This is a genomic window from Myxococcus sp. CA023 (assembly GCF_010998615.1).
In the GTDB taxonomy this organism is placed as follows: Bacteria; Myxococcota; Myxococcia; order Myxococcales; family Myxococcaceae; genus Myxococcus.
Genome location: NZ_JAAEAH010000002.1, coordinates 1 through 56,438, shown reverse-complemented (window position 1 = coordinate 56,438; position 56,438 = coordinate 1). Strand labels below are relative to the sequence as shown.

At 69.9% G+C, this 56,438-nt stretch carries 48 protein-coding genes (1 of these 48 running past the window's edge); 29 read left to right on the top strand and 19 right to left on the bottom strand.

The annotated features are described in order from the left end of the window. The 5 genes in view from F8M74_RS00665 to orn are tightly spaced (at most 39 nt apart) and all read left to right on the top strand, a layout consistent with a single transcriptional unit that may run on beyond the window. On the top strand, positions 1-681 hold the 3' portion of the coding sequence (locus F8M74_RS00665; protein ID WP_141253675.1) for a phosphoribosyltransferase. It extends 3 nt beyond the left edge of the window; 681 of the gene's 684 nt are visible here — the last part of the coding sequence; its start codon lies off the left edge, out of view; its stop codon occupies positions 679-681. A gap of 29 nt (positions 682-710) precedes the next feature. Beyond that, positions 711-1,403 carry a dienelactone hydrolase family protein gene (locus F8M74_RS00660; RefSeq protein WP_141253676.1) on the top strand — a complete coding sequence of 231 codons (693 nt, stop codon included), beginning with the start codon at positions 711-713 and terminating at the stop codon, positions 1,401-1,403. Beyond that, complete coding sequence (locus F8M74_RS00655; RefSeq protein WP_141253677.1) at positions 1,400-1,891, top strand: archease; 492 nt, start codon at positions 1,400-1,402, stop codon at positions 1,889-1,891. Before F8M74_RS00660 ends, F8M74_RS00655 begins: the two co-directional genes overlap by 4 nt. A gap of 3 nt (positions 1,892-1,894) precedes the next feature. Continuing rightward, complete coding sequence (locus F8M74_RS00650; protein WP_141253678.1) at positions 1,895-3,091, top strand: bifunctional alpha/beta hydrolase/OsmC family protein; 1,197 nt, start codon at positions 1,895-1,897, stop codon at positions 3,089-3,091. A 39-nt stretch (positions 3,092-3,130) separates the two neighbouring features. After that, the gene (gene orn / locus F8M74_RS00645; protein WP_141253679.1) at positions 3,131-3,682 is read left to right on the top strand and encodes an oligoribonuclease; all 552 of its coding nucleotides are present in this window, start codon (positions 3,131-3,133) and stop codon (positions 3,680-3,682) included. On the opposite strand, the gene F8M74_RS00640 is transcribed toward orn, so the two are convergent. The 3 genes from F8M74_RS00640 to F8M74_RS00630 all read right to left on the bottom strand — a co-directional run bounded on the left by F8M74_RS00640 (position 3,679) and on the right by F8M74_RS00630 (position 7,249). After that, positions 3,679-4,047, bottom strand: coding sequence for a response regulator (locus F8M74_RS00640; RefSeq protein WP_140796003.1), 369 nt, complete (start codon positions 4,045-4,047; stop codon positions 3,679-3,681). The two genes, orn and F8M74_RS00640, sit on opposite strands and share 4 nt — an antisense overlap. Beyond that, the gene (locus F8M74_RS00635; protein ID WP_141253680.1) at positions 4,044-5,588 is read right to left on the bottom strand and encodes an ATPase domain-containing protein; all 1,545 of its coding nucleotides are present in this window, start codon (positions 5,586-5,588) and stop codon (positions 4,044-4,046) included. The genes F8M74_RS00640 and F8M74_RS00635 overlap by 4 nt, the downstream gene beginning before the upstream one ends. 101 nt (positions 5,589-5,689) lie before the next feature. After that, entirely contained in the window at positions 5,690-7,249 is a 1,560-nt protein-coding gene (locus F8M74_RS00630) for an AMP-binding protein (RefSeq protein WP_141253681.1), read from the bottom strand. Positions 7,250-7,431: 182 nt separating this feature from the next. Between F8M74_RS00630 and F8M74_RS00625 the strand changes: the two genes are divergently transcribed. The 6 genes from F8M74_RS00625 to F8M74_RS00600 all read left to right on the top strand — a co-directional run bounded on the left by F8M74_RS00625 (position 7,432) and on the right by F8M74_RS00600 (position 15,447). Further along, entirely contained in the window at positions 7,432-8,676 is a 1,245-nt protein-coding gene (locus F8M74_RS00625) for an HlyD family secretion protein (protein ID WP_141253682.1), read from the top strand. After that, positions 8,676-11,108, top strand: a complete 2,433-nt coding sequence (locus F8M74_RS00620) for an ABC transporter permease (protein WP_171410224.1) — start codon at positions 8,676-8,678, stop codon at positions 11,106-11,108. Before F8M74_RS00625 ends, F8M74_RS00620 begins: the two co-directional genes overlap by 1 nt. A gap of 57 nt (positions 11,109-11,165) precedes the next feature. Continuing rightward, on the top strand, positions 11,166-11,927 hold the full coding sequence (locus F8M74_RS00615) for an ABC transporter ATP-binding protein (protein WP_141253684.1): 762 nt from the start codon (positions 11,166-11,168) through the stop codon (positions 11,925-11,927). A gap of 7 nt (positions 11,928-11,934) precedes the next feature. After that, positions 11,935-12,612 (top strand): ABC transporter ATP-binding protein, encoded by a 678-nt coding sequence (locus tag F8M74_RS00610; protein ID WP_011557063.1) that lies wholly within the window; start codon positions 11,935-11,937, stop codon positions 12,610-12,612. A 73-nt stretch (positions 12,613-12,685) separates the two neighbouring features. Beyond that, a complete protein-coding gene (locus F8M74_RS00605) occupies positions 12,686-14,107 on the top strand; it encodes a sigma-54 dependent transcriptional regulator (protein WP_228559820.1) in 1,422 nt (473 codons plus the stop codon). After that, positions 14,104-15,447, top strand: coding sequence for a PAS domain-containing sensor histidine kinase (locus tag F8M74_RS00600; protein ID WP_141253686.1), 1,344 nt, complete (start codon positions 14,104-14,106; stop codon positions 15,445-15,447). Before F8M74_RS00605 ends, F8M74_RS00600 begins: the two co-directional genes overlap by 4 nt. Positions 15,448-15,450: 3 nt before the next feature. On the opposite strand, the gene F8M74_RS00595 is transcribed toward F8M74_RS00600, so the two are convergent. Next, positions 15,451-15,978 (bottom strand): hypothetical protein, encoded by a 528-nt coding sequence (locus F8M74_RS00595; protein ID WP_141253687.1) that lies wholly within the window; start codon positions 15,976-15,978, stop codon positions 15,451-15,453. Between the two features lie 216 nt (positions 15,979-16,194). Between F8M74_RS00595 and F8M74_RS00590 the strand changes: the two genes are divergently transcribed. After that, positions 16,195-18,768 carry a glycoside hydrolase family 15 protein gene (locus F8M74_RS00590; RefSeq protein WP_141253688.1) on the top strand — a complete coding sequence of 858 codons (2,574 nt, stop codon included), beginning with the start codon at positions 16,195-16,197 and terminating at the stop codon, positions 18,766-18,768. 24 nt (positions 18,769-18,792) lie between these two features. On the opposite strand, the gene F8M74_RS00585 is transcribed toward F8M74_RS00590, so the two are convergent. After that, on the bottom strand, positions 18,793-20,637 hold the full coding sequence (locus F8M74_RS00585) for a penicillin-binding transpeptidase domain-containing protein (protein WP_216619920.1): 1,845 nt from the start codon (positions 20,635-20,637) through the stop codon (positions 18,793-18,795). Positions 20,638-20,941: 304 nt separating this feature from the next. On the opposite strand from F8M74_RS00585, the gene F8M74_RS00580 reads away from it, so the two are divergent. The 6 genes from F8M74_RS00580 to F8M74_RS00555 all read left to right on the top strand — a co-directional run bounded on the left by F8M74_RS00580 (position 20,942) and on the right by F8M74_RS00555 (position 24,931). Further along, positions 20,942-21,436, top strand: coding sequence for a CinA family protein (locus tag F8M74_RS00580; protein ID WP_141253690.1), 495 nt, complete (start codon positions 20,942-20,944; stop codon positions 21,434-21,436). 72 nt (positions 21,437-21,508) lie between these two features. Then, a complete protein-coding gene (locus F8M74_RS00575; RefSeq protein WP_141253691.1) occupies positions 21,509-22,066 on the top strand; it encodes a DUF6484 domain-containing protein in 558 nt (185 codons plus the stop codon). 17 nt (positions 22,067-22,083) lie between these two features. Then, positions 22,084-22,770 carry an AHH domain-containing protein gene (locus F8M74_RS00570; RefSeq protein WP_141253692.1) on the top strand — a complete coding sequence of 229 codons (687 nt, stop codon included), beginning with the start codon at positions 22,084-22,086 and terminating at the stop codon, positions 22,768-22,770. Between the two features lie 16 nt (positions 22,771-22,786). Continuing rightward, positions 22,787-23,389, top strand: coding sequence for a DUF1629 domain-containing protein (locus F8M74_RS00565; RefSeq protein ID WP_141253693.1), 603 nt, complete (start codon positions 22,787-22,789; stop codon positions 23,387-23,389). 149 nt (positions 23,390-23,538) lie between these two features. Further along, complete coding sequence (locus tag F8M74_RS00560) at positions 23,539-24,141, top strand: DUF1629 domain-containing protein (protein ID WP_141253694.1); 603 nt, start codon at positions 23,539-23,541, stop codon at positions 24,139-24,141. A 46-nt stretch (positions 24,142-24,187) separates the two neighbouring features. Further along, positions 24,188-24,931, top strand: a complete 744-nt coding sequence (locus F8M74_RS00555; protein ID WP_162295011.1) for an immunity 49 family protein — start codon at positions 24,188-24,190, stop codon at positions 24,929-24,931. Positions 24,932-24,939: 8 nt separating this feature from the next. On the opposite strand, the gene F8M74_RS00550 is transcribed toward F8M74_RS00555, so the two are convergent. From F8M74_RS00550 to F8M74_RS00535, 4 genes are all read right to left on the bottom strand, one after another. Then, complete coding sequence (locus F8M74_RS00550) at positions 24,940-27,474, bottom strand: TIGR02270 family protein (protein ID WP_162295012.1); 2,535 nt, start codon at positions 27,472-27,474, stop codon at positions 24,940-24,942. Between the two features lie 75 nt (positions 27,475-27,549). Then, complete coding sequence (locus tag F8M74_RS00545) at positions 27,550-28,014, bottom strand: DUF4150 domain-containing protein (protein ID WP_141253697.1); 465 nt, start codon at positions 28,012-28,014, stop codon at positions 27,550-27,552. 116 nt (positions 28,015-28,130) lie between these two features. Further along, positions 28,131-29,168 (bottom strand): DUF2169 domain-containing protein, encoded by a 1,038-nt coding sequence (locus tag F8M74_RS00540; protein ID WP_141253698.1) that lies wholly within the window; start codon positions 29,166-29,168, stop codon positions 28,131-28,133. A gap of 99 nt (positions 29,169-29,267) precedes the next feature. Next, positions 29,268-29,894, bottom strand: a complete 627-nt coding sequence (locus F8M74_RS00535) for a hypothetical protein (protein WP_011557047.1) — start codon at positions 29,892-29,894, stop codon at positions 29,268-29,270. A 175-nt stretch (positions 29,895-30,069) separates the two neighbouring features. On the opposite strand from F8M74_RS00535, the gene F8M74_RS00530 reads away from it, so the two are divergent. The 4 genes from F8M74_RS00530 to F8M74_RS00515 are packed head-to-tail and all read left to right on the top strand — an operon-like array spanning position 30,070 to position 36,560. Further along, on the top strand, positions 30,070-32,937 hold the full coding sequence (locus F8M74_RS00530; protein ID WP_141253699.1) for an FG-GAP-like repeat-containing protein: 2,868 nt from the start codon (positions 30,070-30,072) through the stop codon (positions 32,935-32,937). Next, positions 32,934-33,707 carry a hypothetical protein gene (locus F8M74_RS00525; protein WP_141253700.1) on the top strand — a complete coding sequence of 258 codons (774 nt, stop codon included), beginning with the start codon at positions 32,934-32,936 and terminating at the stop codon, positions 33,705-33,707. Before F8M74_RS00530 ends, F8M74_RS00525 begins: the two co-directional genes overlap by 4 nt. A 7-nt stretch (positions 33,708-33,714) precedes the next feature. Next, positions 33,715-35,382: a GH3 auxin-responsive promoter family protein gene (locus F8M74_RS00520; protein ID WP_141253701.1), complete on the top strand. Its 1,668-nt coding sequence runs from the start codon at positions 33,715-33,717 to the stop codon at positions 35,380-35,382. Continuing rightward, positions 35,379-36,560 (top strand): aromatic ring-hydroxylating dioxygenase subunit alpha, encoded by a 1,182-nt coding sequence (locus F8M74_RS00515; protein WP_141253702.1) that lies wholly within the window; start codon positions 35,379-35,381, stop codon positions 36,558-36,560. Before F8M74_RS00520 ends, F8M74_RS00515 begins: the two co-directional genes overlap by 4 nt. Before the next feature lie 13 nt (positions 36,561-36,573). Here the strand turns inward: F8M74_RS00515 and F8M74_RS00510 are convergent, their stop codons facing one another. The 3 genes from F8M74_RS00510 to F8M74_RS00500 all read right to left on the bottom strand — a co-directional run bounded on the left by F8M74_RS00510 (position 36,574) and on the right by F8M74_RS00500 (position 40,340). Next, positions 36,574-37,995, bottom strand: coding sequence for an ATP-binding protein (locus F8M74_RS00510; RefSeq protein ID WP_171410220.1), 1,422 nt, complete (start codon positions 37,993-37,995; stop codon positions 36,574-36,576). Between the two features lie 381 nt (positions 37,996-38,376). Continuing rightward, positions 38,377-38,940 (bottom strand): ATP-dependent DNA helicase, encoded by a 564-nt coding sequence (locus F8M74_RS00505; RefSeq protein WP_153881039.1) that lies wholly within the window; start codon positions 38,938-38,940, stop codon positions 38,377-38,379. A 152-nt stretch (positions 38,941-39,092) separates the two neighbouring features. After that, positions 39,093-40,340 carry a serine protease gene (locus tag F8M74_RS00500; protein WP_141253704.1) on the bottom strand — a complete coding sequence of 416 codons (1,248 nt, stop codon included), beginning with the start codon at positions 40,338-40,340 and terminating at the stop codon, positions 39,093-39,095. A 110-nt stretch (positions 40,341-40,450) separates the two neighbouring features. Between F8M74_RS00500 and F8M74_RS00495 the strand changes: the two genes are divergently transcribed. Then, complete coding sequence (locus F8M74_RS00495) at positions 40,451-40,870, top strand: 2TM domain-containing protein (protein ID WP_141253705.1); 420 nt, start codon at positions 40,451-40,453, stop codon at positions 40,868-40,870. A 13-nt stretch (positions 40,871-40,883) separates the two neighbouring features. Here the strand turns inward: F8M74_RS00495 and F8M74_RS00490 are convergent, their stop codons facing one another. Then, the gene (locus F8M74_RS00490; RefSeq protein WP_141253706.1) at positions 40,884-41,945 is read right to left on the bottom strand and encodes a gamma carbonic anhydrase family protein; all 1,062 of its coding nucleotides are present in this window, start codon (positions 41,943-41,945) and stop codon (positions 40,884-40,886) included. 222 nt (positions 41,946-42,167) lie between these two features. On the opposite strand from F8M74_RS00490, the gene F8M74_RS00485 reads away from it, so the two are divergent. Further along, positions 42,168-43,622 carry an MATE family efflux transporter gene (locus F8M74_RS00485; RefSeq protein ID WP_141253707.1) on the top strand — a complete coding sequence of 485 codons (1,455 nt, stop codon included), beginning with the start codon at positions 42,168-42,170 and terminating at the stop codon, positions 43,620-43,622. A gap of 18 nt (positions 43,623-43,640) precedes the next feature. Further along, positions 43,641-45,491: a hypothetical protein gene (locus F8M74_RS00480; protein WP_228559822.1), complete on the top strand. Its 1,851-nt coding sequence runs from the start codon at positions 43,641-43,643 to the stop codon at positions 45,489-45,491. Between the two features lie 7 nt (positions 45,492-45,498). Here the strand turns inward: F8M74_RS00480 and F8M74_RS00475 are convergent, their stop codons facing one another. Further along, entirely contained in the window at positions 45,499-46,605 is a 1,107-nt protein-coding gene (locus F8M74_RS00475) for a hypothetical protein (RefSeq protein ID WP_141253709.1), read from the bottom strand. Between the two features lie 211 nt (positions 46,606-46,816). Between F8M74_RS00475 and F8M74_RS00470 the strand changes: the two genes are divergently transcribed. Next, on the top strand, positions 46,817-47,020 hold the full coding sequence (locus F8M74_RS00470) for a hypothetical protein (protein ID WP_140795974.1): 204 nt from the start codon (positions 46,817-46,819) through the stop codon (positions 47,018-47,020). Between the two features lie 69 nt (positions 47,021-47,089). Here F8M74_RS00470 and F8M74_RS00465 read toward each other — a convergent pair whose 3' ends face one another. The 4 genes from F8M74_RS00465 to F8M74_RS00450 form a co-directional block, all read right to left on the bottom strand. Further along, positions 47,090-48,763, bottom strand: a complete 1,674-nt coding sequence (locus tag F8M74_RS00465) for an iron ABC transporter permease (protein WP_141253710.1) — start codon at positions 48,761-48,763, stop codon at positions 47,090-47,092. Next, the gene (locus F8M74_RS00460; protein ID WP_141253711.1) at positions 48,760-49,806 is read right to left on the bottom strand and encodes an ABC transporter substrate-binding protein; all 1,047 of its coding nucleotides are present in this window, start codon (positions 49,804-49,806) and stop codon (positions 48,760-48,762) included. Before F8M74_RS00460 ends, F8M74_RS00465 begins: the two co-directional genes overlap by 4 nt. A gap of 116 nt (positions 49,807-49,922) precedes the next feature. After that, positions 49,923-51,191 (bottom strand): SO2930 family diheme c-type cytochrome, encoded by a 1,269-nt coding sequence (locus F8M74_RS00455; RefSeq protein ID WP_216619919.1) that lies wholly within the window; start codon positions 51,189-51,191, stop codon positions 49,923-49,925. Between the two features lie 22 nt (positions 51,192-51,213). Continuing rightward, positions 51,214-52,758: a parallel beta-helix domain-containing protein gene (locus tag F8M74_RS00450; protein ID WP_171410219.1), complete on the bottom strand. Its 1,545-nt coding sequence runs from the start codon at positions 52,756-52,758 to the stop codon at positions 51,214-51,216. A gap of 196 nt (positions 52,759-52,954) precedes the next feature. On the opposite strand from F8M74_RS00450, the gene F8M74_RS00445 reads away from it, so the two are divergent. The 3 genes from F8M74_RS00445 to F8M74_RS00435 all read left to right on the top strand — a co-directional run bounded on the left by F8M74_RS00445 (position 52,955) and on the right by F8M74_RS00435 (position 55,866). Further along, positions 52,955-53,899, top strand: coding sequence for a DUF3445 domain-containing protein (locus F8M74_RS00445; protein WP_228559823.1), 945 nt, complete (start codon positions 52,955-52,957; stop codon positions 53,897-53,899). 188 nt (positions 53,900-54,087) lie between these two features. Next, the gene (locus tag F8M74_RS00440) at positions 54,088-54,867 is read left to right on the top strand and encodes an FKBP-type peptidyl-prolyl cis-trans isomerase (protein WP_141253714.1); all 780 of its coding nucleotides are present in this window, start codon (positions 54,088-54,090) and stop codon (positions 54,865-54,867) included. 168 nt (positions 54,868-55,035) lie between these two features. Next, positions 55,036-55,866 (top strand): dienelactone hydrolase family protein, encoded by an 831-nt coding sequence (locus F8M74_RS00435; RefSeq protein ID WP_141253715.1) that lies wholly within the window; start codon positions 55,036-55,038, stop codon positions 55,864-55,866. Here the strand turns inward: F8M74_RS00435 and F8M74_RS00430 are convergent. After that, a complete protein-coding gene (locus F8M74_RS00430) occupies positions 55,860-56,435 on the bottom strand; it encodes a CAP domain-containing protein (protein WP_141616918.1) in 576 nt (191 codons plus the stop codon). The two genes, F8M74_RS00435 and F8M74_RS00430, sit on opposite strands and share 7 nt — an antisense overlap. Between the last annotated feature and the right edge of the window lie 3 nt (positions 56,436-56,438).

The window sequence follows — 56,438 nt, the reverse complement described above, 5'->3', positions numbered from 1 at the left end:
CGCTTTCGGGACCGAGCAGATGCGGGCCGCCGGCTGGCGGCGCGGCTGTTGCCCTACCGGGGCGGCGAGGTGCGTGTGCTGGGCCTGGCGCGAGGCGGGCTCCGCGTGGCGTACGAGGTGGCCCACGCGATGGAGGCGCCACTGGACGTCTGGGTCTCCCGCCGCATTGACGTGCCGGGCCGGATGACGGTGCTGGGCGCGGTGTCGGAAGGGGGCGGCATCTACCTGGACCGGGACGCGCTGCGGGGCCTGGGCCTGCCGGAGGTGGAGGCCCGGAGCCTGGCGCGGGCGGAGGCTTCGGAAGTGGACAATCAGGTCCAGCGGCTGCGGGGCACCTCGGAGCCCGCGATGGGTGGCTGCACGGTGCTGCTGGTGGATGACGGGCTGGTGTCGGGCGCCACGGCCATGGCCGCGCTCCAGGTGCTGCGGCGGCAACACCCGGCCCGGTTGGTGCTGGGCGTCCCCGTGGGGACCCCACATGGGCTGGCCCGGGTGCGCCCGGAAGCGGACGCGGTGCATTGCGTGGAGGTGCTGCCCGCGATGCGCGACGTGTCGGAGGCCTACGACGACTTCCGGCCGTTGCCGGACGTGGAGCTGCGGCAGTTGCTCGTGCGCGCCCGGGAGCCCGTGCAACCGCGCGAGGTCCTCGAGTCCACGGACCTGGGCGGCTTCTGGATGTGACGCGAGACAGACAAGGAGGCACGGACGACATGTGGCAGGGAGGAAATACGGATCCGGACGTCCGGGAGGTGCAGGTCCAGGTGGGCGACGTGGTGCTGGGGGGCAGCCTGGGCATCCCGGACGGCGCGCGAGGCCTGGTCATCTTCGCCCATGGCAGCGGCAGCAGCCGCTTCAGTCCCCGCAACCGCGCGGTGGCGCGTGCGCTTCGCGCGCAGGGGCTGGCCACGCTGCTGTTCGACCTGCTGAGCGAAGCGGAGGAGGTGGGGGACTCGCGCACCGGGGAGCTGCGCTTCGACATCCCGTTCCTCGCCCGGCGGTTGGCGGCGGTGACGGAATGGGCGCAGCGGCAGCCGGCGCTGGCCGTGCTGCGCATGGGTTACTTCGGCTCCAGCACTGGCGCCGCGGCGGCGCTCGTCGCGGCGGCCCTGCATCCGGACCTCATCCACGCCGTGGTGTCGCGCGGCGGCCGGCCCGACCTGGCCGGACCGGTGTTGCCCCGCGTGCAGGCGCCCACGCTGCTGCTCGTTGGCGGGCAGGACGTGGGCGTGCTGGAGTTGAACGAGGCGTCACTCGCGCGGATGGAGGGCCTGAAGGGCATCCAAATCATCCCGGGGGCCACGCACCTCTTCGAGGAGCCCGGCGCGCTGGAGCAGGTGGCCCGACAGGCCGCCGCGTGGTTCCTCCGCTTCCTCGGCGGGGTCGGCGCGGAGGCGCGCGCGTGAGTCTGGCGTCGGGACACACCAACGAAGGAGACGTCATGGAGACGGGGCAGGCGTCGGCGGCGCGCGAGGCGATACCTCGGTGGGAGCACCTCACCCGCGGCTCGGAGCGCGTGGTGCGGGGACGGGGGCGCTCGCTGGAAGAGGCCTTCGAGCAGGCCGCGGTGGCGTTGTGCGCGCTGGTGGTGGACCCCGCGCTGGTGGAGGTGCGCGAGGAGGTGGAGTTGGTGTGCGAGGCGACGGCGCCGGAGCGGCTGCTGGCGGACTGGCTGCGCGCCATCGTCCACAAGATGGCGGCGCGCCGCCTGTGTTTCCGGTGCTTCGCGGTGCGCATGGACGGCACGCGCCTCTTCGGCCACGCCTTCGGTGAGCCGTTGGACCGGGAGCGCCACCCCTTCGCGCGAGACGTGCGGGGCGTGTCGCTGGTGGACACGCGTGTGTCCCAGGGCGCGGATGGCCTGTGGACGGCTGAGTGCGAAGTGGAGCTGTGACGCATGGGCGCGCGGGACGTGGCGCTGCGAGGCGCGGAGGGCTCGGTGGTGACGGCGCGGCTGGACCTGCCACCCGGCAGGCCCGTGGCCAGCGCGGTGCGGGTGGGGTGCTTCGCGTGTCTGGGGCCATCACCGGCACCTTCCCGGCTGGCCCATGCGCTGGTGGCCCGCGGCTTCGCGGTGCTGTCGCTGGACTTCACCGCGCCTGCAACTGCCGGGACGCGGCCGGACACGGTGCCCTCGGTGGAGGCGGTGGAGGCCGCGGCGGCGTGGCTTCGGGAGCGCTACCCGCCGGTGCGCCTGCTGGTGGGGCACAGCCTGGGCGGCACGGCGGCGGCCGCGGCGCTGCCCCGGCTTTCGGAGGTGGCCGCGCTGGCGCTGGTGAATGCGCCGGTGGGCGGTGGACCGTTGCTCGAACGGCTGTCTTCCACCGCGCGGGAGGCGGGTGAGGGCGAGCTCGACTTCGGGCCGGGCCGTCTGCGCCTCACGCGCCGCTTCCTCCAGGACATCGGCGAGGCGCACCTGCGGCGGGCGCTGAACGCCTTTCCGGGCGAGCTGCTGGTGCTGCATGCGCCGGCGGACCGGTACGTGCCGATCGAGCACGCCCGGCGGTGGATGGCCATGGCCCGCCGTCCGGCCAGCCTGATGCTGCTGGAGGGCGCGGACCACTTCCTGTCCCACGACGCGGACGCGGGCCATGCCGCCGACGTGCTGGGGGTGTGGGCCGCGCGGCAGGTGACACCGGTGCGGGAGCGTGAGGCGCCCCTGCCCCCGGGCGTGGTGGAGGTCCACGAGGCGGGTGAGGGCCGCTTCGCCCAGGACATCCGCGTGGGGTCGCACCGGCTGCGCTCGGATGAGCCGCTGTCGGTGGGCGGCGAGGACACCGGCCCCACGCCCTACGGACTGCTGACGGCCGCGCTGGGGGCGTGCACCGCGATGACGCTGCGGCTCTATGCGGCGCGCAAGGGCTGGCCGCTGGAGCATGTCCACGTGCGGATGAGCCACGAGAAGGTGCACGCGAAGGCGTGCGAGGAGTGCGAGACGAAGGACGGGAAGATGGACCGGCTGCAGCGCACGGTGAAGCTGGAGGGCCCGCTGACGGACGCGCAGCGCGCGGCGCTGGTGGCCATCGCGGACCGCTGCCCGGTGCACCGGACGCTGGCTTCGGATGTGGATGTCCACACGGACGTGGAGCAATGAGCGCCCCGGGCACACGCACGGGCTGGTAGGGTCCGCCGCATGATTTCGAGTGAGCAGCGCTTCGTGTGGCTGGACCTGGAGATGACCGGGTTGGATCCGGAGACGTGTTCCATCATCGAGGTGGGCGTCATCATCACCGGTCCGGATTTGCGGCCCATCGCGGAGATTGAGCGCGTCATCTGGCAGCCGGAGGAGGTGCTCCTGCGCATGGAGCCCGTCGTCCGGGAGATGCACACCCGCAACGGGCTCCTGGAGAAGGTGCGTGCCTCCAACACCTCGTTGCGCGTGGCGGAGCGGGACGTGATGGCGCTCGTCACCGAGCACTGCGCCCTGGGCGAGGGCATCCTCGCCGGCAACTCCATCCACACCGACCGGCGCTTCCTCATCCGCTACATGCCGCTGCTGGAGCGCTACCTGCACTACCGCATGGTGGATGTGACGAGCCTCAAGGTGTTGACGCGCGCCTGGTATCCGAACCTGGTGGAGCCGCGCAAGCCGCCCAGCGGGCACACCGCCCTGGCGGACGTGCGCGCCAGCATCTCTGAGCTGCAGTACTACCGCGACACCCTCTTCCGCGGGACGCCGGCCTAGGCGTTGGGCTGGGGCTCGACGAGCAGCTCGGCGATGGTGTCGAGCAGCACGTCCAGTTCGAAGGGCTTGGCGAGGAAGCGCGCGCTGGAGCGGCGCTCCTCGTCGGAGATGCGGCCGGCGCTCATCACCACCACGGGGATGCCTCGCAGGCCGGCGTCCTCGCGCATGCGGCGCAGCATCTCCCGGCCGTCCATGACGGGCATCATCAAGTCCAGCAGCACCAGGTCCGGCTTCGCGTCCGCCATGCGGTGCAGGCCTTCGGCGCCGTTGAACGCGGTGTCGATGTCGTAGCCCTCCACGGACAGGATGTCCTGGAGCGCCTCGACGATGGCCAGCTCGTCGTCCACGATGAGAAGCCGCTTCATACGCCACGCCCCCCACGCCGGGACGGCTTGCCGCGCCGGACCGGTTTGCTCCCTGTCTTGCGTTTCGGCTTCCGCGGGGGCGCCGCGTGGGACGGGGCCTGCCCGTTGAAGAGGGCCTCCGCGCTCTCACTGTCCGCCGCGACTTCGATGCCCCGAGGCGTCATGGAGAACAGGCGCTGGGCCGTGTCGTGCTCGCTCTCCCGCGCCTTCAGCACGGAGATCACGCGGTAGTGCCGCGAGCGCAGCGCCACCATCCGCAGCACCAGGACGTTGTCGACGAGCGCCTCCACGTCCAGCCGCGCGTCCGCCTCCGGTGCGGCGAGCGCGCGCGTCTGCTGGAGGACCAGCGAGGTGACGCCCAGGTTGAGCAGTTCGTGCATGAGGGCGGCGAGGAAGCGGGGCGTGCGCTCGGAGTCCGTGAGTTCCTGACAGAAGGACTCCAGTCCGTCCAGCACCAGCCGCTGGATGCCGTGTTGTTTCACCCACCCGAACAGCTCTTCGGCCAGCGCGTCCGGCTGCGTCTCCGCCGCCACGCGGGTCACCAGGTGGACCCGGCCCGCGTCCACAGGTCCGCCCAGCCCCAGCCCCAGCCGCTCCGCCCTGTTGACCAGCCGGGCCGGCGTCTCCACGAAGCCGAGGAGCAGCCCGGGCTCTTGCCGGCGTGCGCCCTCCGCCAGGAAGTGCAGCCCCAGCTGCGTCTTGCCGCTGCCGGGCGGGCCCGCCACCAGCGTGGACGAATCCCGCACCAGGCCGCCGGAGAGCATCTCGTCCAGCGCGGGGATGCCGAAGGTGAGCCGCGCGTCCGTCGAGGGCGTGCGCGTGGGCAGCCGCGTGTGGAGGGCTTCGATGCGGGGATGGATGGACAGGCCGTTGTCGGAAATCTCGAAGCCGTGGCGCCCGGGGATCTGGGGGCCGCCGCGGAACTTCGTCACCTCGGCCAGGCGCACCGACTTCACGCCCACGCGCTCCTGGGCCAGGGCGACGACGCCGTCCACCATGGCGTAGCGTGGGTCGGACGGGTCGCCGCGCTGCCCGGTGAGCAGCAGCGTGGTGCAGCCCGCGAGCGCGTTGTGGACGCAGAGGCCGTGGAGGAACTCCCGGAAGCTCAGCGGGTCCTCGGAGCGCTCCTCCATGGCCACCAGGCCGTCCACCACCAGCACCGTGGCGCCGTGCTCGCGCACCGCGCGGAAGATGAGCTTGCTGAGGCCCGCCAACCCTTCCGCCTTGAGGGCGGCGGAGCCGCTTTCGTAGCTCAGGGCGCGGCCGACCTCTTCCGCGTGGAAGAAGCGCATGCTCCGCAAGTGCAGCATCATCCGCGCGTGGGATTCCCCCAGCACCGTGAGGTAGATGGCACGGCCACCCTGGGCCACGGTGGCGAAGCAGAACTGGTTGCCGAGGATGGTCTTCCCCGTCCCCGGCGCCCCCGTGATGATGTACGTGCCTCCGCGAAGAAAGCCGCCGCGCAGGAGCGCGTCCAGCCCTGGCACGCCGCTGGGAACCCGCGCGTCGGGTTCGTCCGGCCGCTCAGAGGTGTCCGTCACACGATGCTCCTTCCGTCTTGGGCGCGAACCCTAGGCCAGCAAGGTGCCCACGCCATGCAATTGCGCGGCGTCTGTTCGGAACCGTGCGGTGGACGCGCGGCTCATCGCGTGCCAGGTGGCACCAGTGCTGCCCGGAGGAGGTGCTTCTGCACCTTGCCCAACGCATTGCGCGGCAGCGCATCCGTGAAGACGACCTGGCGCGGCTTCTTGAAGCTGGCGAGCCGGTCCTTGCACCAGTCCACCAGGGACTGGGATTCCGGCGGGGTCGCCCCCGGGTGTGGCACCACCACGGCCACCACCTGCTCGCCCAGGTCCGAGTCCGGCAGGCCCAGTACCGCGACCTCCGCGACGCCTGGGTGCATGGCGAGCACCTCCTCCACCTCGCGCGGGTACACGTTGAAGCCGCCGCTGATGATGAGCTCGCGCGCCCGTCCGGTGATGCGCAGGTAGCCGTCCGCGTCCACATCCCCCAGGTCGCCCGTGCGGAACCACCCGTCCGCGTCGAAGGACTCGGCGGTGGCGTCCTGGCGGCGCCAGTACCCGGCGAAGACGTGGGGGCCCCGCACCTCGATTTCGCCCGTCTCGCCGCGCGGCAGCGGCTGGCGCGTGCGCACGTCCACCACGCGGGCCTCCTGGCCGGGGTAGGGGAAGCCCACCGTGCCGGGGCGGCGCTCGCCCTCGTAGGGGTTGGTGGTGTTCATGATGGTCTCCGTCATCCCGTAGCGCTCCAGGATGCGGGCGCCCAGCTCCGCTTCGATGTCCGCGAAGAGCTGGGGACTGAGCGGCGCCGAGCCGGACACCCACAGGCGCAGCGCGCGCGGCTTCACGCGTGACGCGCGGGCCTCCTCCAGCAGGCGGCTGTACATGGTGGGAACGCCGAAGAACATCGTGAGCGAGGCGTCATCGCGCAGCGCGGTCAGGGACTCGGCGGCGTTGAAGCGGCGGCGCAGGTCCACGTTGGCGCCGGTGAACAGCGTGCCGTGCAGGCCCACCATCAGGCCGTGGGTGTGGAACAGCGGCAGGGTGAGCAGCAGCCGGTCCTGCTCCGTCCAGCGCCACGCCTCGGTGACGGCCCGCACGTTGGCCAGCAGGTTGCGGTGCAGCAGCATGGCGCCCTTGGAGCGGCCGGTGGTGCCGGAGGTGTAGCCCAGCACCGCCAGGTCCTCCGGACGTGGCATCACCAGCGGCGCGGTGGCGGAGGTGCCCTCCGCGAGCAGCGTGTCGAAGGGGACCTCCGTGAGCGACTCGGGCAGCGCGGTGGTGGAGCGCTCCACGGTGATGAGCCACTGGAGCGAGGGCAGCTGGGCCCGCAGCGGCACCAGCTCCGCGGCGCCCGCCGCGCCGGTGACGCAGCCGCAGACCTCCGCGTCGGACAGGATGTGGGCCAGCTCCACCTGCCGGTAGGCGGTGTTGACCAACACCACCACGCCGCCCGCGGCCTGCACACCCAGGTAGGCGATGGCGAAGCGGGCGCTGTTCTCCAGGAAGAGCGCCACCCGCTCCCCCGGCTGGAGCCCGCGCTGCTTGAGGCCCCGGGCGAAGGCCATGACGTGCGTGGCGAACTGTCCGTAGGTGAAGCGCTCCTGCTCGAACGTCAGCAGGGGCCGCTCGGGCGCGCGGTGTGCGTGGTCCAGGAACACTTCGAGAAGGGAGGCCGACATGGGCGCGCACCTTAGCGCTGGCGCCCCCGGGGGCCTCCACCCCCTTCCGGTCGCTGTCCGCTTCTGGGACGGCACTTTCCGCAAGTGGGCACGGCCTTCGCGAGGCAGTCCTTCATCCCGAGTAGTTTCAAGGGGTTGACGCGGGAGATGGCCTTGGCACGAGCCTCGCTCTGGGCGGGGGCGTGGACATTCCCAAAGCCAAGAAGCCGCGTCGCAAGCCCTGGGTGATCGCCATCGGTGGAGCCTGCGCGCTCCTGCTGGTGACGGTGGGCCTGTCACGGCTGCGCCCGGCGGCGCCCACGGTGGAGCGGGCCTCGGTGTGGTTGGACACGGTGAAGCGCGGACCCATGGTGCGCCAGGTGAAGGGCGCGGGCACGCTGGTGCCGGAGTACATCCGCTGGCTCACCGCTGACACGGCGGGCCGGGTGGAGCGCATCCACGTGCGGCCTGGGGCCACGGTGACGGCGGACACGCTCCTGTTGGAGCTGTCGAACCCGGACGTGCAGCTCCAGGCCTTGGAGGCCGAGCGTCAGCTGGCCAGCGTGGAGGCCGACCTCATCCAGGTGCGCATGGAGCTGGAGACGCAGCGGCTGGCCCAGGAGGCCATGGTGGCGGCGCTCATCAACGAGTCCGCCGAGGCGGGACGGCGCTCCGACGCGAACGAGGCCCTTCACCAGAAGGCACATATCGGCGACCTGGAGATGCAGCAGGCGCGCGAGAAGGCCGCGGAGCTGAGCCGTCGCCTGGAATTGGAGCGCAAGAAGCTCCAGGTGGTGGCGTCCAGCATGAAGGAGCAGCTCACCGCGCAGCAGGGACAGGTAGAGCGCCTGAAGGCGGTGGCCCGCTTCCGCCGCGCGCAGGTGGAGTCGATGAAGGTGCTCGCGGGTGAGGATGGCGTGCTCCAGGACCTGCCGCTGGAGCTGGGGCAGTGGGTGACGCCGGGCGTGCTGCTGGCGAAGGTGGTGAAGCCGGAGCGGCTGAAGGCGGAGCTGCGCATCGCGGAGACGCAGGCGCGCGACATCCAGCCTGGGCTGAAGGCGTTGGTGGACACCCGCAACGGCGTGGTGGAAGGCCAGGTGGCGCGGGTGGCGCCCGCGGCGAGCCAGGGCACGGTGCGCGTGGAGGTGTCGCTGCCCGCGGAGCTGCCCCGTGGCGCGCGGCCGGATTTGACGGTGGAGGGCACGGTGGAGCTGGAGCGGCTGGGCGACGTGCTGTCCGTGGGGCGCCCGGCTGGCGCGCAGCCCAATGCCACCATGGCTCTCTTCCGCTTGATGCCGGGCAGTGATGAAGCCGTCCGCGTGCCGGTGCAGCTGGGCCGAGGCTCGGTGAACGCGGTGGAGGTGCTGCAGGGCCTTCAAGAAGGTGACCAGGTGGTGTTGTCGGACATGGCCGCGTGGGACGCCGTGGAGCGGGTGCGGCTGCGATGATGGACGCACTTCGCCGTGACGTGCGGTACACGCTGCGCTCGCTGCGCCAGAGCCCCGGCTTCGCGCTGGTGGCGGTGCTCGCGCTGGCGCTGGGGATTGGCGCCAACAGCGCCGTCTTCAGCGTGGTGAACGGGGTGCTCCTCACGCCGCCGCCCTTCTCGGAGCCCGAGCGGGTGGTGCACCTCCAGGGGAATGTCGCGCAGGCCGGGCTCAAGGACATCTCCCTGTCCGTGCCGGAGTACGTCGACCTGGCGACGCTGTCGCGCGCCTTCGAATCGGTGGCGGCCTACCGGGGCGGCAACCTGACGCTCACGGGCAGGGACACCCCCCAGCAGCTCGCCACGGTGGTGGCCACACCGTCCTTCTTCGCCACGCTGGGCATGTCGCCGGTGCTCGGCCGCGCGTTCACGGAGGCGGAGGCCGTCCAGGGGCGTGAGCGGGTGGTGGTGCTCACCGACACGGCGTGGCGCGTGCACTTCGCCCGGGACGCGCAGGTGCTGGGCCAGACGATGCAGCTCGACGGCGAGCCGTACACGGTGGTGGGCGTGTTGCCCGCGGGGGTGGCCTACCCCGCCTGGGCGGAGATGTACGTGCCCTTCGTGCCCACCGAGACACAGCGGCAGGATGACCAGCGCGGCGCCCGGTTCCTGTCGGTGGTGGGGCGGTTGAAGCCCGGCGTGACGCAGGACGCGGCGCGCACGGACCTGGCGCGCGTGGCGCTGGAGATGGAGGAGGCCGTCCCCTCGCGGTACCGGAAGGTGGGTTGGTCCTTCTCGGTGACGTCGCTGGACGAAAAGGTCGTGGGCAACGTGCGCGGCACGCTGTGGCTGCTGCTGGGCGCGGTGGGCTTCGTGCTGCTGGCGGCGTGCAGCAGCGTGGCCAACCTGCTGTTGGCCCGGATGGCGGCGCGCGGACGCGAGGTGTCCATCCGCGCCGCGCTGGGGGCGAGCCGGGGCCGGCTGGTGGCGCAGTTCCTCACTGAGAGCCTGGTGCTGTCCCTGGCGGGCGGGGTGCTGGGGATGCTGCTGGCGTTGTGGGGCACGGACGCGTTGGTGGCGCTGGTGGGAGAGGCGCTGCCTCGCGCGAGCCAGGTGCGGCTGGATGCGCGGCCGCTGGTGTTCACCATGGGCGTGAGCCTCCTCACGGGCGTGCTCTTCGGGCTCGGTCCGGCGCTGCATGGCGGCAGCCGGGAGGACTTGAGCGTCGCCATGCGCGAGGGCAGCCGGGGCACGGAGGGCCATGGTTCGGGCCGGATGCGCGCGGGGCTGGTGGTGGGGCAGGTCGCGGTGGCGCTGGTGCTCCTGGTGGGCGCGGGGCTGTTCACCAAGAGCTTCCTGGCCCTGCGCGCGGTGGACGCGGGCTTCACGCCCGAGGGCGTACTCACGGGCAAGCTCGTGCTGCCCTCCGCGCGCTACCCGGACGCGGCACACAAGGTGGCCTTCCAGCGGGAGCTGTTGGGCCGGCTCCAGTCGCTCCCGGGCGTGGAGGCCGTGGGGGTCACCAACCTGCTGCCGCTGGGAGGGCGCTCGGACAGCAGCTTCGACATCGAGGGACGGCCGCAGGCGCCGGATGAGGTCTGGCCCGCGGTGGAGTTCCGCGCCGTCAGCCCTGGTTACCTGCGCACGCTGCGCGTCACCCCGCGCCAGGGGCACCTCCTGGAGGGAGACGGGACGGAGGGGCCGGACGCGCCCTGGCAGGTGGTCATCAACAAGACCTTCGCGGACCTCTATTGGCCCCAGGGGGATGCGCTGGGCCAGCGGTTGAAGCTGCACTGGGACACGGCGCAGTGGACGACCGTGGTGGGCATCGTGGACGACGTGCGCGAATGGGGCCTGGATACGCCCGCGCGGCCCGCCGCGTACTACCCGGCGGCGAAGGTGCCCACGCCCTTCCTGGCGCTCGCGGTCCGGGCGAAGTCCGGCGGCAGCCCGGAGGCGCTGCGCACCGCCATCGAAGCGGAACTGCGCGCCGTGGATGGCAACCTGGCGTTGTACGCGGTGGCTCCGCTGACGCGGTTGGTGGATGAGTCCATCAGCTCCCGCCAGGTGTCGGCGCTGCTGATGGGCCTGTTCGCGGGCACGGCGTTGCTGCTGGCGGCGCTCGGAATCTCCGGCGTCATTGGCTACTCGGTGGCGCAGCGCACGCGGGAGATGGGCATCCGCATGGCGCTGGGGGCCTCGCGGACCCGCGTGCTGACGCTGGTGCTGGGGCAGGGCCTGCGGCTCACCGCGCTGGGCGTGGTGCTGGGCCTGGGGCTGTCGTTGGGATTGGCGCGGCTGTTGGACGCAATGCTGTATGGGGTGGCGGCGTACGACGGGTGGACATTCGCGGGCGTGGCGTTGCTGCTGGGCACGGTGGCCGTGCTGGCCGCCTGGCTTCCGGCGCGCCGGGCCACGCGCGTGGACCCGGCCATCGCCCTGCGAGCGGAGTAGTCCGATGGAGACTTCAGACATGACCGCGTGGAACGCGGCGGAGCGGGTGGGTCAGCGATGATGACGAACGACACGAAGGCGGCTGCTTCCCCGGAAGGCGCGGTGGCGCAGGAGGACGCGGGCGCGGAGCCCGGCAAGGCGCTCATCCACCTGGACGGACTGACCAAGGTCTTCGAGACCGAGGACGTGGAGACGCACGCGCTCTCCAACATCCACCTCAACGTGCGCAAGGGAGAGTGGGTGGCGATTGTCGGCCCGTCGGGCTCGGGCAAGTCCACCTTGCTGGCGGTGCTGGGGCTGCTGGACACGGCGACGCGCGGGGCCTACCTGTTGGACGGGCGCAGCGTGTTGGACCTGTCCGCGACGGACCGGGCGCTGGTGCGCAACCGGCACATCGGCTTCATCTTCCAGAGCTTCAACCTCATCGGCGACCTGACGGTGTTCGAGAACGTGGAGCTGCCGCTGACGTACCGGGGCATGCCCGCCGCCGAGCGAAAGCAGCGGGTGGAGCGCGCGCTGGAGAAGGTGGGCATGGCGCACCGGGCCCGTCACATGCCGGGGCAGCTCTCCGGTGGTCAGCAGCAGCGCGTGGCGGTGGCGCGCGCGGTGGCGGGCGACCCACTCATCCTCCTGGCGGACGAGCCCACGGGCAACCTGGACTCGAAGAACGGCGAGGCGGTGATGCAGCTCCTGACGGAGCTTCACAAGGGCGGCGCCACCATCTGCATGGTGACGCACGACCCGGCGCACGCGCGCGTGGCCACCCGCACGGTGAGCCTCTTCGACGGCCGCATCGTCCAGGACGAACAGCGCCGCTGAGACGGACATGCCATCTCCGCTCATCTCCCTGAGGAACGTCGAGAAGTCCTACCCCCTGGCTGGCGGCCGAGCCTGGGTGCTGCGCCGCATCGACCTGGACATCCAGCCGGGCGAGTTCGTCACGCTGATGGGGCCTTCGGGCGCGGGCAAGTCCACGCTGCTATCCATCCTGGGCATGCTGGACGTGGACTGGACGGGCGAGTACCTGCTGGATGGCCAGGCGGTACATGCCATGAAGCCCAAGGCGCGCGGGGAGCTTTCCCGGCGCACCATCGGCTTCGTGTTCCAGCAGTACCACCTGCTGGACAACCTGACGGTGGCGGAGAATCTGGAGGTGCCGCTGTCCTACCGCGACCTCAAGCGCGGCGAGCGCGAGGCCCTGGTGGGCGACATGCTGGACCGCTTCCAGCTCGTGGGGAAGAAGGACCTCTTCCCTTCGCAGCTCTCCGGTGGGCAGCAGCAGCTCGTGGGCATCGCCCGGGCGCTCATCGCCAACCCCAAGGTGCTGCTGGCGGACGAGCCCACGGGCAACCTCCATTCGCAGCAGGCGAAGCAAATCATGGAGGTCTTCCAGGGCCTCAACCGGGACGGCACCACCATCATCCAGGTGACGCACTCGGAGGCGAACGCCGCCTACGGCCACCGCGTCATCCAGCTCGCGGATGGTTGGTTGCAGGGCGCCTGAGGTCCCCAGCCGCCTACAACCCGCGCGACCGCCGCCGGTTGTTTCTGGCACATTCCCCCTATTGGTGTCCCCCGTGTCTGAATCCGCCCCCTTCCTCCAGAATCCCCCCAGTGCCGCCGCGCGGCCTCCGTGTGTCCTTGTCGCTGACGACCAGGCGGACGTCCTGGAAGCCCTCCGGCTGCTCCTCAAGCGGGACGGACTCACCGTCGTCACCTCGCAGTCGCCCGCGGGTGCGCTCGCCACGCTGGAGGCCGAGGACGTGGACCTGGTCCTGATGGACCTGAACTACGCGCGCGACACCACCTCCGGGCAGGAGGGCATCGACCTGCTTGGCCGCATCCGCGCGCAGGATGCGTCCCTTCCGGTGGTGGTGATGACGGCGTGGGGCAGCGTGGAGGGTGCGGTGGAGGCCATGCGCGCCGGTGCTCGCGACTATGTGCAGAAGCCCTGGGACAACACGCGCCTGCTGGCCACGCTGCGCACCCAGCTGGAGCTGCGCCGGGCGCTGAAGCGCAGCCGCCGGCTGGAGGAGGAGAACCAGCACCTGCGCCGGGGGCAGGGCAATCAGCTCTCCATGGTGTCCGAGTCGCGGTCCATGCAGCCGGTGAGGCGCCTCATCGAGCGGGTGGCGCCGTCTGGCGCCAACGTGCTGGTGACGGGCGAGCACGGCACGGGCAAGGAGGTGGTGGCGCGGCTGATTCATGGGGGCTCCACGCGCTCGGAGCGGGCCTTCGTCGCGGTCAACTCCGGCGGCCTGTCCGAGGGTGTCTTCGAGAGCGAGTTGTTCGGCCACGTGAAGGGCGCCTTCACGGACGCCAAGGCGGACCGCATCGGCTGTTTCGAGCTGGCGGACGGCGGCACGCTCTTCCTGGACGAGATTGGCAACATGCCGCTGTCGCAGCAGGCCAAGCTGCTGCGCGTGCTCCAGACGGGTGAGCTGCACCCGGTGGGCTCGTCGAAGACGCGGCGGGTAGACGTGCGAGTGGTGAGCGCCACCAACGTGGACCTGTCGCGGGCGGTGACGGAGGGCCGCTTCCGGGAAGATTTGCTGTACCGCCTCAACACGGTGGAGGTGCAGCTGCCGCCCCTGCGCGAGCGTCGCGAGGACATCCCGCTGCTGGCCGCGCACTTCCTGGCCGAACAGGGCCGGCGCTACGGCAGGCCCAACGTCCAGCTGTCCTCGGAGGCGCTGGAGGCCCTGCTGGCCTATGCGTGGCCGGGCAACGTGCGCGAGCTGGAGCACGCGGTGGAGCGCGCGATGCTGATGGCGTCGGGTGACGAGGTGACGCAGGAGGACCTGCTGCTCAAGCGGGCCGGCCGCGAGGGCATGACGCGGCTGGAGGAGATGACGCTGGAGGAGGTGGAGCGCTACCTCATCGAGCGGGCGCTGGCGCGGCACGAAGGCAACGTGAGCGAGGCGGCGAAGGGACTGGGGCTGTCGCGCAGCGCGCTGTACCGGCGGCTCCAGTACTACGGCATCAAGGGCGCTCGGTGAGCGAGGAGCGCCGGCTACCGCCGCATGACCTGCAGGTGCTCGGGCTCGCGTGGCTCGCGGGCCTGCCGGGCTCGGTGGCCGCGCTCGTGCTGGTGTGGTTGGGGGACTTCTCTTCCAAGGTGCAGTGGACGCTGACCTCCCTGGTGGTGGGCACCTTCCTGGGCGTGGGCCTGCTGGTGCGCGAACGGGTGATGCGGCCGCTGCACGCGGTGGCCAATCTGCTGGCCGCGCTGCGCGAAGGGGACTACTCCGTGCGCGGCCGGGGCGCGCGGGCGGGGGATGCGCTGGGCGAGGTGCTGCTGGAGGTGAACGCGCTGGGGGACACCCTGCGTGAGCAGCGGCTGGGAGTGCTGGAAGCGGGCGCGCTCCTGGAGCAGGTGATGGAGGAGATTGACGTCGGCGTGCTGGCCTTCGACGTGGCGGGCACGCTGCGGCTGGTGAACCGCGCGGGCGAGCGGCTGCTGGGCGCGTCACGCTCGCAGTTGGTGGGCAAGGGCGCCGGAGCCCTGGGCCTGACGGACCTGCTGGAGGGCGACGTGCCTCGCAGGCTGACGCGCTCCTTCGCGGAGGAGGGCGGCCCCTACGAGCTGCGGCGAGGCTCCTTCCGGCAGGGCGGCCTTCCGCACCAGTTGGTGGTGCTCGCGGACCTGCGGCTGGCATTGCGTGAGCAAGAGCGCGAAGCCTGGCAACGGCTGGTGCGGGTGTTGAGCCACGAAATCAACAACTCGCTGGCGCCCATCGGCTCCATCGCGGAGGCGCTGCGCGACACGTTGCTCATGGCGCCGCGCCCGTCCGACTGGGAAGAGGACGCGAAGAGCGGACTGGGCATCGTCGCCCGTCGCTCCCAATCACTGGCGCGCTTCATGTCCGCCTACGCCAGCCTCGCGCGGTTGCCGCCTCCGACGCCAGGCGCCGTGGAGGTGGACGCGTGGGTGCGCCGGGTGGCCGCGCTGGAGAAGCGCCGGAAGGTGGGCGTGCGCGCGGGCCCCGGATTGGTGCTGCGGGGCGACGTGGACCAGTTGGAGCAGTTGCTCATCAACCTGGTGCGCAACGCGGTGGACGCGGTGCTGTCCGCTCCGGAGACCGGAGGGGACGTCTGGGTGTCATGGGCCGTGCTGTCGCCGGGCGCAGTGGAGGTCTGGGTGGAGGACGAGGGCCCCGGCATGACGGACACGGGCAACCTCTTCGTGCCCTTCTTCACCACCAAGCCCCAGGGCAGCGGCATCGGCCTGGCGCTCAGCCGGCAAATCGCGGAGGCCCACGGGGGCAGCCTGCGCCTGGAGAACCGCCCCGAGGGCAAGGGCTGCCGCGCGCGCTTGAAGCTGCCTCAGGGCGCGTGAGTCTCAGGCCACCTGTGCGCGCGTCGTCGTTGGAGGCGCGTCGTACTCGGGCGTGAGGTCCACCACGTCGTTGGTGAGCAGGTGGTAGACGATGCAGTTGCTCACCCAGAAGAACAGGGCGCTGTAGTGGACGTAGACGAGCGGTGAGCCGGGCCACACCTGGAGCGGATGGTTGAAGACATTGGCCGCGACGTAGCCGCCCACCCATTCGCCCACCCAGCACACCACGGCGCCAATGGCCAGCCGCGGCCAGACCGTCACTCGGCGCGGGTAGAACCAGAAGAAGTGCAGGCTCCACAGGAGCGCCACGCAGCCGGCCCACAGGATGAGGCTCCCGAAGGAGAACCAGTGGTACGGCGACTTGGGGAACACCCAACCCCAGTCTCCATTCATCCACCGCCAGGCCACGTTCTGCGCCAGCTCCATGAACCAGAAGAGCGGGGCGACGTAGAGCACCTGCGTCAGCAGGACGCGAAGGAAGGTGCCGCAGTTCTGCCAGGTCAGCCTCGCGGGCCGGGCGAGCGAAGTCATGAGGTCCCCTGCGGCGGTGGGTCGTCCGGTGCCGCGTCACCAGTCAGTACGTGATGAGTCCCATTTCTTGGGGGGAGGGTGGCGACAGGTGGTTGCGCGGAGGCGCCAGAGTCCCGGCTGAAACCCCTTTTGAAACAGCCTTTTCCGGGAAGGTCAGCAAGAGAGGTGGTTTCGCACCCGTTGGCCTGAGACGGGAAGGGTCCCAGAATCCGCCGGATGATTCCCACCCCCCGCCGGTATCACCGGCTTGGTCAGCCGCCCGTGCTGCTCCTCGCGCTGCTGTGCACCGTGGGCGCCGGTGCCCGCGCGGAAGTCCCCATCCAGCGCTCCTTCCTGCGCCTGCCGTCGTCCAACGGGCATGGCGCGGTGATGTTGGACGTGGAGCAGCGCAAGGTGACGCACTTCCGCGAGCACCTGTTCGCCACCGAGGAGCCCGTCATCGACGCGGCGGGCAATGACGTCTTCGAGAATGGCCAGCCGAAGGTGATTCACGCCCGCGACCTGCTCTTCGACGCGTTCTTCGGGCTGCGCTCCGGGGGTACGCAGCGCTGGCTCAGCACGCAGGAGGCGGACCGGGACGCCAGCGGCTACGCGGCGTGGGCGCCGGAGAAGACGGGCGGTACGGGGCTGGGCGCGCTGGTGCAGCGGGTGGGAACGCTGGAGGCGACGACGTTCGTCTTCGCGCCGCAGGGCCTGCCGCACGCGTCCTTCGTCATGGCGCTGCGCGTGCGCAACACCGGCGCGTCGGCCGTCACTGGCGTGAGTGCCTTCTCACTCCACAACTTCCACCTGGGCTTCGGCCGTCCGGGCGTGATGGCGGACCTGGATGAGAATGGCGAGACGGTGGAGCTGAGCGGCAACGACTTCGTGGAGAAGGGCTTCGCGGGTGTGTTGGTGGCGCGGCCGCTGGGCACGGTGGCCCGGAAGTCGGCGTGGCTGTCCACGACGACGGGCTCGCAGAACGCCTACTCGGTGGTGAATGGGGGCGGCGGGCAGGACCTGCGGGACTTCACGGCGCAGCCCTCGGCGGGCACGGGCTGGGCGACGGCGTACCAGTTCAACCTGGGGGACATCCCGGCGGGCGCGGAGCGGTGGGTGGGCGTGGCCTTCGCGCACCACGGTGACCCCGCGGCCGGGGCCACGGTGCGGCAGTGGCTGACGGAGTACGCGGGCGCGTCCGGCGCCCAGGCGCTGGTGGACGCGGAAGTGGCGCGGTGGGCGGCATTCCAGACGGACACGGTGAAGGTGCCGGCGGGCATGTCGGCGGACGAGGAGTCCCTGCTGCGGCACTCGGCGGTGGTGCTGCACATGGCGCAGGTGCGTTCGCGCGACGTGTACCTGCGCGAGTTCCTGTCGCGGGATGGCGAGCCGCGCCGCACGCGCTTCAAGGCGCCCGGCGGAACGCCGGCGTCGCTGCCTGGCGTGGTTCGCCACGCGGGCTACGGCGCGGTGCTGGCGAGCCTGCCGCCCGGGCAGTGGACGTACGCCTGGATTCGGGACGGGGCCTACGCGGTGGCGGCCATGGCCACGTTGGGCATGCAGAGCGATGCCCGCGACGCGCTGTCCTACTACCTCAACGCGGACAGTGGCCGCTTCCAGCACTGGCGTGAGCTGGAGCCGTATTCGATGCCGCCGTACATCATCACCCTCACGCGCTACCACGGCTTCGGCGTGGAGGAGACGGACTTCAACGAGGCGGGGCCGAACATCGAGTTCGACGGCTTCGGTCTCTTCCTGTGGGCGCTGCGGCACTACGAGCGGACGACGGGCGACACCACGCTGGTGGACCAGACCTGGCCCACGGTGTCCACGAAGGTGGGGGACGCGCTGGTGGCGCTCATCAACCCGGTGACGGGGCTCATTCGTCCGGACTCGTCCATCTGGGAGACGCACTGGAAAGGGCGGCAGCGGTCGTGGACGTACACCAGCCTCACGGCGGCGCGCGGCCTGTGTGACGCGGCGGAGCTGGCGCAGCGGGTGGGTGACACGGAGCGCGCGCAGCGCTACCGGCAGGCGGGCGAGTCCTTGCGCCGGGCGATGGCGGAGACGCTGACGGACAGCAACTTCGCGCTGGCCTCGAACCTGGAGGAACTGAGGAAGGGCAGGGGCTATTGGGACGCGGCGGTGTTCGACGCGTTCGCCTTCGAGCTGTTCGACCCGGCGGGGAAGATTGCCCAGGCGACCTATCATGGACTGGACCTGCGCCTGTCCTCACCGGCGGGTGCGGGCTGGCAGCGCAACGATGACCGGTATGACCACCCGGATGGCGCGGACATGAGCCCTTGGGGCGGCGAGTACGACAGCGCGGAGTGGGTCATCGTCAGCCTGCGCGGCGCGGTGGCCAAGCGCATGGGCGGCGATGTGGCGCGTGCCGACCGCGTGCTGAAGTGGGTGACGGACCAGTCGCTGAAGAACTACCTGGCCGTGGCGGAGACGTATGACGAGCTGAACGGCACGTATAAGTACAACACGCCCATGGCGGGCTTCGGCGCGGGCGCCTATGCACTGGCGCTGGACCACCGCGCGGCCGGCGTGAGCGACCCGGCGTGTGGCGCGTACTTCGATGAGAGCACGCTGACGAAGCAGCCGGACGCGGGCACGGGCACGCTGGACGCGGGCACTCAGCAACCGGACGCGGGGCCGCAGGCGCCCGATGCGGGTACTCCGCCGGATAGCGGCGCGGACGTGGGCGGTGGCGGCTGCAACGCGACGGGGCCGGGCGCGGTGGCGCTGTGGGTGGTGTTGGCGTTCGCGGGCCTGGCCGTGGCGCTGCGTCGTCGCGGAGCCTGAGCAGAGAGGGGCTCTCCGGGCGCGTTACAGCGCACCAGCGAACTTCGCGGCGATGGGCGCGGCGACGCGCCCGCCCACGCCGCCGCCTTCCACCAGGACGGCGAATCCCACGCCCTTTCGAAACCCGATGAACCACGCATGCGTGGGCAGCGGCGCGACGGTGCCGAACTCGGCGGTGCCTGTCTTTCCGCCGAGCCCAGAGACCTGCCGCCCCGCCTTTCCGGAGCCTTCCATCACGACGGCGCGCATCAGCGCGGACAGCGGCGCCCGGACGCCGTTCGAGAGCAGGCTGCTCGGTCCGCCGTCCAGCCCTTCGACAAGATAGGGCGCGCGCCACTCGCCGGACTCCGCCGCCGCGGCGACCGAGGCCATATGCAACGGCGTTGCGAGCACCCGTCCCTGACCGATGGCGGCTGCCGCCAACTCAATGGCATCCGCGGGCGTGGGGAATGATGCACCGGCGGAAGTCAGCCCGGGGAAGTAGGGCACATCGAAGCCGAACCGGCGAGCCGCGGCACTTAGCGCATCACCGCCGAGCTCCGTCGCGAGCGTCACGAACGCGGTGTTGCACGAGTGGGCGAACACCTGTCGCAGCGTGGTGTCACCCAGGGACTCTCCCTCGAAGTTCCGGAAGGGCTTGGTGCGCACCATCGTCATCGGCGGGCACGCGACAGGGGAATCCACCCGCATGCCTCGGGCGAGCAGCGCCTCCGTGGTGACGACCTTGAACGTGGATCCGGGCGGGTAGCGGCCGGTGAGGGCACGGTGCAGCGGCTGCGAGAGCGGCCGGCTGGCGACGGCGAGGATGGCCCCCGTGGCGCTGTCCACGGCGACGAGGGCCGCGGGGTGGGCCACACCGTCGAGCGCGGCCTCCGCGGCGGCCTGGACCTCGCGGCGCAGCGTGGTGGACAGGGGCGCTCCCGGCTCACCCTCGAAGTGGAAGAGGACCTGCGGCTTGCCCAAGGGGCGCATGAGCAGGACATCGCCGGAGGGGCTGCCCGCGAGCTGGACCTCGTATGCCCGCTCCAGGCCGGACAGGCCCACGAGGTCTCCAGGTAGATAGGTGGGGCCCACCTGGGGCAGCAACTCGGCAGTCACCTCGCCAATGCGGCCCAGGGTGTGTGCCGCGAAGCCGTCCGCCGGGGTGCGGGCGCTCTTTCGGCGGAAGAAGATGCCGGGCACGGGGGCCAGCGCCGGGCGGGCCTGTTGGTATCGCTCGGGGGGCAGGTCGATGATGGGCACGAAGCGGCTCGTCGCCGTGCCCGCCGCGCTCAGCGCCACATCGAACTGTGCGGTGCTCACGCCGGCATGTGCCTGGAGCGCCGCCGCCACGTCCGCGCGGCTCCGGACGCGGGTGGGGTCGACGCCGATGGTGATGACCTCACCGTGTAGGGTGAGTGGCGTTCCCTGCGCATCGAGGATGTCGGCCCGCTGCGGGGCCGTGCGGGTGCGGGAGAAGAGGTCACCCTCGCGGGCCTCGGGGTGCAGCGTGGCGGGAGTCCATTGGACGCGCCATTGACCTTGGTGACGGACGAAGCGCAGCGCTCCTTCCAGCTCCCATTCCCCGAGCCCGCGCAGCAGGTGCACGGCGCGGTAGGTGGCCACCCTGGCGTCGCCATCGCGCTGGAACGGTCCGAGCTCGAACTGGGAGGAGACGATGCGCAGCCCGTCGCGGAACTGCTGGTGCATCACCTCGAAGTACGCGGGCGGGTTGACGACGGCGCGCCGCATGGAGGCGACATCCCCCGCGGCCCAGGCGCGCAGATAGGTCTCCGCCTCGGCGACCGGGCCCGTGACGACGGGTTCGGGGACTGGCACGGGGGCAGGGACCACCGGCCTGGACGCACAGGCCGCCAGGAATGCGGCCATCAGGGCCAGGACTCCAACCTTCCACGCTCGCCAGGACACGGGCGGCACTCTGTTGCGCACGGGCGCGGATGGGTCAAGGAATCCGCCGTCGAGGGCACCCGGAGTGCGGCCAGGGTATGTCGGTCAAGGGACTGCGCGACCGTGGACGGTGTCTCCGCCTTGGTGCGCCCACCGGGCCCCACGTTCGGCTGCTACGGTGGCCTCGGACGCGGCGCGGCGACCCGAGCGAGGACTCGGCCGGGAACGCACGGCGCGACCGTCCTTGGGCGTGCAGGTCCGCCGCGGATGCGATGGAGTGGGGCGCATGACGGAAGCATCCCTGGAGGACTTGGCGCGGCAGGCGCTGGAGCGGTGTCGCGCGGCGGGCGTTCGCCTGGCGTTGGTGGAGGCCTGCACAGGAGGGCTGCTGGGCGCGACGTTGACGGAGGTGCCCGGCGCCTCCGCGGTGGTCGAGCGTGGCTTCATTCCCTACTCGTATGAGTCCAAGGTGGAGCAGCTCGGCGTGCCGCTGGCGTTGCTGCAAGCGCATGGCTCCGTCAGCGCCGAGGCCGTGGAGGCCATGGCCCACGGTGCCCTGGCGCGCTCCACGGCGGACTGGGTGCTGGTGGAGACAGGCATCGCGGGGCCCGGAGGCGGCACGCCGCAGAAGCCCGTGGGTCTGGCCTACCTCGCAGTGCTGCAGCGGGGTGGACAGGCCACGGTGGAGCGGCACGTCTTTCCCGGGGACAGAGCGGAGGTCCGGCGCGCAATCGTGGGCCGGAGCCTGGCGCTGTTGGTGGAGTGGTTGGGAAGGGCCTGATATCGTTCAGGTCCGCCGTCTCCTTGGGGCGAAGGTCGCACTGTACGGCACGACGTCGGATTGAGGGGGCCCATGGCCTCGGATGATGATGGCGCCAAGCCCGAGAAGACGCTCCACGCTGCTCACCGGGAGCCCATCACCGGGGCGCGTGTTGGCAGGCTCATGGGGGTGAATTCGGAGGGGCTGGCGCTGGTGGACTTCGCGGGCAATCCGACGTCCATGCCGGTCGCGGCCCGGAGCTTCGTCTCGCTCGGGGCTGATCAGTTGCGGTCGGCGGTGGAAGAGCGCCGGGAGGTCGTGCTGCTGTTCGAGGACGGTGACCCCGCACGTCCGCTGCTGGTCGCGCTGGCTCAAGCCCCCAGCGCTCCTTCGCTGCTGGAGCAGTTGCTCGAGGTGGCGAGCCGTCCCGAGGCCGCTGCTGGCGCTCCGGCGCCCTCTGTGCCGGAGGCGAAGGACACCCCGAAGGAGGACCGGTTGGTGCTCGGCGCCGAGAAGGAAATCGTGTTGCGTGTAGGCGAGGCAAGCATCACGCTGCGCCGGGACGGCACCATCCTTCTTCGAGGGGTTCGAGTGGAGAGCCGGGCCTCGGGGCTCCAGCTCATTCGCGGTGGTAAGATTGAGTTGAACTGAGTCCCACGGGGGCACGCATGGCGAAGGCAGATCATCTCGCTGGAATGGGCAAGCTGAAGGCCCGGCTCAGGCGTTCGCGTGACTATCGGGATAAAGGCCACAAGCACATCAAGGGCAATGGTGGCCGGAACAAGATCTACGCGGACCTCGAGACCATCCAGGGGGTGCTCCAGGCGCGAGGCACCCGTGTGCGCGGGGACAAGCGCATCAAGCCAGGCAGCCTGACGCATGCGCGCCGGTACACCTTCGTCCACGGCCAGAACTTCAAGATTGGCCAGTCCCCGTACATCAACCAGGCACACCATCTGCTTCCGGAGGAGGCCTTCTCCGACAAGAACTTCACCAGTGACCAGATGCGGATGCTTCGGGGCGTGGACTACAACATCAACAACGGGGAGAACATCATCTTCCTCCCCGCGGTGGCGCGCGACTCAGAGTTCCACCGCTTGCCCCACCACATGGGGAGTCATCCGGCCTATTCCAGACTGGTGAGTGACGATATGCGCCGCGTCCGCAACTTGCTGGATAACGCGCTGGCCAAGGACAAGAAGCACAAGGAGTGGAATCCTCCGGAAGACGTCAAGACTGAGTTGATGGACTTCCAGTTGGATTACTGGGACATGGTGTCCACAGCAGGCCCCATCAACATCAACTTGTTCACGAAGCCCGCTCCGAAGAAGCGGGGCTTGGCGAAGAAGCGCTGAAGTGGAGCGGATTGCCGTGAGCTACTACCCTTGGGTGGATGACGACGAGGATGAGTCCTTCGCGTGGCTGGACTCTTCCCGCAAGGAAGAGCTGGATGGGCGCGGTTACCTCCTCACGGAGGGGGTCCGCTGTGAGGAATGGTTCCCGAAGGGCCTTGTCTTCGACTTGTCGAAAGAGGGGGGCAGCACGCTGACGGACAGCATCCCGAACACGTTCGGAATGCTGGTGGTCTCCGAAAAGCTCAAGGGCATCCTGGAGCAGGAGACGCCGGCGGATTCCATCGAATACCTGCCCATTCGTCTCCGGACACCCCGCAAGAAAGTCCTGACCACGCCCTATTACATTGCCAACGTGCTGGGGACGGTCGCGTGCATGGACGCGAAGAAGTCCGACTTCAGCATGAGTTCCATCGTCAAGACGCAGGTGCGGCGTTTTCGGCGGTTGGCCCTCAACGAGAAGAAGATCCCCAAGGACGTGAAGATCTTCAGGCTCGCGGAGCAGACCAGTCTCATCCTGGTTCGTGAAGACCTGGGGCAGCGAATCGTGGACGAGGATTGCCTGGGCGTGTTGTTCCAGGAACTGGAGGACTTCGGCTCCGAGTTCCGCGGGCGAGCCTGAGCCGTGCATTCACCTTGAGGTTGGAGCTGTCTCCTCCCCTCGGGGGCCAGCGACACGGACTCCCACTGGTTGTCCCACCGCGCGTGGGGAGTCATCAGCTCCGAAGAAGCGGGGCTTGGCGAAAAAGCGCTGAAGTGGAGCGGATTGCCGTGAGCTACTACCCCTGGGTGGACGACGACGAGGACGAGTCCTTCGCGTGGCTGGACGCTTCCCGCAAGGAGGAGTTGGATGGGCGCGGTTACCTCCTCTCGGAGGGCGTTCGCTGTGAGGAATGGTTCCCGAAGGGCCTTGCCTTTGACTTGTCGAAGGAGCGGGGCAGCACGCTGACGGACAACATTCCGAACGCATTCGGAATGTTGGTGGTCTCCGAAAAGCTCAAGGGCATCCTGGAGCAGGAGACGCCGGCGGATTCCATCGAATACCTGCCCATTCGTCTCCGGACGCCCCGCAAGAAAGTCCTGACCACGCCGTATTACATCGCCAACGTGCTGGGGTCGGTCGCGTGCATGAACGCGAAGAAGTCCGACTTCGACATGAACGACATCCTGAAGAATCAGGTGCTGTATTTCCGGCGGTTGGTCCTCAACGAGAAGAAGATCCCCAAGGACGTGAAGATCTTCAGGCTCGCGGAGCAGACCAGCCTCATCCTGGTTCGTGAAGACTTAGGCCAGCGAATCGTGGACGAGGACTGCCTGGGCGTGCTGTTCCAGGAGTTGGATGACTTCGGCTCCGAGTTCCGCGGGCGGGCCTGAGTCGTGTACTCACCTTGAGGCTGGATCCGCCAGAGGGAGCTCGTCGATGCTGAAGATGAACTTCATTCGCGAGAATGCGTTTTTTGCGGTTGAGGAGCTGGAGAAGGGGCTGAAGCAGCCGCTCACAGCGATCCAGCGAGAGACGCTGCTGACGCGACTCTCCACGTACCTTCGCATCGCCGCCATCAGCACCTTGCTGGTGGAGGCGGACACGCCCGCCTTCCGAAGGTGCCTGCGCCAGTCCGCCGCCGCCCGCAGGGATTTGCTGGTCGAAGCCCAAGCGCGTTCAGACGCGACTCCAGGGCGGTTTGCGTGTGCCAGCCGCACGGAGCCGCTGTTCGATGCGCTCGCCGCTGGCGAGGCCGGCCTGGCGCAGGAAATCGCCCGGCATTCGCCCCGCCAATGGTCGGAGAAGGACGAGTTCGAGGATGACTTCCGTTACGCGGACTTCCTCCACGAACTCCTGCTCGCGGGAACCCAGGGGCTCTCCGCTGGGGCCGAGCGTGCCCTCTCCGCTTTCCAGCAGTGCTCCGCCGACACGGGCTCCACGCGGCTCGCCGTATGCGAAGCCCTCGCGTCAGCGGACCAGGACGCGTTCGACGTGTCGCTGGAAGAGTTGCTGGTCGAACGGGCGCGAGAGTTCAAGGACGCGGGCGTGCCGTCCAACCCAGAGCGCTTCCAGACCGAGCGGCACATCTTCGTCGAGGGCCTCGCCCTGCTCCGGTTGGCGGAGGGCCGTCAATTGCGGACCCACCCCGAGTACCGGATGCTCCCTCGGCTCGCGCGCTGAAGTCTGTCTCAGCGTGCGGAGGGCGGGCGCAGGTGGAAGGCCGCCCGCTCCCCGTTCCATCCCCAGAGCCAGGTCAGGACGCCCGACGTGGGCAGGTAGCCTCTCGCGAACCCGCGCGCCGCCATGCAGACCGCGACGGCACCGGTCGCGGCGCCCAGCCCTCCCCACACATCCGCGGGGTACCAGGTGACAGCCTCCTTCAGGGGCGCGCTGTTTAGCCGTAGCTGCGCGTAGCCCCAGTCCTGCGCTCGGGGCACGGTGCCGTCGAGGTCCGCGATGACGAGCCCCGTCGTCTGGCCACGGTCCTCGAGGCTCCCGAGCACCTCCGCGATGACGGAGGACAGGGCCACGCCGACGTGCGGCTTGCCTGCGAACAGGTGTTCGGGTTCGGAGGACGCGGCCATGGCGTCGACGTAGGCGACGGCCGGCGTGCCGCGGCGAGAGGCCGCGTCCGCGAGTTCCAGGAGCACGAAGGCCGCGCCCTCGCCAGGCATCAGCCCGGTGGGCCGCTCGCGAGTCTTCAGCATTCGGAGCGCGTCCAGCGCGTCCAGCCACTCGAGCTCGACGATGCTGTCGATGCCTCCCACGATGCACCGGTCCAGCGTGCCGGACCTCAGCGCACGTTCCGCGGCACGCATGGCCGTGACGAAGCCGGGGGAGTCTCCGAAGAAGACTGCTTGCTGGGTGATGCCCCCCGGTACGGCGGCCTGCGCGAGCAGCCGGGGCAGGAGTGTCTCGGCGTAGCGCTCGCGAAGCGTCTCGGCGAGCAGCGGCGTTTCGTCGAAATCAGAGGAGGCATCAGCGTCCTCTGCCTCGCTGTCGGGCTCCGCCTCTTCGCTGGCGGCCTTTCGCTCCTGGCGCTCCGCGGCCTCCAGGAGGAAGCCACTGGGAAGGTTGAGGAAGATGCCCGTGCGCGGCCCCGCCTGCATGCCGGAGTGGTGTTGGAGGTCCGTCAGGGCAACCGTCCCCAGCCGTACCAGGCGCCCCACGCCCGCGTACCCTTGCGTGAGATGCGGGATGGCATGCCCCGTCACGGGGAGCGACTCACCCGAGTCCTCGTCCACGAAGGTGAGGTCCTCGAGCCCGTCTGGCCGGGCCACGCCCACGCGAGCGGCCGCGCAGCTCCCCACCACGCCATCGCCCAGCGACGACACCATCCCGAGACCCGTGATGGCGAGCGCACCCGGTGGGGGCGGGCGCTGCCAGACCACGCGCTGGAAGAGTGCGTCCGCTTGAACGGGGGACTCGTCAGCCAGGACGGCCGACGGCGAGAAGGCGCGGAATGGCCCCAGCGGCAATCGCCCCTGCAAGACCGCCTTCGCTGCCTGGAGTGTCTTCCATTGCCTCGGAGCCCAATCGCGGACGCGAAGCTGGAATGCGCCCTGGCTCCGGATGGCCAGCTCGAGCGCCAGTGCTGAGCGTCTGCGCATGGGGCCCGTCATCAGGGCCTCAAGGAGCGTCTCGGTGCTGAAGGGCTTCCCGCCGAGGTATCGGACCTGGGGCGAGTAATCCTTCTGGACCTGCTGCCACCAGTTCGCCACGGCTTCCGGCGCAGGCACGGGAAGGGCGTGCTCAGGGCCCAGGGGCGGCGCTTCTTCATCTTCGGGTGTATCGGGGGTCCAGGGCTCCGCCTCAGACACGAACGGTCCGGTGAGGACGAGGCCGGTGATGGCGCAGAAGGCCTCCGCCGCCACCTGCGCGACCGACTCGTCCTTCATGGCCTCCAGGAGGGGACCCACGGCGGCGACGCGCCCGCTGAGCCCCAGCGCCCAGAGCGCCTCTTTTCGCAGCGCTGGCTCCTGGAGTGCCTTCAGGAGCAGGTCCAACTCTTGAGGGTCGCCCCCCATCGCGAGGAGTGCCGCGGAAGGTCCCCAGCCTGCATCCTTGCGACGGACGGCGTCGACACAGCCGGTCCATGCGGAGCCGTGGCCCAGACGCAAGGCGGTCTCCAGCGCCGTGTTGCGGACCTCCGCGTCGTTGGACTCCAGGGCCCGTTGAAGCGCGGCGCGTTCCAGCCGGGAAGGGAAGCGACGGGCGGCGCGCAGTCCCGCCTGGGCCAGGGCGCTGTCCTTCGACGTAACGGCCTCATCCAGTTTCTGGGACGGAGCCGTCCCCCATGCCGTCAGGATGTCGAGCACCCGTGCCTGCACGGCGGGGGCGCCTTCGTCGAGCAAAGTAAGGAGCTGGGGAACAGCGCGAGGGCTCGGGTGGAGCTCCAGCGCCCATGCGGCTCCGTGGCTCGAAGGATGGGCACCGCCTTCGTCCGCCAGCGTGGAGAGCACAGCGCCGAGGTGTTCCTGCCCGGGCTGCGACAAGAGCACGCTGGCGGCACAGGCCACCTGCTCCGGCTCGTCCGACGACAGCGCCGGCAGCAGCAACTCCCGGGTGACCCGAGGACCTCCGAGCTGCAACGCGTCCAGGCACGCGAGCAGCCGTTGCTCGGGCCCCGCTTGGAGTTCCTGCAGGGAATAGTCGGGGGCGAGAAGCCCCTGCTCACGCAGCGTCCAGAAGAAGGACGCGTCCGCGAGGAAGTCTCTGGCCATGTCCATCCGAATGGATGCGTCGTGCCGCTCGGAGGGAAGGGGGCTACCGGGAGGAAGTGACATCGCGGAGGGTGGCTAGACGTCTTCTTCGCAGACAAGGCACTTGGGCGTGCCTTCATTGCCACCCATGGCGATGACGGGCCCCTGCATGACGGGGAAGGGCGGCGTGTTCTTGTCGTTGTGGAGCATCAGGTCGAAGGCGCGCGCCACGTTCTTCCCTTCGAACTTCACGTCGAAGGAGAAGTTGACGAACTCCGCCTTGCCCTTCGTCTTGCTGGAGGCCACGCCTCCGCCCGCGGTGCCGGCTTCGTCGCCGGTGCTCATCTTGAAGTTGGAGTCCTTCACGCACACCGGGTTGCCAGCCACGGAGACCTTCTTCGTGCCCTTGTCGGTGTCCGAGGACTGGGCCACGTTGGGGTAGGGGATGGGCACGGGCCCGGCCGGGCTGGGTGTCTTGCATACGTCCGGGAAGGCCACGGTGACGCCGCCGCTGTCCTTCGTCACCACGGACATCTTGTTCACACCGGTATTGACCGCCATGCCAGCCACCTCCAGGGGAACAGAATACCCTGGCGGGGCCACGCGGTGCGAGCCAGGCCACCGCGAAGCCGGAGCGCGGCGGCGCCGCTGGAGACATGCCCCTACGCAGGCTCCGTTCAGGCCGCCTTGGGCGCGCGCACACCCTGGGCGGTGACCTTCAGGCCCTGCACGTCGTGGAGGCCCTCGGCCAGGGTGACGTGTCCACGCCAGAGGAGCGTCACCTGCTCCTCGTCGGTGTCCAGGGTCACGGTGTCCAGGTGCATGGGGGGCGTCGCGTCCTTGCTGCCCGCGAGCGCCACGATGACGACCGGCGCGGACTGTCCTGGGAGCGAGAAGGACAGCCGGCCCTTGGGGGAAGCGCCGGCGATGATGACCGGCTCGTCCCCCTTCAGGTAGCTGGGAGCGATGAGGCCCGGCGCGGCGGCGTTGAAGAACCGCCGGTCGAAGTCCTTGGGCAGCAAGGGCTTGCGCGTCTTGTTCCAAGCCTCGTCGTAGGTCCCGCCGTACCTGGCGCGAGGTTGCCAGTGCGGGGAGGTGAAGCCGAAGCCCGCGGGTACCACCTTCTGGCCGAAATCGCGCAGGGGCTCCGTGGCGGGGTCCTCCAGGTTGGGCAGCTTCAGTCCCTCCTGGAAGTGACGAGGACTGGCGCGGAAGCCCGCACCCACCGGGTTGCGCGGCTCGAAGGCCGGCTTCGCGGTGTCTGTCTTGTCCCAGCCGCCGAAGGCGCGCTCCCACGTGAGCGGGATTTTGTCGAAGGGGAGCGGCTTGGTGGCCGTGACGTGCCCCATGCTCTTGAACCAGGTCCGCTCACCCACGACGCGCACGGCCTTCTTCAGCGGCCCGACTTGAAGCGCCACCAGCGCCTCGGTGGCGCCTTTCTGGGGCGGGTAGGCATGGCCAATCAACGCCACGTCCGTGGCCAGCTTGATGAAGGCGCTCTCGGGTTCGAACTTGTCGCTGGACTCGCCGGGCTTGCCCCAGGACTCACCGCTCCACGTCACCGGCACCTGCGTATCGGCGAGCTTCAGCCCGGAGGGGCCCATGGCATAGGTGGCCTTCACGACGAGCAGCAGCAGGGGGCGCCCGTCCTCGTCGGCGAGGCCCATCATGTCGAAGGCAAAGGGCGTTTCGTTCTCGAGGGTGGGGTGTCCCATGGCTTTTCGACTCGGCGGGCAGGAGGTCCGGCTGCGCCAGCGCAGAGGCGCAGTGTAGCAGTCATGCCCCGGGCTGTTCCGCGCGTGCCGCCACTTCGCCTACCACGCTCCCACCGCCAGCAGGCCCACCAGTCCCGCATACAGGGGCACGTTGAGCGCCAGGGTCAACCGGTTGATGCGGCGGAACCGGGCCTGCTCTTCGTCCGCGAACCAGATGCCGTCCTCGCCCGTGGTTCGTCCCTCCACGGCGTGGAAGAACAGGGCCGCGTAGGCGACCTCGACGAACAGGCTCACGAGCACCAGTCCCAGGAAGGCCAGGGCCCACAGGTCCTCGGGGCCGAGCACGCCCAGCCACCGCGCCCGGCCCCAAAACAGGCCGCCGAGCACCAGGGCGATGCACGCCACATCGTGAGCCACGCCATATGGCGGACGCCAGCGCTTCACGCCGTAGAGCAGGTACAGCTCCGCCACGCCTCGCAGCCACATGAAGGCGGCGAACGCGCCCAGCACACCTCGCGCCTCCTCCGGCACCGCCACGTCCAGCGCCACCAGCGGGCACGCGAGGAACCACAGGAACACCGCGTAGAAGAGCCACGCCAGCTTGGGGCCGGAGATGCGTCCGCCTCGTGAGCCCTTCACATTCTGCGCGTGACGGAACCCGGCCGCCGCCACGATGCAGACAGCGGCCAGGATGGCGAGAAGGGCTCGGGTGTGCGGAGAGGGCATCGGAAAGCGCGCGTGCTGAAGGACCTGTGCCCGGAGTTTGCAGTGTCCCGGGCATGGCATGGATGCATGGACAGGAGGGGCTCTTGCAAGCCCCTGACCTGATTGGACAGGGCGCGTTCCACGGGGCACGCTCCGCACGCGCGCGGCGACGCGCTTCGGCGGAAGGCGGGCTTCCATGAGCGTTGGTCCCGGGGTGAGCCCGGCTGCACAGGTGTATGTCCCGCTGCACACGGCGCCACGTGTCGAGCGCTGGGGCTGGGTCTGGCCTCGCTGGAACGACCCGCGCCTGCCCTTCGCCTTCCTGCTGACGCTCTACGGCGTGCTCGGCTTCACCTTCTTCGGCTTCAACCGCAGCCCGTGGCAGATGGCCGCCATCGTGGTGACGGGCAGCGTGCTGGACGTCGCGCTGGGGTGGGGGCTGAAGCGGCAGAAGGTCGTCCCCCTGAGCGCGTACATCTCCTGCTGCTCGCTGGCGCTGCTGCTCAACTACTCGCATTCGAGCTGGCTGCTCCTCCTTCCGGTGTGGATCGCCATCGGCTCGAAGTACGTGCTCACCTTCCAGGGGCGCCACGTCTTCAATCCGTCCATGTTCGGCGTGGCCCTGTCGCTGCTCTTCACGCGCGAGCTCATCACCGCCGCGCCCGCCTACCAGTGGGCGAACGGCGAGGTGGCCCTCTCCGCCTTCATCCTCATGGCTGCGCTGGTGCTCTTCTTCTTCCGGGTGGGGCGCGGGTGGCTGGTGGTCAGCTTCCTCTTCTTCTACGCGCTCCAGACGGCGCTGCGCGCCTATGTGCTTCGGCACCACCTTCCGCCGGAGGTCCTCTTCCTTGGCACGCTGGGCGCGCCGTCGTTCTTCATCTTCGTCTTCTACATGCTCACCGACCCGGCCACGTCTCCGGGCACGCGGCGCGGGCAGATACTGCTGGCGCTGGCGGTGACGCTGGTGGACCTGGTGCTGCACTTCAAGGAGAGCGTCTACACGTTCTTCTATGCAGCCCTCGCGTGCGCCACGGTCCGCTTCCTCTTCCTCCACGCGCGAGCCGCCTGGCAGCGCGGGTGGCGCGAGTCGCTGAACACGCTGGTGTCCTCCGGCTGGTTGAAGCGCGCGGCGGTGGTGGGCGGGCTGGGAGGTCTCATGGTGGGCGGCTACACCCTGGCCGCCACGCCCGGAGTCCGGACCACGCCGATGGACTTCCGCATGGAGCGCGTGGAGGCGCGGGCCGCGGGGCTCGACTCCACCATGGGCAACACGCTCGAGGAACTGGACCCACGGCTGGGGCACGTCGCGAAGTGGCTGGTGGCGGTGGGGGACGCCGTCGCCGTGGGGGACTACGACGGGGATGGCCGGCCGGACCTGTTCCTCACGCACCCGCTGGCGCGGCCCGAGGACCACGCGATCCTCTATCGGAACCTCGGCGACCTCCGCTTCGAACGGGTGCTCGTGCCCGCGCTGGAGCGCTTCGCCACCCGCTACAAGGAAGAGGGCCTGCCGGGCGGCGGCACCTTCGTGGACTGGGACGGTGACGGCGACCTGGACCTCGCGGTGGCGGTGGCCTTCGGGCCCGTCCGGTTGCTGCGCAACACGCTGCGAGAGACGGGCACCGCGGGCTTCGAGGACGTGACCGAGGCGGCGGGCGTGATGGACCACGCGGTGAGCCTGGGCCTCACCTTCCTGGACTATGACCGGGACGGGCACCTGGACCTCTTCGTCCTCAACGTGATGACCACGCACCTGCCGGGCTACGAGCCGCCGGTGCCGCTCAACCTCTTCCGTCTGCCAGAGCCCGAGCACGCAGAGGACCGCCGCATGTTCCGCTTCATGCATGACGGCTGGCACAACGCGGCCAACGGCGGGCTCAACGCGCTCTATCGCGGCAAGGGAGACGGCACCTTCGAGAAGGTGGACATCGCCGCGATGGGCATGTCGGAGACGCACTGGTCGCTGGCTGTGAGCACGGTGGACTTCAACCGCGACGGGTGGACGGACCTGTATGTGGCCAACGACTTCGGGCCGGACGACGTCTATCTCAACGAGGGCGGGAAGCACTTCCGCCGCGTGGCGGGCCGGCTCTTCGGCGAGATTGGAAAGGACACATACAAGGGCATGAATGCCTCCGTGGCGGACTTCGACCGCAACGGCTGGTTGGACCTGTACGTCTCCAACGTCCACCACTCGCTCCAGGCGGAGGGCAGCCTGCTGTGGATGGTGGGCCCCGGGAAGGACGCCTTCACGCCGGAGTTCCGGGACGAGGCCACCTTCCGCGGCGCGCTCAACGAGCGGCGCTTCGGCTGGGGTGCGGCGGCGGGAGACCTGGACAACGACGGTTGGCCGGACCTGGTGCAGGCCAATGGCATGGTGGATGACCGCCTGGACGCGGCGCGGTGGCGCATCCCCGACGGCCAGCGCAAGGACTACTGGTACGTGAATCACAAGCTGATGCAGTCCGGCCCGGAGATCCACACGTACGCGGACAAGTGGGGCGACATCCGGGGCCGCACCATCTACCCGAACGAAGCGCGCCGCGCGTACCTCAACCTGGGCGACGCGAAGCCCGGACACTTCGTGGACCTGGCGCGCGAGCTCGGGTTGGACGACCCGGACAACTCGCGAGGCGTGCTGCTCTCGGACATGGATGGGGATGGCGACCTGGACGCGCTCATCACCAATCAGCACGGGCCGGTGTCGCTGTATCGCAACACGCTGCGCTCGGAGGGGCGTCAGGATGCGCACTTCGTGGGGCTCTCGTTGGTGGGCCACGGTGGTCGCACACACCGGAGCGCGGTGGGCACCCGGGTTGTCGTCTCCTACGAGGAGGCGGGGACGCGCGTGGAGCAGGTGCAGGAAGTCGGGTTGATGGGCGGCTTCTCCGCGTCGGCGGACGCGCGGCTGCATTTCGGGCTGGGCCGGTACAGGGGGCTCGTGACGGCGCGGGTGCACTGGTACGGGGGCGACGTGCAGGAGGTGTCGCTGTCGCCGGACCGCACGCATGAGCTTCGGCAGCCTCCTGACGCGGAGGTGTTGCAGGGGCGTGCCCGGCCATGATGTCGCCGCTCAAGGGTTCGACGGTGCGGCGTGATGCGCTCACGGAGGCGCAGCGTGGGCAGATGCTGGCGCTGATGCAGCTCTGCTACACGGGCGTGTCGCCGGAGCGCTTCGCCGAGGACTTGGATGCCAAGCAGTACGTCATCCTCCTCCACACGCGGCGAGGCGGGGAGTTGGTGGGCTTCAGCACGCTGCGCGTCGCCGAGGAACTCGCGGGCGGGCAGCGGGTGGAGGTGGTGTATTCGGGCGACACGGTCATCCACCCCGACTGGTGGGGCCACAAGGTGTTGCAGGTGTGCTTCGGGCGCTTCGTGTTGTCGCGCAAGCTCCGCCGTCCCCTGCGGCCGGTGCACTGGCTGCTGTTGAGCGCCGGCTTCAAGACGTACCTGCTCGCGGTGAACTACTTCCCCAGGACGATGCCTCGGCGGGACTGGACGCCGCCTCCCGGACGCGCCGACTTCCTTCACGCGCTGGCCGCCCGCTGGTTCGGCGCGCAGTACGACGCGTCGCGGGGCACGCTCCGTTTCCAGGGCGTGCACTATCGCGTGCGGGATGGCGTCGCGCCCATCGACCGCGCGGCGGCGCTGCACCCCGACATCGCCTTCTTCGCCGAGCGCAATCCGCGCCATGGCGAGGGCGAGGAGCTGGTGTGTCTGGTGGAGATTCGTTGGTGGGACCTCTTCCTGGCGCTGGGGCGGAGCGTGTCCGGACAGCTTCGCGGCTGGGCCCGGCGAGGGCTGCGGCACGCCGGTGTCCGCGTGGGGACATGAGGCCGTCGTGAGTGCTCCCTCCCTGCCGCTGGGCGGCCTGCGGGCCGTGCTCGCTCCCTCCGCGCTGCGCTTCTACCGGGCCTTGCGCGACCCCGAGGCCGCGCAGGCGGTGTGTCTGCAGCGGGTGCTTCGTTCGGCCGCGGGCAGCGTGCAGGCGGAGCGCATTCCTGGCTTCCACCGCATCCGCGACGCCCGTGACTTCCAGGCCGCCGTGCCGTGGGTGACACCGGACGCGCTGGCTCCGGACGTGGAGCGCATCGCCGCGGGCGAGGCCCGGGTGCTCACGCGTGAGCCGGTGCTGCGCTTCGAACTCTCTGGAGGCTCCTCGGGCGCCAGCAAGCGGGTGCCCATGACGCGCGGCCTCCTGTCCGAGTTCCAGCGCGCCCTGGCCCCCATGCTCTTCGAGTTGCTCCACCGCCGGCCCGCGTTGCGCGAGGGCGCCAGCTACTGGTCCATCTCCCCACTGGCGCGAAAGCAGGCCCGCACGGCGGGCGGCATTCCCGTGGGCAGCGCGGAGGACAGCGCCTACTTCTCGCGCGTGCTGCGCCCCTTGTTGTCCCGCATCTTCGCGGTGCCCGGTGAAGTGGGGGCATTGCCGGATGTGGAGTCCTGCCGCTACGTGACGCTCTGGCATCTCGTCGCCCGCGAGGACCTGTCTCTCATCAGCGTGTGGAACCCCAGCTTTCTCACGCTCCTCATGGACGCGCTGGAGCGGCACGGGGAGCGACTGGCCGATGACCTGACGCGAGGGCGCTGCCGGCCGCCTGCGTCCGGCGCCGCGCACGGTGAAGCCGCGATGCAAGCGGTGCTGGCCCGGATGCGCTTCTCTCCGCGCCCGGAGCGGGCTTCGCTGCTGCGTGAGGTGCTGCGAGGTGGCTGGAGCGCTCGCGCGTTGTGGCCTCGACTGTCGCTTCTCAGCATGTGGACGGACGCACAGGCAGCCCACGCGCTTCCCGCCGCATGCCGCCGCTTTCCGGGCGTGGAGGTGCAGGGCAAGGGGCTGCTGGCCACGGAGGGCGTCGTCACAGTGCCCCTCTTCGATGCGCCGGCCCCCGTGCTCGCGGTGCGCAGCCACTTCTTCGAGTTCATCGACAGCGAGCAGCCCACCTCGCGACCTCGCCTCGCACACGAGCTGGAGCAGGGCCGCACGTACACGGTGCTGTTGTCCACCTCGGGCGGCCTGCTGCGCTACCGCCTGGGCGACCTGGTCCGCGTGGAGGGCTTCCAACACGCGACGCCCTGCCTTCGCTTCGTCGGCCGAGCGGACGCCGTTTGTGACCTGGTGGGCGAGAAGCTCGCCGGCACGCGCGTGGGGGCCGTGCTGGATGCCGTGCTTCCGGACTTCTTTGGCGGCGCGCGCCCCGGCTTCTCCATGCTGGCGCCCGAGTGGACTCCCGCGCCGTCCTACGTCTTGTTCCTGGAGACGGACGCCCCCGCCCCACGGCTCGTCGCCGCCGCGGAGGCCGTGGAGCACGCCCTCTGCGAGGGACACCACTACCGCTACGCGCGAGCCCTGGGACAGCTCGGTCCGGTGCGTGCCGTGCGCGTGGCGGACGGGGCTCGCCGCTACGAGGCTCGCTGCGTTGCGCTGGGCCAGCGCGCGGGCGACATCAAGCCCGTGGACCTGCACCGCCTGACGGGCTGGTCGGACCATTTCTCCGGAGCCGCCGCATGAGACCGCCACTGCGCCTGCATTCGCGCGACACCTCGCCCGCCCCCAACGTGGACCTGGAAGCCGAAGCCGACCTCGCGCGCTGTGGCGCGCTGAAGGACTTCTGGTACGTCGCGTGTCTCTCCACCGAACTGAAGCCAGGCGAGCCCCTGGCGCGGACTCTCTTCGGCACGGGGGTGGTCCTCTTCCGTGACGTACATGGGCAGCCCACCGCTCTCCGGGACAGGTGTCTGCACCGCAACGCGCGGCTGTCCCGGGGCGCGGTCTTCGATGGCCGCATCGGCTGCCCGTATCACGGCTGGGTCTACGACGCGTCGGGCGCCGTGGTGGAGGTGCCCTCGTTGGGGCCCTCGCAGCGAAGTGAGTTGCTCGACGCCGACGCCTGCGCGCGGGAGGGACTGGCGACCGCGCCTTGCGCGCTGGGACGCCTGACGCGCTTTCCCATCCTGGAACAGGATGGCCTTGTCTTCGTCTACATGGGCGGCGCCGAGCCCGCGCGGTCCGCGCCATTCCGCGTGCCCTACTGGGACCAGGAGGGGTGGACCGTCTACTTCATGGTGACGCGCTTCGCGAACGGGGTGACGAACCTCGTCGAGAATTTCATGGACGTCCCGCACACGCTCTTCGTGCATCCGGGCTGGTTCCGCAGGCCCGCCAGCAAGCGAGTGCCGGCGACGGTGCGGCGCACGGCGGGCAGCGTGTTGGTGACGTACAAGCAGGCACAGGACACCGTCACGGGCCTGGGCCGGCTCTTCAATCCGCGCGGACTGCCGCTGCTCCACACTGACAAGTTCTACGTCCCCAATGTCACGCGCGTGGACTACCTGTGGGGCGAGCACGGCTTCGTCATCAACTCGCAGTGCACGCCCATCGGGCCCACGGACAGCCTCGTCTACACGGCCATCAGCTATCGGTTGCCGGTGGATGTCCCCGGTGCGCTGGTGGGACGCTCCATCATGCCGCTGGTGCGGTGGTACACGCGGCAGGTCATCCAGCAGGACGTGGTCATCATGGACATCCAGCGCGAGGCCCTGCTGGACGGCCCGGGTGGAGGCGTCTACTCCGGCACGGAGGCGGACCTGCACCACGCCGACATCGAGGCGTATCGCCGCTGGCTGCGGGAGGGCGGCCAGGGCGCGGGGCCCGAGGACGCCGAACGCGACATGGCCTTCTGGATTTGAGCCCGCCGCCGCGCTACTGCGGACGGTAGGGCAACTCCACGATGAAGGTGGCGCCCTGGCCCAACTCGCTCTCCACGCGGAGGGTGCCGCCGTGCGCCACCACGACCTGGCGGGCCGCGTAGAGCCCCAGACCCAGCCCTCCAAAGGCGCTCGAGGGAACGGCGCGTTCGAAGCGGTGGAAGATGCGCTCCTGGTGCTCGGAGGCAATGCCGATGCCGTGGTCTCTCACGATGATGCGCGCGTGGTCCGGTGCGCCGTCCACCCGCACCTCGATGGGACGGCCCTTGCCGTACTTGAAGGCATTGACCAGGAGGTTGCCCACCACCTGCTGAATCCGCAGCGGGTCCCACACGCCTTCGACAGGGACCTCCGCCATCAACTGGATGGGACAGTCCGCCTCGGCCGCCGGAGTCATGGCGCGGGCAACCGTGTCCCGGACGAGCCGCGACAGGTCGAGCGGCTCCATCATCAAGGGCACCTGGCCCTCTCCTATGCGGGAGACGTCGAGCAACCCGTCGATGTGCGTGGCGAGCCGCTCGGTATGGCGGATGGCCTTGTCCAGCCGCTCCAGCAGGCGTCCGCTACCATCCTTCCGCGCCGCCGCGGAGGGGAGTGATTGGAGTTGGAGCTGGAGTGCGGTCAGGGGCGTCTTCAGCTCGTGACCGGCCAGGGCCAGGAATTCATCCCGGCGATGGAGGGCCTCGCGCAGGGCCTGCTCCGCCTGCCGCCGCTGCTGGACTTCCGCCTCCAGTGCCTGGGCGCGCTGCTGGAGGAGGCTGACCTCTCGCAGCCGTCCTTCCGTATCCGCGAGCCGTGTGTAGCGCTCGGTGGGAATGACGTGTGCGTGCGCCTTGCAGACATCGAGGAAGGGCCGCGCGTGCGCCGCCTGGCCGAAGTGACCGATGGCGTAGGTGCACAGGAGGGACAGGGGGTACAGCACGCTGAGGTCATTCCACAGTGCCTCCAACTCCACCGCCACGTCCGGCATCCCATCCAGGCAGAGGACATCCACCATCTCGCCGTAGGCGCGTACCTTGGCGCCGGGGCGCGCGGCCGCGAGGCTGTGCTCAATCACGGTGCCGATGACTTCGCGGAAGCGCTCCCAGTTCGGGCGTCCCCCCACCATGAAGCGCGTCAGTGTCTCACGGGCATCGAGCAGGGTGAGCTGCCCGCTCGAGATGGCCGCCGCGGTGTCCACGCCCGCGGCCACCAGCCGCGCGATGAGCTGCTGCCGGTGGCTCGCCTGGGCGATGATGACGAGCGGGTCTCCTCGTTCGAGCCCGCCCGTGATGTAGGCCTCGACGATGTCGATGACGATTGCCTCGTCCTCATAGAACTGGACCGTGTGGTCATGCTCCAGGGGATACCCGACGGGTGTTTCGCTGGCAGGCTGCCGGCGGCTGCTCCCGAGAGTTGCGGCGTCGGATGGAGGCATCGTCCTCACCATGTGCGTGGGCGCCTCATTATTCTGTCGGGGCCTTTCGACGCGGAACGACCCCCGGGGGCAGTGGAGCGCACGGAAGCCGTCACTGGTGGGCTGGCGCGCTTGACTCGGGTTCACCGCTGAAAGGCGCAAGCAGCTGTCAGGCACAGCAAGTTCCTGCAAGCCGTGGTGGCGCGTGGGTTGAGCGCGTGGAGCTCGTGCACCGGCCGTCATGCCGGGCAAGGAGCGGGCCGCGCCATGCGCGCCACGAATCGCTCGCCACGGAGGAGGTGGTCCGGCACGGCGTGGACCTGCTCCTCCGCTGGGTTGCGCGGATGCGCGACTGAAGCGGCCACCCCACGGGTGCTGTCCGTGGGGCGGATGCGCTGGAGCCTATCCGCGCCGGGAGTTGCTCGCGGAGCGCCCGTGCATGGGATTGTCGCGGTTCCAGCGTGAGCGCTCCTGCCGCTCACGCTCCAAGCGGGCGATGCGTTCGCGCTCCTGGCGCTCGCGCTCCAAGCGGGCGATGCGTTCGCGCTCCTGCCGCTCACGCTCCAAGCGGGCGATGCGTTCGCGCTCCTGGCGCTCGCGCTCCAAGCGGGCGATGCGTTCGCGCTCCTGGCGCTCGCGCTCCAGGCGGGCGATGCGTTCGCGCTCCTGGCGCTCGCGCTCCAGGCGGGCCTGCCGTTCCCGCTCCTGGCGCTCGCGCTCCAGGCGGGCCTGCCGTTCCCGCTCCAGTCGCGCCTTCTTCTCGCGTTCGATGCGGGCCTGTCGTTCCCGCTCCAGTCGCTCGTTCTCCGCACGCTGCCGCGCGGAATCCACGCTGCCGCCCCGTGCCCAGGCCTGGGTGTTGTTGGGGGCCTGGATTCCGGAGGCGCCATGCACGCCCTGCGCGAGGACCGGGCTTCCGATGGACATCGCGATGACCACAAGCACCCGCATCAGCTTTCCACGCATGACTGCCTCCCGTTCATGGCCACCGTGGCCCTGTTTCGTCGTCTTGCTCCTTCTGACGGGAGGTCCCGGGGACCATTCAGTCCCCTTCATTACGCTTCATTACGGCCGCGGGACGCGCCCCCCTGCCACGGACGCGCGTCCCGGAGCGTCACTTACGGATAGAGCGACTTGAAGTAGCTGATGGAGTTGTTCCACGAGGGCGTCAGGTGCCCCATCCTGTTCGGGAAGGCGTTGCCCGCGCAGCCCGTGGCGTCGCAGTAGTACTGGTTGTACTGGCCCACCACGACCGGACCTGAGACGGGCGCGTCGTACGAGTAGATGGGCGAGCCGCTCTGGCCCGGGCTTCCGTCGCAGCCGATTTCGATTTCCTGGTGCCAGCCGTCCGCGTCCGGGCTGTAGGCGTTGCCCGTCTTGCACTGTTGGGTGTCGCCGTACAGCGTGCGCGCCGTGCAACTCGCGGGGGCCGCCACGTGGCCGCAGCCGGGGTAGCCGCGCATGAACGTGGACCACGTCTTGAGCGTGTCCGTGGACGCGTTCCAGTGCCCCATCCAGCCCGGGTGGCCGTTCGGGAAGTCGTCCTCGAGCACCATGATGGCGACGTCGTGGCGGTTGCAGCTGGCGACGCTGTTGCAGGAGCCGTTGATGTAGCCCTCCGGCACCCAGTACCAGATGGCGTCCTGGACGCCCCACGGCGCGGTGGCGCCGTCGCGGCGAGCGGTGAAGGTGTTGAAGATGGGGTTCCACCCGCTGTACGCGCTGACGACGCAGTGCGCGGCGGTGACGACGACGCGGCGGCCCACGAGCGCACCCGAACATCCGGCGCTCAGGTGGCCGATGGTCCGATAGGGCCACGAGTTCGTGGCATAGCCATCCGTGAGGCCCATGCGGATGCGCGTGTCCACGCCGTTGCTCCACGTCTGGCCGGAGACCGTTCCGGAGGTCAGGGCCTCATCGCTGTTCACCGGCTCCAACCGCGCGGCGTCATCCAGCGTGCCGCGCGAGGCGCCGTTGAGCCCGCGCCGCGCCAGCTCCTCAGCCACGCGGCCCAGGTTGGCCGCGTCGGTGCGCAGGCGGTAGGCCTTGTTGTTCTTCACGTCGATGCCAATGAAGGAGAGCTCCGTGGACGGCCGGGCCGGTGCCTCCGCCGCGGCGCGCGTGCTTCCCGCGGGCTGGCGTGCCGAGGCTTCGCGGAACAACGCCTCCGCGTTCACGTCCTTCAGCATGCGGACATCGCCCAGGGCCTCCAGGTGTGGGAGCTCGGCGCCCGCGGCCTCGCCCAGCCACGCTTCCGGGACGACCTGGACGGGTGGCTCTTCCTGGGCGTGTGAACCGTCACCACCACACGCTGCGGCCATGAGGCCGAGCGCACAGAACATGGACCTGCGAATGCCACGAAGCATGAGTTCCCCCCTTCGCAATTTGCGAAAACAGGTGAGCCGCCAGCGAGAACGGGCGTGGGGGGATTCCTTCTCTTTTCGTGGCGGATACGCCGCGCTAGCGTCCCCGTCCCATGGCGGACACACGGCAGCGCAGCGCACCTCCGAGTTTTTCCCAGAATGAGGCCGCGGACATCATCCGCGAGGCCACGGCTCGCGCGTTGGCGGGCAAGGACGTGGATCGCTCGCTCACCCGGGAGGACCTGCTCGCCATGGCCCGGGAGATGGGCGTGAGCGAAGCCGCCGTGGAGAGCGTCATCTCCGCGCGCGCGGGACGCGACAAGGCGCAGCGCCGCATGCGCACGGCCTACATGGGCCTTGCGTCACACGCGACGAGCTACACCATCGTCATAGGAGGGCTCACCCTCATCGACCTGTTTTCGGGGCCGGGTTGGTGGGTGCAGTACCCCGCCATCGGCTGGGGCATGGGACTGGCGTTCCATGCCATGGGCACGCTGATGGCGGCCTTCAATCACGCGGACAGGCAGCGGTGAGTATGCGGGCGCACTAGCCGATGCGCCGCAGCCCCGGCAAGTCTTCCGGCCGCAGCGCCCAGCGGGGCACCGGCGGCAGGGACGCCAACGTACCCGTCTGCGTCGCCGGGAAGCCCTCGATGTGCGCACCATCCGCGAAGGCGCTGCCCTGCTTCACCAGGCTGCCCGCGCCCACGAAGCTGCCGCGTCCCAGCCGCGTTCCGTCACAGAGGATGGCACCCGGCTCCACCACGGTGTTCGCGCCCACGAAGCTGCCATGCACCGTGCAGCCCGGACCGATGATGACGCCGTCCTCCAGCGTCAGCGTGTGGTCCGACAGCCGGTGCAGCACGGTGTTGGCCAGCACCTGCACGCCCGCGCCGATGCGGACTGGACCATTGCCATCCCCGAGGATTTTGACCCCGGGGCCAATGATGCAGCCCGGGCCGATGATGACGTCCCCTGTCACCTCGGCCGAGGAGAAGAGGGTGGCGGTGGGGTGCACCAGTGGGTGCTTGTCGCGAAACGTATAGAGCTGTCCCATGGGAGCGTCCTCTGCGCGATCTCTCGCGGAGAAAGCGGTGAGTGGCTGGCCCGGGAGGTCGAGGCTTCCGCCGCGGCGCTTCCGGAGCCGTTCCAGGTCATCCGCGGTGGTTCGACGGAGAATGCGGCCGGGGCGGCCCGCGACGACGGAGTCGTCCGGCACCACGGTGCCCGCTGGAATGAGCGTTCCTTCCGCCAGCAGGCAGCGCGTGCCGATGCGCGCGCCGGGCATGAGGATGGAGCCACCTCCCACATCGCAGAGCGCGCCGACCTCCGCGCCCAGCACGAGGCTGCGGTGATCTAGGAAGGTGCGCTCTCCCACCGTGACGGGCTGCTGCGGCAGTCCGATGATGACGCCGTTCTCCAGCACGGCCGAGCCGGCGCCCAACCGCACGGCGCCTTCGTGCGAGCGCACCACCGCGCCTTGCGCGATGTTGGCTCCCGGACCCAGGTGGAGAGTTCCCAGCACCCGCGCGCTGCTGGAGAGGCTGAAGTGCGCGGCCCCCCCGACAGGCACCGCGGGCGCACTTTCGTGCGGCAGGCTGATGACCATTGACGCGGCACCCTACACCCACGCGCTCGGCGGCCAGACGGCCCGACGGCGCAGGTAGGTTGTCCAGCGTCCGACGCTCTCAGGGCCGGGCCTTGCCCTGGACGCGGTTGCCCGCTCGCCGCGCAGGGGGACCGGGAGGGGAGAGGCGTCAGGTGTCATGGGATGCGGCGTCCCTGGACCTCTTTCCGCCTTCCTGACAGAAGGGCACCAACGGAGGCAGGTATGTCTGAGTCATCCCCGGTCGGGTTCGAACCCGTGCCGGCGGAAGCAGGAGGTCCGCCCGAAGAGGGGCCTCAGGGGTTCTGGGCTTCGGTGAAGGAAGCCATTCACGGAACCGAGAGGGACCTCACCCGGCTTCCGGTTCGCAGCGCCATCTTCCTGCTCGCCGTGCCGATGGTGCTGGAGATGATGATGGAGTCCGTCTTCGCCGTCGTCGACGTCTTCTTCGTCGGCCGGTTGGGGGCGGACGCGGTGGCGGCGGTGGGACTGACGGAGTCGCTGCTCACCATCATCTACGCGGCGTCCGCGGGGCTGAGCATCGGCGCCACGGCGCTGGTGTCCCGCCGCATTGGTGAAGGAGACCCGGAGCGGGCCGCGCGCACGGCGGTGCAGGCGGTGGGGCTGGGCGTCGTGTTGTCCATTCCGGTGTCGGTGGCGGGCGTCTACTTCGCGCGGCCGTTGATGGCGCTGATGGGCGGCTCGCCGTGGGTGCTGGAGCACGGCATCCGCTACACGCAGGTGATGCTGGGCGGCATGGGCAGCGTCCTGTTGCTGTTCCTCATCAACGCCATCTTCCGCGGCGCGGGGGACGCGGCCATCGCCATGCGCGTGCTGTGGCTGGCCAACGCCATCAACATCGTGCTGGCGCCGCTCCTCATCTTCGGCGTGGGGCCCTTCCCGGAACTGGGCGTCATGGGCGCCGCGGTGGCCACCACCTTCGGGCGCTCCTGCGGCGTGGTGTACCAACTCTACCGGTTGGCGCAGGGCTCCGGCCGGCTGCGGCTGCGGCGCGAGCACCTGCGCCTGGAGCCGGGGACGATGCTGGCCATGATGCGGATGTCGGGCGCGGGCACGGCCCAGGCGTTGGTGGGCACGACGAGCTGGGTGGTGCTGGCTCGCATCGTGGCCACGTTCGGCAGCGCGGCGGTGGCGGGCTACACCATCGCGTTGCGAATCGTGCTGTTCGCGCTGCTGCCCTCGTGGGGGCTGAGCAACGCGGCGGCCACCATGGTGGGACAGAGCCTGGGCGCGGGAAAGCCGGAACGGGGCGAGCACGCGGTGTGGACGGCGGGGCGCATCAACGCCGTCTTCCTGGGCTCGCTGGGGCTGCTGTTCGTCCTCGCGGCCAATCCCGTGGTGGGCATCTTCACGAACGACGCCGCGGTCATGAAGGAAGCGGTGCTCGCCCTGCGCATCCTCAGCGCCAGCTTCCTGTTCTATGCTTTCGGCATGGTGTTGACGCAGGCCTTCAACGGAGCAGGGGACACCACCACGCCCACCGTGCTCAACATCTGTTGTTTCTGGCTGTTGGAGCTGCCCCTGGCGTGGGTGCTCTCCGGCCCCCTGGGTATGGGGCCGCCGGGGGCATTCCTTTCCATCTCGGTGGCCTTCTCGGTGATGGCGCTGGTGTCCGTCATCCTGTTCCGGCGCGGAACCTGGAAGCACCGGGTGGTCTGAATGGGAGGGCGGAACGTCATGGCCCATGCACGGCGTTCCGCCCGGTCCCCGGGGCTGCTTCCGGTGGTCCTGCTCCTCGTCCTGGGACTGGCTTCGTGCAACACCGTGGAGGTGCCCGGGGATGAGGTGGCCTGCGCGGGGCTGCGTTGCACCGCGGGCACCTGCTTCTCCAACGCGGGGCAGCCCATGTGCCGCTGCGGACCGTGGGAGCAGGCCGCGGGGCTGACGTGCTCGGTCGCCGCATTCAAGCAGCCGGATGACCATGGGGGCTCGCCCGACAGCGCGACGGTGCTGACGCTCCCCATGTCGCCCCGCGAGGGCCGCATCGAGGAGGGCCGGCGGGAGGCGATGCAGGACAGGGACTTGTTCGCCGTCACCGTGGAGCAGCGAGGCATGTACCGCTTCTCTTGCACGCGGTTGACCTTGGCGGAGTGCCGGGTGCGGTTGCTGGATGCGGCTGGGAACCCGCAGGACATGCCCGTCGATGTCGAGGGGAGCACGACCTTGTGGTTGCCCACGCTCGCCGCGGGCACCTGGTACTTCGAGGTCTCCGGCGCGAGCTCACACGGCCGCTACACGTATCACCTGATGTCGTTGGGCGCGGACGACCACGGGAATACGTTGGAAGAAGCCACCCTCCTTCTGGCTGGCTCTGGCACGCCGTTCCCGGTGCGGCTCTCCTCGTCCGTTGACGTGGATGTGTTCACCTTCCATTCACGGGTGGGGCATGGCTACCGCTTCATCTGCGCGCGGGCTCCCGGGCTTCTCCTTCAGATGATGCTGCTGTCTTCTGTCGGCGCAGTCACCGATGTTGCGCAGGGTTCGTCAGGGGCGCAGCTCGCGGTGAACCTGCATTCGACGTCCGAGCGTGACTGGTTCGTGGTGCTGAAGCCGGAGGGCGTCACCCCGGTGGATGCCACCTGCCGCTTCGAGGACCTGGGCCCCGATGAGCATGGCGACACGCTGGAGACCGCCACGGCCGTGACGGCGGGCCTCCCGGTGCCAGTCACCCTCCAGTCGCGTGAGGACGTGGATGTCTTCTCCTTCACCGGGGCGCCCGGGCATGTCTACGCCGTGCGGACGGAAGGGGCCGGGCGGTGGTCGGCCCAGGTGGTGGACGCGAACGGGGTGAATGTGGCCCTGTCGGACACGGACCGGCTGCGGGCCCGAGTGGAGCTCGCCGGGACGTACTACCTCCTCGTCGATGGCGGTGACCTCTGGGCTCACTCCTTCTTGCTTACGTTGGTGGACGCTGGGGTGGATGACCACGGGGACTCGCCGCAGACGGCGACGCTCATCACGCCAGGAACCCCGGTCTCGGGCCTCTTCGAGACACCGCACGACACGGATGCCGTCGTCTTCCAGGCCGAGGACCGTGGCATCTACCTCGCGTCCTACGCGCCCTCTCCGAACCTGTCCTTCAACCCGCGAGGCGCGGTGGGCATCCTGGACCTGGGCGACGGCCGCCACCTCTTCAGTGCCTGGAACGCGGCGCCTGTCACGATGATGTTCCAACCCCTGAATGACGCGGAGTCGTTCTCCTTGCTGCTGGAGCATGTGGCCGTCGATGACTACGGCGACCACAGCGGGACGGCCCATGCCCTGACGCTGCCGGCCTCGGTGTCGGGCGTGGTTCAGACGGCTATCGACGCGGATGTGTTCTCCGTCGGGTTGGAGGCGGGCCGTGCCTACCGGCTGGACCTGGATGCGGGAGCGCTTCAGGTGTCGCTCATGGCTCCCGGTGGCCTGCTGTCGAACCCGCGGGCCGGACGGTTCGTCGCGGACCGCTCCGGCCCTCATGTGCTGACCTTCGCCGGTGCTTCCGGCCTGAATCAGGTCCCCTGGCGCTTCACGCTCCAAGCGGAGTGAGAGTGCGTCAGGGCAGGCAGATTTCGAAGCCGGTCCGTCCGGCGGGGAAGGTGTCCCGAGGACGTGAGGCGGGCGTCACGGCGTAGAGGTGGAAGTCGAGCCGTCGCTGGAGGAAGCCCTTCAGCGCGGGCGCCATGGGGTCCACTTCGTCCTGGTACAGCGTGAAGAAGTGGAAGCCCTGGCCGTGGAAGTCCGCGTACACCCGCTCCACGAGCGCGCGGAGGACGGCCGGATCTTCTCCTCGCACGCTGGTGTTGCAGAGGTAGAAGTAGCGGAAGTCGCTGCCCGGCGCGGGCAGGCGCGGCGCGCGGAGCGCGGTGGCCAGCGTGTCCCAGCCCCACCGCACCCAGCGCATGCCTCCACGGTAGGCATGGACGCGGTAGCGCTTCACGGCCTCCGGGTTCCAGGCGGTGGTGCAGCCCACCAGCGCGCCGGTCGCGTCGAAGGCCAGATAGGTGTCTTCGATTCGCAGCCCGGGCCAGTGGGCGAGGCGGTGCTCCAACTCGCCCGTGTCGAAGCGGTAGCCGAAAGGACGCGCGCGGTGGTCGGCATCCAGCAACGCCGAGACAGCGGGGACGTCCGCGGGCGTGGCGCGCCGCACGGTAACGGCGCTTCGCTGGGGACGGCGGCGGAGCAGGAACTGGATGGACACGGCGGAGAAGCGGCGGAGCAGGGTGTAGTGCGGCTGGCTCACGCGCCCGGGCCGCCGCCGCACGAGCGCCTGGAGCGCGGTGGCATTGGAGGCCATGACGGCCGTGAGGAAGGTGTCCACGCCCAGGCGCTGGGCGCTCTCCTCGAGCATGGGCCCGTAGAAGCGCGCGAGGCCGCGGTTCCGGCGCGCGGAGAAGCGGGTCCGCAGGTCTCCCAGGTAGCCCACCCGGCACGGACGGCCCTCCAGCCAGCCGTCGCGCACGTGCACGGCGCCCATGCCGTCCAGCCGGCCGTGCTCGCCGTGGACCCAGGCCTCCGTCTCTCCGCGCTGCATGGCGTAGAGGCCGAAGTAGTCGGGCGCTCGCTGCGAGGAGAGGACCAGGTCGCCTTGCATGGGCACCGCGCCGAACAGGTCGAGCAGCGCGGTGTTGTCGTCACGGGTGGCGCGTCGGAAGTCGCTCATGCGGCGGTGGCGGAGCCTACCCCGGCCGCCGCCGTTTGCCGTGAGTCCCTCGGCGTTGGCGCGACGACGCTTCGAGGTCGTGTCCGGAACACCATGTCGCTGTGTGTCACGACGTCTGCTGTTGCGTTGCGGAAGCACGCGGCGTGTGGATTGGCTGCCTCGTGTCTGAGTCTGGAGTTAGGCTGGAGGCTCCCTCGAAAGGAGTCACGCGATGAAGAAGAATGGAATTGCGATGCTGATGGCGCTGGGTGTGGGATTGGCGGCGGGTTTCGGAATGGCGTTCATGCCGTCCACGGCCGAGGCCAACGCTCCTGAGTTCACGCAGTCCATCTGTGAGCGCAACTCGGACTGTGACCACTTCTGTGGTGAGGGATTCGGGCACTGCATCCGGGGCATGTACTGCGCGTGCATGTAATGGCGAGCAGGCCCTGAAGACATCGCCAGGAAGCCGCCGGATCCCTGGCGATGTCGGACACCTCCGCCATCACCGCGTGTCCAAGGGCCGCCGGGTCAGCAGCGCGAGCAGGGCCTGCCCCACCACCACCAGCGCGATGAAGGCACATGCCAGCACCGCGGCGGCGGCGGGGTCCGCGTAGCTCTGGAGTTCGAACAGCAGCGTTCCGAGCACCTCGGTTCCCGCGGGCACGAGCAGGACGGACATCGTGATTTCCGTCGCGCATGCGAGGAACGCCAGGACGAAGGCCGCGGTGAGCGCCGGCCGCAGCAAGGGCAGGGGCGCATCCACGAACGCGCGCCAGGGGCCGGCACCACTGACCCGCGCGGCCTCGGTGAGTGAGGCGTCCAGTTGCGCGAGCGCCTCCTCGCTGTTGCGCGCGCCCAGCGCGAGGTACTTCGCCACGTAGGCGATGAGCAGCAGCCACGGCGTGTGTGCCAGCGCGAGCACGAAGGCGACGCGGTCCAGCAGGATGAAGCGCAAGTCCCGGGAGAACGCGAGCAGCAGCGCCAGGGCCAGCACCGTCCCCGGCACCGCGTAGGGCCATACCGCCAGCGCCTCCACGCCCGGGCCCAAGCGGCGCAGCCCGCGTCGCAGCACCGCAGCCGCGAGCCCCAGCCCACACACCAGGACACCCGCGCCCGCCGCCAGCAGGAGGCTGCGCCCCGTTGCGTGCAGCGTGCGCGGCTCCAGCAGCACACCCGCCCAGTGCGTCAGCGTCAACGTCTCCCAGGTCAGCGCCGCGCCGAAGCTGCGCTGGAGCGACGTGAGGAGGATGGCCCCCAGCGGGAGCAGCACCAGCACCGCGGCCGTCATGCTCACCGCGCCCAGGACGAGCCCGCGTGCGCGCCCCAGCGGGAAGGGACGGGACGACAGGCCCTTGCCCGCGCTGAGGCGGACGCGGCCGGCCCGGCCCAGCGCCCAGGTCACCAGCATCGCCATGGGGGCGAGCAGCAGCAGGGACGTCGCCAGTTGCGCGGCGCGCGCCAGGCCCTCGTCACCGCCCATCAGCACCAGTTCATAGATGCGCGTGGTGAGCACCCGCGTGGGCGGTGAGGCTGACACGCCCAGCAGGTACGGCACGCCGAAGGACGAGGCCGCCATGAGGAACACCATCACCGCGCCCGACAGCAGGGAGGGCAGCGCCAGCGGCAGCGTCGTCGTCAGCAGCGCCCGGGGCGTCGAAGCTCCACAGACACGCGCGGCTTCCTCCATTGCCGGGTCCACGCGCCGCAGGGCCGCCGCGCCCGCCAGCAGCACCAGCGGGAGGCCCGAAACGCCCTCCACGAAGGCGATGCCCGCGGGGCCGTAGATGTCGAAGGTGTCATCGCCGAGCAGCCGGTTGAGGTACCCCGCGCGAGGGCTCGCGAGCGACAGCCAGCCCATGCCCCAGATGAACGCGGGCACGGCGGAGGGCAGGGTGAACAGCACCGTGAAGGCCCCGCGCAGGGGCAGGTCGGTGCGTTGCAGCACCAGCGCCAGCGGCGCTCCCAGGACGAAGGCCAGCACCGCCGCGCCCGTGGCGATGAGCAGCGTGTTCCCCAGCGCTCCACCTTCGGCGAGCAACCAGTCCAGGCCGCCCGTCCCGGTGGGACCGAGGCCTCGCCAGAGCAGTGCGGCCACCGGAAGCACGGAGAAGCAGAGCACCGGCACCAGCCACAGGCCGAGCCCCAGCCACTGGGATTTGGGCGCCGCCGCGCTCATTGTGAGAATGCCTGGCGGAAGCGCTCCTTCACGGCGCCGCCCTGTGTGAGCCCGCGTTCGAGTAACTCGGGCGTCCATGGGCGCGCGCGCTCCAGCAACTCCGAGACACCGGCCTCGCCCCGAGGGCCCGCGAGCCTGGGGTCCACCGCGTGCATGTCTCCCTTCTCCACGATGATGCGCTGGCCTTCGGGCGACAGCAGCACGTCCACCACCGCCTTCGCCGCGACGGGGTTGGGCGTCGTCGCGAAGAGGGCCGCGGGGCCGGGGATGACGACGGCGCCATCGGTGGGCCACACTACCTGGATGGGACTGCCGCGGGCCTGGGCCGCGAGCGCGTTCTCCAGGAGCAGCACGCCTGCATCCGCCTCGCCGCTCTCCACCTTCTGGAGCACCGCCGCGTTGCCTCCCGCGACGATGGCGCCTCGCTGGCGCAGCCCGGGGAAGAAGGACTCGCCGTACTTCGCGTCGCAGAACACGGCCCAGGTGAAGGCGGTGCCCGACGTCAGCGGATCTCCAATCGCCACGCGTCCCGTCCACGGGCCTTCCGCGAGCGCCGCGAAGGAGGTGGGCGGCGGTGGCCCGTCCTGCCGGTGCACCAGGACCATGGTGGACAGGCGCAGGGCCGCGTAGCGCGCGTCCAGGTCCACCAGGGCGCGGGGCACCCGAAGCACGTTGGGCGAGGCGTAGCGGAGCAGGGCGCCTTCACGGGCCAGCCGCTCGTAGAGGAACGGGTCCGACGTGGCAAGCAGGTCCGCGCGGATGGCCCCGGCGGCGCGCTCCGCCTCCAGCCGGCTGGCCACCTTCTCACTGCCCGCCTGATACCAATGCACCCGGACGTCGGGGAGCCGCGCCTTCAGCAGCGGCTCCAGCGCGTCCAGGACGTGCCGGTACATGGACGTGTAGACCCAGACGTCTCCGGAGGGCGTGCCCTCGCGCGCCAGCGTGGGCCCGGCCGCGGGCGCGGCGGACTCGATGCGGCAGGCGGCGAGCAGGACGAGCGCGGCGGCGACCCCCGCGGCCCGGAGCAGCATGGGCAGGGACATGTGCCCGCGATTATGCGGCACGCGCGCGCCCTGTCACGCGGCGCGGCCGTCACGCATCGGAAACGAGAAGCCCCTCCGCGCACCGGGCACGGAGGGGCCGCTCGTCTGACCACGGACTACTTGCAGGCGCGCGCCGGCATGGCGTCAATCCAGTCGGCGATGAGCCGTGAGCCCTGGTCGTGGCGAAGCACGCGGCCCAGCTCCGGCATCATCTTCCCCGACTCCTCGGTGTGCATGCGGTACCAGAGGATGGACGTCGAATGGCTGCCCGGGACGATGTCGAACTCACCGCCCACGCCACCGCCCGCGGAGCCCGGTCGCTTGCACACGCCCAACGTGAACTCCTCCGTGTTGTCCACGTTGAGGAACAGCCGGCTGGTGGTGCCCGCCGTCCCCTTGGGGTTGTGGCAATGCGCGCAGTTGATGTCCAGGTAGGCGCGTGCGCGCCGCTCCAGCGTGCCATCCTCCGCGTTGAACGCGTTCGGCGCGCGGGGAATCTGGTCGACCGGAGGCAGCCCCGTCAGCCGGCCCAGGTTGGCCAGGTGCTGAAGCTGGTTGATGGGCCCGTCGCCATAGTCATGGTCCTGGTTGAGGTAGCGGGCCTTCACGCCAATGGGCAGCAGCACCTGGTTCTCCTGTGCGTCCTGGAGATGGTGGCACTTCAGGCACTGGTTCTTGCTGGGCACCAGGTAGTCCAGCGTCCGCTCCACGCCGTCCTCGCCAATGAAGCTCACGCCGCGGACGACGCGGCCGCCGTTGGCCAGCGTGGCCTCCGTCTGGGCCTCGTTCCAGAAGTAGGGAAAGGCCTCCCAGCCCCCGGGCCTGTGCACCAGCACGCGCGTCTCGATGGCGCGCACGTTCTCTTCCGGGACGCGGAGGTCCGCGGGGAAGGCGAACGTCTTGGTGATGATGGTGCCCACCGGCAGGTCCAGCACGTCGTTGGCCGAGTACCCGGCCTGCGCGTCCGGCGGGATGTACAGCGTGCGCGACTTCACCGAGTAGTCGGAGAAGAGCGGCGTGGTCAGCTCATAGGGGATGTTCCCCTCCACCGGCCGCAGCCCGCCCGACGCGGGCGTCCCGGTGAAGAGGCCGAAGCCCGACAGGGTATTGGGCGGAAACGCAGCTCCCGCGTCTGGCGTCCCCGCGTCCTCGTTCGTCCCCGCGTCCTCTGGGGTGCCGGCGTCCACGCCCGCGTCACCCGTGCCCGCGTCGTCACCCGCGTCCGGGGTGCCGCTGTCCTCGGGCGGAAGCCCGGAGTCGACCACGGAGCCGCCTCCTCCGTCCGGAGTCGGCGTCACGCCGTCCTCGTCACCCGAGCACGAGGCCAGCGCCGCGGTCACCAGCATCGCGGCGAGGCCCAGTCCTGGGATGAACGGCCTGTACATGCGTCCGTTCTTCACGATGTCTTCAGCGGATGGTCAGGGCCGGGGTGAAGCCCGAGCAGTTGTAGGGCTCGGCGCCCTGGACATAGCGGCGCGTCTCTCCCCAGGCGGCGGCCACTCTTTCGGGGGAGGGGCCCGCCACGAGGTGGCCACCGACGGCCTGCAGGTCGAAGTCCACCACCGAGGCCTGCGTGCCCTCTGGCAGCGTGTTGCGGGTGAAGCAGATGTTGATGGGGTTGGCCAGGCTCTCATTGCGAGGCGCCGGGTCGATGCCGTCCCACAGCACGTGCTCCACGCCCGTCACGCCGTGGGCCGCGGCGCCGTACTGGTAGAGGGCGCCCACCAGCGCGCCCAGCGGACGGCGCTCCGGGTCCGGCGTGCCGTTGTCCACCCTTCGGCCGCTGCCACCGGTGAAGGTGTTGTCGTGGATGGAGATGTCCTGGCTGGGGTAGTTGAAGAAGCCGGGCGCCCACTGGACGGGATCGGACTCGATGGCCAGACCGCTGAGGATGGCGATGTCCACCGTGTTGTTGTTGCCCCACGTGTTGTGCTCCATCTCCACCCGGCGTGAGGCCAGGATGAAGGTGCCGGTGCCGGCCGGGACCTGGGACACGGTGCTGCTGCTGGCCTCCACGGAGGCGAAGTTGGGGCGGTTGTTCCCGGTGATGGTGTTGTGGGCGATGTAGATGTCCGTGCCCCGGATGGGGTTGCCCGGCAGGTCGAACACGACCAGGCCCGTGGTGTTGTCCTCGGCGATGTTGTTCGCGACGTGGGCGTACTTCGTGTTCTCGATTTCGATGCCCGCCACGTTCTTCTTCGCCACGTTCCGCCGGACGATGGTGTGCAGCGTCTGACCGACGTAGATACCCGCGTCGGCGGCGTTGTACGCCTCACAGTCCTCGACGAGGACGTACGTCGACTTCACGGGGTAGATGCCGTACTTGCCGTTGCTCTCCAGGTTCTCCTGGGCCCACTCGGTGCGGATGCGCTGGATGTTCACGTTGATGGAGGACTCGATGCGCAGGCCATCCTTCTTCGCGTTCCAGACGGCCAGGTCGCTCACCGTGAAGAGCTTGCTCACCACGTCGAAGCCGTTGGTGTTCGCCGCCGCGTGCGTGAAGTCCAGCACGGTGCTGGCCTCGCCGCCGGTGGCCTCGCCCTGGGTGCCCTTGCCCGCGCCCTTCACGGTGATGCCGTTGGCGCGGATGGTGATGGCGTTGTCGAACTGGAAGGTGCCCGCGCCCAGGTTGATGGTGGTGCAATCGTCCAGCGCGTTCACCGCGTCCTGGAGGTCCTGCTCCTGGCCCGGGTTGAACGTCAGCTCGGTCTGCTCCTTGCCTTCGCAGGAGAATTCCTGCGGCCAGGCCATGGAGCCGCCGGCGTCCGGGGTGCCCGCGTCACTGCCCGCGTCACTGCCTGCGTCACTTCCTGCGTCCGCGGGCATGCCAGAGTCCGGCTGGCCCGCATCCGGACGGTCATCGCCGTCATCCGAACAGGCGGGAAGGACAATCAGGCCCACGAGGGCAAGAAGCACGGCACGGGGCGCGCGCGACAGCGGCAGAGGATGCATCAGGTATCTCCTGTGGAAGTGCTGCGCCTTCTGGCTTCTGAGCACGATGCTCCAGGGCGCGGACCGGAGTGCGAATCCTCCCCGTGAAGATGAACAACCTCAAGGGTGAGACATCGAAAAACAGCCACACCTCCGTGACGCGATGCGTTCTGCAACACGATTGATAAATTGCTCCAACCCTTCATGAGAGGTCGACGTGGTGCTGCCTTACTTCCCCTTCGAGCAGGATGTCTTTTCAATGTCGCTGGGCGTGCGTGCGCTGAGGCCCGAAGAGACACTCATTGAAGTAGACGCGCCGCGCTATGCGGACGAAGTGGCATTGAAGGCGGCGCTGCTGACGGCGGGGCATGCCGAGCGCTTCCAGGGAGGGCCCGGAACAGAGGAACTCCAATGGGAGACGTTGACGGTGCTGCTGCCTGCCATGGCGCGTCAATCGCCGGAGCACTTCTCGCTGGAGGTGGAGGGCACGCGCTGGTGCTGGCACAACCGCCTGCTGGGCACGCGGACGGACTTCACGCCGGGGGACGCGGCGAGCCTGCCGCTGGCGCCGCTGGACTGGTTTGGCCGGCAGGTTCAGGAGGACCTGCTGCTGTTGGATGGCACGCGTGAGGGTTTCCCGCTAGTGGCGGGCCAGTTGTGTTTCCCTTCCGGGTGGTGCTTGGGGGACAAGCTGGGCCGGCCGCTGCTGGCCGTCCACGAGCCGGTGCCCCAGTTCAACGCGAAGCTGGGGCCCTCCACGCTGAAGTTGATGGAGGGCCTGAAGCCCGGGCGCCCCGTCACGCGCTGCAACTGGGCCATCAGCGTCACGGAGCGGCTGGACCTGGAGCCGCGCACGCTGCCGGAGTGGCGGCACTTGTTCGACGGCATCACCCCGGACAATGCGGGCGAGCGCTGCTTCCTCCGCCTGGAGCGTCAGACGCTCACCCGGCTGCCCCGCACGCGCGCCATCCTCTTCACCATCCACACCTACGTGGCCCCGGTGGCCTCGGAAGTGGAAGCGCCCGGCCGGCGGCAGCGGCTGGCCCGCGTGCTGCGCACCGTGCCCGCCGACACCGCGGCCTACAAGCGCGTCACGCCCGTGCTGGCGCCGCTGCTGGGCTACCTGGAGGCGGGCGAGGCTGACGCCGGGTGGAACGGGTAATGAAAAACCCCACCTCCTGGAAAGGACACGAGGTCGCCCTGGGGGCGGGCGGGGTGTCGCTCAGGAACGGGGACGCTTCCGGGGTGCCGTCGAACCGGAAGTCAGGCCATTTCTGTAGTAAGTCGCCCCTCAGAACTGACTGCGGCGATGTCTCACTGCCGCTCCAAAAAGCAAGGAAGGGCAACGACATGCAGAAGACGTGGCTGGTCGCGGGAATGCTGGTGCTGGCGGGCTGCCAGCAGCAGGGCAAGACGGATTCGACGACGGCGGCGACGGCGACGGCGCCCGGCGCGAGCGCGAATCCGCAGACGGAGGACCAGAAGACGCTGTACGCGCTCGGCCTGTCCATTGGCCGCAGCGTGAGCGTGTTCGACATGACTCCCGAGGAGCTGGAGTACGTCAAGGCGGGCATCACCGCGCAGGTGAAGGGCGACAAGCCTGCGGTGGAGCTGGAGACGTACGGCCCGAAGCTGCAGGAGCTGGCGCGCGCGCGCAGCACCCGCAAGGCGGAGGCTGAGAAGGAGAAGGCGAAGGCGTTCCTGGAGACGGCCTCGAAGGAAGAGGGCGCCCAGAAGACGGAGTCCGGCCTCATCTACAAGGAGCTGACCGCCGGTACGGGCGCGTCGCCCCAGGCGTCGGACATCGTGAAGGTGCACTACCGCGGCACGCTGCCGGACGGCACCGAGTTCGACAGCTCGCACAAGCGTGGCGAGCCCACGCAGTTCCCGCTCCAGGGCGTCATCAAGTGCTGGACCGAGGGCGTGCAGAAGATGAAAGTGGGCGGCAAGGCCAAGCTCGTGTGCCCGTCCGACATCGCCTACGGTGACCGCGGCGCGCCGCCGAACATCCCGGGTGGCGCCGCCCTGGTGTTCGAGGTGGAGCTGCTGGAGATCGTCAAGCCGCCGGAGATGCCGGCCATGGGCGGCACGCCGCCGGCGGGCAAGCCCTCCGCGGCCGAGAAGAAGTAGTCACCGTCTTCACGCAGGACGCCCAGGGGGCTGGTGGGGGATTCTTCCCTCCCAGCCCTCTTCGCGTTCGCGGGCACCGGGGTGGCGGAGGACGCTGCCTCGGGGTAGTCCACCCGTCGCCAGCGTCTCCGCATCGGGGACGGGCCAACCCACGGAGGTCGACACATCATGCGCCAGGGCCTGCTGTTGATGATGGGAGCGCTGCTGCTGAGCGCCTGCGTCCAGGGTCGTGCCCGGGAGGTGCTCCGCGAGCCGTCCGCCACTGGCGCTGTCTCCGAGTCGGAGTTCAAGGCGCTGCACACGCTGCGCGAGGACGCGCCGCCAGCGCTCAAGGGCCAGGAGGTGGAGGTGGCCGGCACGAAGGCCTACCTGAGCCTGCCCCAGGGCGCCCAGGGGCCGCTGCCCGCCGTCATCGTCATCCATGAGTGGTGGGGGCTCAATGACCACATCCGCCACTGGACGGACCGGCTGGCCGCGGAGGGCTACGCCGCGCTGGCGGTGGACCTGTATGGCGGCAAGGTGGCCACCACGCGGGATGAGGCGCTGGCGCTGCTGAAGGCCGTGGACCCGGCGCGCGCGCAGGAGACGCTGACGGCCGCGCACACCTTCCTGCGGCAGGACGCGCGGGTGCAGGCTCCGCGCACGGGCACCATCGGCTGGTGCTTCGGGGGCAGCTGGTCATTGCACGCGGCCATGGCCATGCCGGAGCTGGACGCGGCGGTCCTCTACTACGGCAACCCGGTGACGGAGGCGCGGGAGCTCGCCGCCATCCGCGCGCCGGTGTTGGGCATCTTCGGCACGAAGGACCCGTCCATCCCCCTGGAGACGGTGCAGGCCTTCCGGCAGGCCTTGGATGATGCGGGCGTGCGGCACTACATCCTGGAGTTCGAAGCGGAGCACGCCTTCGCCAACCCGTCGGGTGAGCGCTACGACGCGCAGGCCGCCGCGGGTGCCTGGCAGCAGGTGGCGGCCTTCCTGGACCAGCACCTGCGTCAGTAGGGGCGCTGGCCCACGTAGTTGCCCGGCGGGGCGTAGTTGCACACCCAGAGCGTCCAGTTGGGGCCGTGGCTCCCGAAGGGCGAGTTCGTCGTGCACTCCTGGACGGCGCAGCCCAGGGCCCGCGTCTTGCGCCACACCACCTGGGTGTAGTGGCCGCAGATTTTGCCGCTCGCGCAGGTGTTGGCGGCGTGGTCGTAGTGGGCGGCCTCGTCCACCCATCCCTGCACCACGCCCTGGGCGCCCATGGCGCTGGACGTTGCCGCGGTGAGGTTCTCCCCCAAGTTGCGGCGGTCCGGGTTGTGCGAGAACTGGCACTTCGCGGCGTAGGCCTTCGCCGTGCGCGTCGCCTGCTCGTCCCACGTCAGGTCCTCCAGCGCGGGGGAGGCCGCGGGCGACACGTTCCTCCGCGCGGCGTTGTGCGCGGCCAGCATGTCGCGGTCGAACTGCGTCATGACCAGCGGCTCGGTGTCGCCGTCCTCCTCTCCGGGTGTGTCGGAGCCACAGCCGGTGAGGAGCAGGGGGATGAGCAAGCCAAGCGGTCGAAGATGGCGGGGCGTGGGGCGGGGCATGGG

What these genes read in the sequence shown, in the direction of transcription:
- F8M74_RS00450 (WP_171410219.1), bottom strand. Translation starts at nt 52,758, where the DNA reads ATGCATCCTCTGCCGCTGTCGCGCGCGCCCCGTGCCGTGCTTCTTGCC.
- F8M74_RS00475 (WP_141253709.1), bottom strand. Translation starts at nt 46,605, where the DNA reads ATGAGCGACTTCCGACGCGCCACCCGTGACGACAACACCGCGCTGCTC.
- F8M74_RS00465 (WP_141253710.1), bottom strand. Translation starts at nt 48,763, where the DNA reads ATGAGCGCGGCGGCGCCCAAATCCCAGTGGCTGGGGCTCGGCCTGTGG.
- F8M74_RS00470 (WP_140795974.1), top strand. Translation starts at nt 46,817, where the DNA reads ATGAAGAAGAATGGAATTGCGATGCTGATGGCGCTGGGTGTGGGATTG.
- F8M74_RS00500 (WP_141253704.1), bottom strand. Translation starts at nt 40,340, where the DNA reads ATGCTTCGTGGCATTCGCAGGTCCATGTTCTGTGCGCTCGGCCTCATG.
- F8M74_RS00455 (WP_216619919.1), bottom strand. Translation starts at nt 51,191, where the DNA reads ATGTACAGGCCGTTCATCCCAGGACTGGGCCTCGCCGCGATGCTGGTG.
- F8M74_RS00610 (WP_011557063.1), top strand. Translation starts at nt 11,935, where the DNA reads ATGCCATCTCCGCTCATCTCCCTGAGGAACGTCGAGAAGTCCTACCCC.
- F8M74_RS00650 (WP_141253678.1), top strand. Translation starts at nt 1,895, where the DNA reads ATGGGCGCGCGGGACGTGGCGCTGCGAGGCGCGGAGGGCTCGGTGGTG.
- F8M74_RS00480 (WP_228559822.1), top strand. Translation starts at nt 43,641, where the DNA reads ATGGCCCATGCACGGCGTTCCGCCCGGTCCCCGGGGCTGCTTCCGGTG.
- F8M74_RS00495 (WP_141253705.1), top strand. Translation starts at nt 40,451, where the DNA reads ATGGCGGACACACGGCAGCGCAGCGCACCTCCGAGTTTTTCCCAGAAT.
- orn (WP_141253679.1), top strand. Translation starts at nt 3,131, where the DNA reads ATGATTTCGAGTGAGCAGCGCTTCGTGTGGCTGGACCTGGAGATGACC.
- F8M74_RS00620 (WP_171410224.1), top strand. Translation starts at nt 8,676, where the DNA reads ATGGACGCACTTCGCCGTGACGTGCGGTACACGCTGCGCTCGCTGCGC.
- F8M74_RS00630 (WP_141253681.1), bottom strand. Translation starts at nt 7,249, where the DNA reads ATGTCGGCCTCCCTTCTCGAAGTGTTCCTGGACCACGCACACCGCGCG.
- F8M74_RS00585 (WP_216619920.1), bottom strand. Translation starts at nt 20,637, where the DNA reads ATGGCCGCATTCCTGGCGGCCTGTGCGTCCAGGCCGGTGGTCCCTGCC.
- F8M74_RS00545 (WP_141253697.1), bottom strand. Translation starts at nt 28,014, where the DNA reads ATGGCGGTCAATACCGGTGTGAACAAGATGTCCGTGGTGACGAAGGAC.
- F8M74_RS00525 (WP_141253700.1), top strand. Translation starts at nt 32,934, where the DNA reads ATGATGTCGCCGCTCAAGGGTTCGACGGTGCGGCGTGATGCGCTCACG.
- F8M74_RS00555 (WP_162295011.1), top strand. Translation starts at nt 24,188, where the DNA reads ATGCTGAAGATGAACTTCATTCGCGAGAATGCGTTTTTTGCGGTTGAG.
- F8M74_RS00550 (WP_162295012.1), bottom strand. Translation starts at nt 27,474, where the DNA reads ATGGCCAGAGACTTCCTCGCGGACGCGTCCTTCTTCTGGACGCTGCGT.
- F8M74_RS00570 (WP_141253692.1), top strand. Translation starts at nt 22,084, where the DNA reads ATGGCGAAGGCAGATCATCTCGCTGGAATGGGCAAGCTGAAGGCCCGG.
- F8M74_RS00510 (WP_171410220.1), bottom strand. Translation starts at nt 37,995, where the DNA reads ATGCCTCCATCCGACGCCGCAACTCTCGGGAGCAGCCGCCGGCAGCCT.
- F8M74_RS00490 (WP_141253706.1), bottom strand. Translation starts at nt 41,945, where the DNA reads ATGGTCATCAGCCTGCCGCACGAAAGTGCGCCCGCGGTGCCTGTCGGG.
- F8M74_RS00460 (WP_141253711.1), bottom strand. Translation starts at nt 49,806, where the DNA reads ATGTCCCTGCCCATGCTGCTCCGGGCCGCGGGGGTCGCCGCCGCGCTC.
- F8M74_RS00530 (WP_141253699.1), top strand. Translation starts at nt 30,070, where the DNA reads ATGAGCGTTGGTCCCGGGGTGAGCCCGGCTGCACAGGTGTATGTCCCG.
- F8M74_RS00590 (WP_141253688.1), top strand. Translation starts at nt 16,195, where the DNA reads ATGATTCCCACCCCCCGCCGGTATCACCGGCTTGGTCAGCCGCCCGTG.
- F8M74_RS00440 (WP_141253714.1), top strand. Translation starts at nt 54,088, where the DNA reads ATGCAGAAGACGTGGCTGGTCGCGGGAATGCTGGTGCTGGCGGGCTGC.
- F8M74_RS00575 (WP_141253691.1), top strand. Translation starts at nt 21,509, where the DNA reads ATGGCCTCGGATGATGATGGCGCCAAGCCCGAGAAGACGCTCCACGCT.
- F8M74_RS00660 (WP_141253676.1), top strand. Translation starts at nt 711, where the DNA reads ATGTGGCAGGGAGGAAATACGGATCCGGACGTCCGGGAGGTGCAGGTC.
- F8M74_RS00540 (WP_141253698.1), bottom strand. Translation starts at nt 29,168, where the DNA reads ATGGGACACCCCACCCTCGAGAACGAAACGCCCTTTGCCTTCGACATG.
- F8M74_RS00435 (WP_141253715.1), top strand. Translation starts at nt 55,036, where the DNA reads ATGCGCCAGGGCCTGCTGTTGATGATGGGAGCGCTGCTGCTGAGCGCC.
- F8M74_RS00430 (WP_141616918.1), bottom strand. Translation starts at nt 56,435, where the DNA reads ATGCCCCGCCCCACGCCCCGCCATCTTCGACCGCTTGGCTTGCTCATC.
- F8M74_RS00485 (WP_141253707.1), top strand. Translation starts at nt 42,168, where the DNA reads ATGTCTGAGTCATCCCCGGTCGGGTTCGAACCCGTGCCGGCGGAAGCA.
- F8M74_RS00640 (WP_140796003.1), bottom strand. Translation starts at nt 4,047, where the DNA reads ATGAAGCGGCTTCTCATCGTGGACGACGAGCTGGCCATCGTCGAGGCG.
- F8M74_RS00505 (WP_153881039.1), bottom strand. Translation starts at nt 38,940, where the DNA reads ATGCGTGGAAAGCTGATGCGGGTGCTTGTGGTCATCGCGATGTCCATC.
- F8M74_RS00615 (WP_141253684.1), top strand. Translation starts at nt 11,166, where the DNA reads ATGATGACGAACGACACGAAGGCGGCTGCTTCCCCGGAAGGCGCGGTG.
- F8M74_RS00535 (WP_011557047.1), bottom strand. Translation starts at nt 29,894, where the DNA reads ATGCCCTCTCCGCACACCCGAGCCCTTCTCGCCATCCTGGCCGCTGTC.
- F8M74_RS00515 (WP_141253702.1), top strand. Translation starts at nt 35,379, where the DNA reads ATGAGACCGCCACTGCGCCTGCATTCGCGCGACACCTCGCCCGCCCCC.
- F8M74_RS00580 (WP_141253690.1), top strand. Translation starts at nt 20,942, where the DNA reads ATGACGGAAGCATCCCTGGAGGACTTGGCGCGGCAGGCGCTGGAGCGG.
- F8M74_RS00595 (WP_141253687.1), bottom strand. Translation starts at nt 15,978, where the DNA reads ATGACTTCGCTCGCCCGGCCCGCGAGGCTGACCTGGCAGAACTGCGGC.